Source organism: Paenibacillus sp. JDR-2, from assembly GCF_000023585.1.
GTDB lineage: Bacteria > Bacillota > Bacilli > Paenibacillales > Paenibacillaceae > Pristimantibacillus.
Genome location: NC_012914.1, coordinates 6,232,871 through 6,290,541, shown reverse-complemented (window position 1 = coordinate 6,290,541; position 57,671 = coordinate 6,232,871). Strand labels below are relative to the sequence as shown.

General features: G+C 51.5%; 53 protein-coding genes (2 of these 53 running past the window's edge). 43 read left to right on the top strand and 10 right to left on the bottom strand.

Features of this window, described 5'->3' with window-relative positions:
• From PJDR2_RS27570 to PJDR2_RS32175, 9 genes are all read left to right on the top strand, one after another.
• Positions 1 to 562, top strand: the final stretch of a protein-coding gene (locus PJDR2_RS27570) for a UDP-glucose dehydrogenase family protein (protein WP_015847038.1). It extends 797 nt beyond the left edge of the window; the window shows 562 of its 1,359 coding nt (coding positions 798-1,359); the start codon falls outside the window, past its left edge; the stop codon is at positions 560 to 562.
• On the top strand, positions 559 to 1,596 hold the full coding sequence (locus PJDR2_RS27565; protein WP_015847037.1) for a GDP-mannose 4,6-dehydratase: 1,038 nt from the start codon (positions 559 to 561) through the stop codon (positions 1,594 to 1,596). The genes PJDR2_RS27570 and PJDR2_RS27565 overlap by 4 nt, the downstream gene beginning before the upstream one ends.
• Positions 1,589 to 2,296, top strand: coding sequence for a glycosyltransferase family 2 protein (locus PJDR2_RS27560; protein WP_015847036.1), 708 nt, complete (start codon positions 1,589 to 1,591; stop codon positions 2,294 to 2,296). The genes PJDR2_RS27565 and PJDR2_RS27560 overlap by 8 nt, the downstream gene beginning before the upstream one ends.
• Before the next feature lie 2 nt (positions 2,297 to 2,298).
• A complete protein-coding gene (locus tag PJDR2_RS27555) occupies positions 2,299 to 2,622 on the top strand; it encodes a lipid-A-disaccharide synthase N-terminal domain-containing protein (protein WP_015847035.1) in 324 nt (107 codons plus the stop codon).
• 537 nt (positions 2,623 to 3,159) lie between these two features.
• Positions 3,160 to 7,254, top strand: coding sequence for a discoidin domain-containing protein (locus PJDR2_RS27550; protein WP_015847034.1), 4,095 nt, complete (start codon positions 3,160 to 3,162; stop codon positions 7,252 to 7,254).
• 157 nt (positions 7,255 to 7,411) lie between these two features.
• Positions 7,412 to 8,638 carry a sensor histidine kinase gene (locus PJDR2_RS27545; RefSeq protein WP_015847033.1) on the top strand — a complete coding sequence of 409 codons (1,227 nt, stop codon included), beginning with the start codon at positions 7,412 to 7,414 and terminating at the stop codon, positions 8,636 to 8,638.
• A complete protein-coding gene (locus PJDR2_RS27540; RefSeq protein ID WP_015847032.1) occupies positions 8,635 to 9,297 on the top strand; it encodes a response regulator in 663 nt (220 codons plus the stop codon). Before PJDR2_RS27545 ends, PJDR2_RS27540 begins: the two co-directional genes overlap by 4 nt.
• Positions 9,298 to 9,460: 163 nt before the next feature.
• A complete protein-coding gene (gene msrA, locus PJDR2_RS27535) occupies positions 9,461 to 10,573 on the top strand; it encodes a peptide-methionine (S)-S-oxide reductase MsrA (protein WP_015847031.1) in 1,113 nt (370 codons plus the stop codon).
• 27 nt (positions 10,574 to 10,600) lie between these two features.
• Positions 10,601 to 11,056 carry a DinB family protein gene (locus PJDR2_RS32175; RefSeq protein WP_015847030.1) on the top strand — a complete coding sequence of 152 codons (456 nt, stop codon included), beginning with the start codon at positions 10,601 to 10,603 and terminating at the stop codon, positions 11,054 to 11,056.
• Between the two features lie 73 nt (positions 11,057 to 11,129).
• Here PJDR2_RS32175 and PJDR2_RS33325 read toward each other — a convergent pair whose 3' ends face one another.
• Positions 11,130 to 11,285, bottom strand: coding sequence for a hypothetical protein (locus PJDR2_RS33325; protein ID WP_015847029.1), 156 nt, complete (start codon positions 11,283 to 11,285; stop codon positions 11,130 to 11,132).
• A 171-nt stretch (positions 11,286 to 11,456) separates the two neighbouring features.
• Between PJDR2_RS33325 and PJDR2_RS27525 the strand changes: the two genes are divergently transcribed.
• Positions 11,457 to 12,848: an ABC transporter substrate-binding protein gene (locus PJDR2_RS27525; protein ID WP_015847028.1), complete on the top strand. Its 1,392-nt coding sequence runs from the start codon at positions 11,457 to 11,459 to the stop codon at positions 12,846 to 12,848.
• Between the two features lie 46 nt (positions 12,849 to 12,894).
• Here the strand turns inward: PJDR2_RS27525 and PJDR2_RS27520 are convergent, their stop codons facing one another.
• Both PJDR2_RS27520 and PJDR2_RS27515 read right to left on the bottom strand, forming a co-directional pair.
• Positions 12,895 to 13,299, bottom strand: coding sequence for a VOC family protein (locus tag PJDR2_RS27520; RefSeq protein ID WP_015847027.1), 405 nt, complete (start codon positions 13,297 to 13,299; stop codon positions 12,895 to 12,897).
• Between the two features lie 82 nt (positions 13,300 to 13,381).
• A complete protein-coding gene (locus tag PJDR2_RS27515; protein WP_015847026.1) occupies positions 13,382 to 14,668 on the bottom strand; it encodes a galactokinase in 1,287 nt (428 codons plus the stop codon).
• A gap of 350 nt (positions 14,669 to 15,018) precedes the next feature.
• On the opposite strand from PJDR2_RS27515, the gene PJDR2_RS27510 reads away from it, so the two are divergent.
• Genes PJDR2_RS27510 through PJDR2_RS27495 form a run of 4 tightly spaced genes read left to right on the top strand, consistent with a single transcriptional unit; the run spans position 15,019 to position 17,815 of the window.
• Positions 15,019 to 15,348 carry a PadR family transcriptional regulator gene (locus PJDR2_RS27510; RefSeq protein WP_015847025.1) on the top strand — a complete coding sequence of 110 codons (330 nt, stop codon included), beginning with the start codon at positions 15,019 to 15,021 and terminating at the stop codon, positions 15,346 to 15,348.
• Positions 15,349 to 15,361: 13 nt separating this feature from the next.
• Complete coding sequence (locus tag PJDR2_RS27505; RefSeq protein ID WP_015847024.1) at positions 15,362 to 16,231, top strand: pentapeptide repeat-containing protein; 870 nt, start codon at positions 15,362 to 15,364, stop codon at positions 16,229 to 16,231.
• Between the two features lie 54 nt (positions 16,232 to 16,285).
• Positions 16,286 to 17,047: an ABC transporter ATP-binding protein gene (locus PJDR2_RS27500; RefSeq protein ID WP_015847023.1), complete on the top strand. Its 762-nt coding sequence runs from the start codon at positions 16,286 to 16,288 to the stop codon at positions 17,045 to 17,047.
• Positions 17,048 to 17,815, top strand: coding sequence for an ABC transporter permease (locus tag PJDR2_RS27495; protein ID WP_015847022.1), 768 nt, complete (start codon positions 17,048 to 17,050; stop codon positions 17,813 to 17,815). It abuts the gene before it with no gap.
• A gap of 71 nt (positions 17,816 to 17,886) precedes the next feature.
• On the opposite strand, the gene PJDR2_RS27490 is transcribed toward PJDR2_RS27495, so the two are convergent.
• Positions 17,887 to 19,239: an MATE family efflux transporter gene (locus PJDR2_RS27490; protein WP_015847021.1), complete on the bottom strand. Its 1,353-nt coding sequence runs from the start codon at positions 19,237 to 19,239 to the stop codon at positions 17,887 to 17,889.
• 134 nt (positions 19,240 to 19,373) lie between these two features.
• Between PJDR2_RS27490 and PJDR2_RS27485 the strand changes: the two genes are divergently transcribed.
• The 3 genes from PJDR2_RS27485 to PJDR2_RS27475 all read left to right on the top strand — a co-directional run bounded on the left by PJDR2_RS27485 (position 19,374) and on the right by PJDR2_RS27475 (position 21,186).
• Positions 19,374 to 20,066, top strand: a complete 693-nt coding sequence (locus PJDR2_RS27485; RefSeq protein ID WP_015847020.1) for a TetR family transcriptional regulator — start codon at positions 19,374 to 19,376, stop codon at positions 20,064 to 20,066.
• A 164-nt stretch (positions 20,067 to 20,230) separates the two neighbouring features.
• Entirely contained in the window at positions 20,231 to 20,497 is a 267-nt protein-coding gene (locus PJDR2_RS27480) for an autorepressor SdpR family transcription factor (protein WP_015847019.1), read from the top strand.
• 8 nt (positions 20,498 to 20,505) lie between these two features.
• Complete coding sequence (locus tag PJDR2_RS27475; RefSeq protein ID WP_015847018.1) at positions 20,506 to 21,186, top strand: SdpI family protein; 681 nt, start codon at positions 20,506 to 20,508, stop codon at positions 21,184 to 21,186.
• A 65-nt stretch (positions 21,187 to 21,251) separates the two neighbouring features.
• Here PJDR2_RS27475 and PJDR2_RS27470 read toward each other — a convergent pair whose 3' ends face one another.
• Positions 21,252 to 21,938 carry a TetR/AcrR family transcriptional regulator gene (locus tag PJDR2_RS27470; RefSeq protein ID WP_015847017.1) on the bottom strand — a complete coding sequence of 229 codons (687 nt, stop codon included), beginning with the start codon at positions 21,936 to 21,938 and terminating at the stop codon, positions 21,252 to 21,254.
• A gap of 178 nt (positions 21,939 to 22,116) precedes the next feature.
• On the opposite strand from PJDR2_RS27470, the gene PJDR2_RS27465 reads away from it, so the two are divergent.
• From PJDR2_RS27465 to PJDR2_RS27380, 17 genes are all read left to right on the top strand, one after another.
• Positions 22,117 to 23,568: an MDR family MFS transporter gene (locus PJDR2_RS27465; protein ID WP_015847016.1), complete on the top strand. Its 1,452-nt coding sequence runs from the start codon at positions 22,117 to 22,119 to the stop codon at positions 23,566 to 23,568.
• Between the two features lie 280 nt (positions 23,569 to 23,848).
• Positions 23,849 to 24,646 carry an ABC transporter permease gene (locus PJDR2_RS27460; RefSeq protein WP_015847015.1) on the top strand — a complete coding sequence of 266 codons (798 nt, stop codon included), beginning with the start codon at positions 23,849 to 23,851 and terminating at the stop codon, positions 24,644 to 24,646.
• An 18-nt stretch (positions 24,647 to 24,664) separates the two neighbouring features.
• Entirely contained in the window at positions 24,665 to 25,555 is an 891-nt protein-coding gene (locus PJDR2_RS27455; protein ID WP_015847014.1) for an ABC transporter permease, read from the top strand.
• Positions 25,556 to 25,652: 97 nt separating this feature from the next.
• Complete coding sequence (locus tag PJDR2_RS27450; protein ID WP_015847013.1) at positions 25,653 to 27,272, top strand: FAD-binding protein; 1,620 nt, start codon at positions 25,653 to 25,655, stop codon at positions 27,270 to 27,272.
• Positions 27,269 to 27,601, top strand: a complete 333-nt coding sequence (locus PJDR2_RS27445) for a 4Fe-4S dicluster domain-containing protein (protein WP_015847012.1) — start codon at positions 27,269 to 27,271, stop codon at positions 27,599 to 27,601. Before PJDR2_RS27450 ends, PJDR2_RS27445 begins: the two co-directional genes overlap by 4 nt.
• A 39-nt stretch (positions 27,602 to 27,640) precedes the next feature.
• On the top strand, positions 27,641 to 28,714 hold the full coding sequence (locus tag PJDR2_RS27440; protein ID WP_015847011.1) for an ABC transporter substrate-binding protein: 1,074 nt from the start codon (positions 27,641 to 27,643) through the stop codon (positions 28,712 to 28,714).
• 29 nt (positions 28,715 to 28,743) lie between these two features.
• Positions 28,744 to 29,541: an alpha/beta hydrolase family protein gene (locus tag PJDR2_RS27435; RefSeq protein ID WP_015847010.1), complete on the top strand. Its 798-nt coding sequence runs from the start codon at positions 28,744 to 28,746 to the stop codon at positions 29,539 to 29,541.
• Positions 29,538 to 31,172 (top strand): FAD-dependent oxidoreductase, encoded by a 1,635-nt coding sequence (locus PJDR2_RS27430; RefSeq protein WP_015847009.1) that lies wholly within the window; start codon positions 29,538 to 29,540, stop codon positions 31,170 to 31,172. The genes PJDR2_RS27435 and PJDR2_RS27430 overlap by 4 nt, the downstream gene beginning before the upstream one ends.
• Positions 31,169 to 31,558, top strand: a complete 390-nt coding sequence (locus tag PJDR2_RS27425) for a 4Fe-4S dicluster domain-containing protein (protein ID WP_015847008.1) — start codon at positions 31,169 to 31,171, stop codon at positions 31,556 to 31,558. The genes PJDR2_RS27430 and PJDR2_RS27425 overlap by 4 nt, the downstream gene beginning before the upstream one ends.
• 150 nt (positions 31,559 to 31,708) lie before the next feature.
• Positions 31,709 to 32,386 carry a response regulator transcription factor gene (locus PJDR2_RS27420; protein WP_015847007.1) on the top strand — a complete coding sequence of 226 codons (678 nt, stop codon included), beginning with the start codon at positions 31,709 to 31,711 and terminating at the stop codon, positions 32,384 to 32,386.
• Positions 32,383 to 33,762, top strand: a complete 1,380-nt coding sequence (locus tag PJDR2_RS27415) for a sensor histidine kinase (RefSeq protein ID WP_015847006.1) — start codon at positions 32,383 to 32,385, stop codon at positions 33,760 to 33,762. The genes PJDR2_RS27420 and PJDR2_RS27415 overlap by 4 nt, the downstream gene beginning before the upstream one ends.
• 65 nt (positions 33,763 to 33,827) lie before the next feature.
• Positions 33,828 to 34,940 carry an ABC transporter permease gene (locus PJDR2_RS27410; RefSeq protein ID WP_015847005.1) on the top strand — a complete coding sequence of 371 codons (1,113 nt, stop codon included), beginning with the start codon at positions 33,828 to 33,830 and terminating at the stop codon, positions 34,938 to 34,940.
• Positions 34,937 to 35,614: an ABC transporter ATP-binding protein gene (locus PJDR2_RS27405; protein WP_015847004.1), complete on the top strand. Its 678-nt coding sequence runs from the start codon at positions 34,937 to 34,939 to the stop codon at positions 35,612 to 35,614. Before PJDR2_RS27410 ends, PJDR2_RS27405 begins: the two co-directional genes overlap by 4 nt.
• A 740-nt stretch (positions 35,615 to 36,354) precedes the next feature.
• Complete coding sequence (locus PJDR2_RS27395; RefSeq protein WP_015847003.1) at positions 36,355 to 37,377, top strand: LacI family DNA-binding transcriptional regulator; 1,023 nt, start codon at positions 36,355 to 36,357, stop codon at positions 37,375 to 37,377.
• Between the two features lie 40 nt (positions 37,378 to 37,417).
• Entirely contained in the window at positions 37,418 to 39,610 is a 2,193-nt protein-coding gene (locus tag PJDR2_RS27390; protein WP_015847002.1) for an alpha-galactosidase, read from the top strand.
• 177 nt (positions 39,611 to 39,787) lie between these two features.
• Positions 39,788 to 40,399, top strand: a complete 612-nt coding sequence (locus PJDR2_RS27385; RefSeq protein ID WP_015847001.1) for a hypothetical protein — start codon at positions 39,788 to 39,790, stop codon at positions 40,397 to 40,399.
• A 305-nt stretch (positions 40,400 to 40,704) separates the two neighbouring features.
• Positions 40,705 to 41,385: a VOC family protein gene (locus PJDR2_RS27380; RefSeq protein ID WP_015847000.1), complete on the top strand. Its 681-nt coding sequence runs from the start codon at positions 40,705 to 40,707 to the stop codon at positions 41,383 to 41,385.
• 50 nt (positions 41,386 to 41,435) lie between these two features.
• On the opposite strand, the gene PJDR2_RS27375 is transcribed toward PJDR2_RS27380, so the two are convergent.
• Positions 41,436 to 42,338, bottom strand: a complete 903-nt coding sequence (locus PJDR2_RS27375) for a helix-turn-helix domain-containing protein (protein ID WP_015846999.1) — start codon at positions 42,336 to 42,338, stop codon at positions 41,436 to 41,438.
• A gap of 70 nt (positions 42,339 to 42,408) precedes the next feature.
• Between PJDR2_RS27375 and PJDR2_RS27370 the strand changes: the two genes are divergently transcribed.
• Positions 42,409 to 44,817 carry a glycoside hydrolase family 2 TIM barrel-domain containing protein gene (locus tag PJDR2_RS27370; protein ID WP_015846998.1) on the top strand — a complete coding sequence of 803 codons (2,409 nt, stop codon included), beginning with the start codon at positions 42,409 to 42,411 and terminating at the stop codon, positions 44,815 to 44,817.
• Positions 44,818 to 44,873: 56 nt separating this feature from the next.
• Positions 44,874 to 45,953: a glycoside hydrolase family 172 protein gene (locus PJDR2_RS27365; RefSeq protein ID WP_015846997.1), complete on the top strand. Its 1,080-nt coding sequence runs from the start codon at positions 44,874 to 44,876 to the stop codon at positions 45,951 to 45,953.
• A gap of 71 nt (positions 45,954 to 46,024) precedes the next feature.
• Here PJDR2_RS27365 and PJDR2_RS27360 read toward each other — a convergent pair whose 3' ends face one another.
• Both PJDR2_RS27360 and PJDR2_RS27355 read right to left on the bottom strand, forming a co-directional pair.
• On the bottom strand, positions 46,025 to 47,320 hold the full coding sequence (locus tag PJDR2_RS27360) for a UDP-glucose dehydrogenase family protein (RefSeq protein ID WP_015846996.1): 1,296 nt from the start codon (positions 47,318 to 47,320) through the stop codon (positions 46,025 to 46,027).
• The gene (locus tag PJDR2_RS27355; protein WP_015846995.1) at positions 47,317 to 48,309 is read right to left on the bottom strand and encodes a sugar phosphate nucleotidyltransferase; all 993 of its coding nucleotides are present in this window, start codon (positions 48,307 to 48,309) and stop codon (positions 47,317 to 47,319) included. The genes PJDR2_RS27360 and PJDR2_RS27355 overlap by 4 nt, the downstream gene beginning before the upstream one ends.
• A 191-nt stretch (positions 48,310 to 48,500) precedes the next feature.
• On the opposite strand from PJDR2_RS27355, the gene PJDR2_RS27350 reads away from it, so the two are divergent.
• Positions 48,501 to 49,529, top strand: a complete 1,029-nt coding sequence (locus PJDR2_RS27350) for a glycosyltransferase family 4 protein (RefSeq protein WP_015846994.1) — start codon at positions 48,501 to 48,503, stop codon at positions 49,527 to 49,529.
• 1 nt (position 49,530) lies between these two features.
• The gene (locus PJDR2_RS27345) at positions 49,531 to 50,220 is read left to right on the top strand and encodes a glycosyltransferase family 2 protein (protein WP_015846993.1); all 690 of its coding nucleotides are present in this window, start codon (positions 49,531 to 49,533) and stop codon (positions 50,218 to 50,220) included.
• 132 nt (positions 50,221 to 50,352) lie between these two features.
• Here PJDR2_RS27345 and PJDR2_RS27340 read toward each other — a convergent pair whose 3' ends face one another.
• Both PJDR2_RS27340 and PJDR2_RS27335 read right to left on the bottom strand, forming a co-directional pair.
• The gene (locus PJDR2_RS27340; RefSeq protein WP_127492778.1) at positions 50,353 to 50,766 is read right to left on the bottom strand and encodes a cupin domain-containing protein; all 414 of its coding nucleotides are present in this window, start codon (positions 50,764 to 50,766) and stop codon (positions 50,353 to 50,355) included.
• A complete protein-coding gene (locus PJDR2_RS27335) occupies positions 50,763 to 51,638 on the bottom strand; it encodes an AraC family transcriptional regulator (RefSeq protein ID WP_015846991.1) in 876 nt (291 codons plus the stop codon). Before PJDR2_RS27335 ends, PJDR2_RS27340 begins: the two co-directional genes overlap by 4 nt.
• A 176-nt stretch (positions 51,639 to 51,814) precedes the next feature.
• Here PJDR2_RS27335 and PJDR2_RS27330 point away from each other — a divergent pair, with 176 nt between their 5' ends.
• The 5 genes from PJDR2_RS27330 to PJDR2_RS27310 form a co-directional block, all read left to right on the top strand.
• The gene (locus tag PJDR2_RS27330) at positions 51,815 to 53,191 is read left to right on the top strand and encodes an MATE family efflux transporter (protein WP_015846990.1); all 1,377 of its coding nucleotides are present in this window, start codon (positions 51,815 to 51,817) and stop codon (positions 53,189 to 53,191) included.
• Between the two features lie 214 nt (positions 53,192 to 53,405).
• Entirely contained in the window at positions 53,406 to 54,305 is a 900-nt protein-coding gene (locus PJDR2_RS27325) for a LysR family transcriptional regulator (RefSeq protein WP_015846989.1), read from the top strand.
• A complete protein-coding gene (locus tag PJDR2_RS27320) occupies positions 54,290 to 55,150 on the top strand; it encodes a LysR family transcriptional regulator (RefSeq protein ID WP_015846988.1) in 861 nt (286 codons plus the stop codon). Before PJDR2_RS27325 ends, PJDR2_RS27320 begins: the two co-directional genes overlap by 16 nt.
• A gap of 273 nt (positions 55,151 to 55,423) precedes the next feature.
• The gene (locus PJDR2_RS27315) at positions 55,424 to 57,124 is read left to right on the top strand and encodes an extracellular solute-binding protein (RefSeq protein ID WP_015846987.1); all 1,701 of its coding nucleotides are present in this window, start codon (positions 55,424 to 55,426) and stop codon (positions 57,122 to 57,124) included.
• Between the two features lie 36 nt (positions 57,125 to 57,160).
• Positions 57,161 to 57,671, top strand: partial view of a sensor histidine kinase gene (locus tag PJDR2_RS27310; protein WP_015846986.1) — the start only. 1,391 nt of this gene lie beyond the right edge of the window; only the first 511 of its 1,902 coding nucleotides appear in the window; the start codon lies at positions 57,161 to 57,163; the stop codon falls past the right edge of the window.

Sequence of the window (57,671 nt, the reverse complement as noted above, 5' to 3'; positions counted from 1 at the left end):
CCCGAAAGATACGCAGGCAATCGTGGATGTCGGCAGGAAGAACGGCGAGGAGCTGTACGTCGTGCGTGCGGCTATAGCAGCCAATGAAAAGCAGAAGGCGAAGATGGTGAGCAAGATCGAAGAGGCGTTATCCTTTGACGGCACCTTGAAAGGAAGAACCGTTGCGGTGTGGGGGCTTACCTTCAAGCCGGATACGGATGACATCCGTTATACCCCGAGCTACGAGATTATTCAAGGACTGCTCGGCAGAGGAGCTTCCGTAAAGGTCTATTGCCCGCAAGGGATGAAGCAGGCGAAGCTTTATTGGAGCGACTTGAACAGCCGAATCCAATATTGCGACAGCGAGACGGAATGCTCGCAGCAGGCGGACGCGATTGTGCTGATGACCGAATGGGAGCAGTTCCGTGCTGCCAATTGGGAGAAAATCGCCCGCGGCATGCGAGGGAACGCGTTTTTTGATATGCGGAATATGTTTGCGGGGGACGCTTCCGTCCTTCAATGGTTCAAATACTACCCGGTGGGCGCAAGCGAGCACGGGTATCCATTGCGGGAGGCACAATGAAGACGTATTGCGTAACCGGGGGAGCGGGTTTTATCGGCTCCCATCTTTGCGAGCAACTGCTGGCTCAAGGCCATCGTGTCGTCAATATCGATAATTTCAACGACGTCTACGACTATAAAACCAAAATCAGGAATATCCTGAATAGTACAAGGTCGGAATTTTCTTTTCCCTGTTCAGGGGATAAGGATGGCGATTTGGCTAAGCTTCAGGCAGTTGTCGAATCGGATGATTACCGGCTGGTTGTGGCGGATATCCGCAGCATGGACGAGCTTGAAGCCGTATTTGCCAGCGAGAGGATCGACGCAGTTATCCACCTGGCGGCAATGGCCGGGGTTCGGCCGTCGATTGAGGATCCGCTTCTGTACGAGGATGTGAACGTGAAGGGAACTCTTCATATCCTGGAGGTGATGCGTAAGCATGGCGTGCGCAAATGGCTTTGCGCCTCTTCTTCGTCCGTGTACGGGAATAACAGGAAGGTGCCTTTTTCCGAGGAAGATGTCGTGGATTACAGTATTTCGCCTTATGCGGCGACCAAGAAAGCCTGCGAGGTGCTTGGACATACGTACCATCATCTTCATCATATCGATACGATTATGCTGCGCTTTTTCACGGTTTACGGAGAGCGGCAGCGGCCTGATCTTGCGATCCACAAATTCGCGGGGATGCTGGACAAGGACGAAGAGCTGACGATGTACGGCGATGGCTCCTCGAGGCGGGACTACACGTATATCGGCGATATTATCGCGGGCATTCTTGGCGCCTTGTCGTATGTGGAACGGATGGAAAACCTCTATGAGGTTGTGAATCTGGGCACGAACCGAACCATCACGCTCCGGGATTTGATTACAAGCTTGGAACAGGAGTTCGGCAAAAGAGCCCTTATTCGTACATTGCCCAACCAGCCGGGAGATGTGGAGCAGACCTATGCCGACGTATCCAAGGCGAATCAGCTGTTCGGCTACCACCCGCAGACCGATTTTGCTGAAGGAATACACAAGTTTGTTACATGGTACAGGGGGAATAGACATGGTTAAGTTATCGGTCGTTGCGCCAATCTATAACGAAGAAGAAAACATTAAGCTGCTGCACGAGGCGATTACGAATGCGGTTAAAGATAAAGTAGAGAGCTACGAAATCGTCCTCGTCAATGACGGAAGCAAGGATCGCAGCGCTATGCTGCTAGATGAGCTGGCGGAGCAGGATTCCCGCGTGAGAGTGATTCATTTCGAGAAAAACTGCGGTCAGACCGCGGCGATCTACGCCGGCTTGAAGGGCTCGGCAGGCGAGCTGGTCGCGCTGATTGACGCGGACCTGCAGACGGATCCGAGGGATATTTTCAAGCTGATGCCTTATATTCCGAACATGGATTTCGTGAACGGCAAGCGTGTGCGGCGCAGAGACACCGTCGTGAAGAAGGTATCCTCCAGGGTTGGCAACGGTGTCCGCAACTGGTTGACCGGCGACCAAATCTACGATACCGGCTGCCCGATGAAGCTGATGAAGCGCGAGGTGGCGGACAGCTATTATTTGTACGAGGGACAGCATCGTTTTCTCCCGACTCTGGCGAAGATCAACGGCTTTAAGGTTGTCGAGGTAGCCGTATCCCATCAGGAAAGACAGCATGGCGTTTCCAAATACGGCGTATTTAACAGAGCCTTCGTGGGGCTTATGGATGCAATCGTCATTGGCTGGCTCCGCAAACGGGTCATTCGCTATCAGATCAAAGGCCATTAATCATGTGGTGGCATTCGATTATAGGCAATGTGTCGGCCGGCAACATGGGATGGATTATCTTTGGCTTTATAGGGCAGATCATGTTTACGATGCGGTTCATTACCCAATGGCTGGCGAGCGAAAAAGCGAAAAAAACCGTCATTCCGCTATCCTTCTGGGTCTACAGCATCCTGGGCAGCGCGGTCTTATCTATTTATGCGATATACCGCAAGGATCCTGTCTTTCTGCTGGGCCAATTGCCCAGCGTTTTTATCTATTTCCGCAACATTATGCTAACCCGCAAGTCGGAGGTACAAACGTCAAACAGTAATTCCGTGGATATGTAAGGCCAAAAGCACTGAAGGCCCTTTGGGGTCCTTAAGTGCTTTTTTTGTTGGTGGCACGGAGCGGTTTAAGGTCCCTTAGAGACCTTACCGGTTGTAGGAAAGCGGGGAAGGCCAGGAAAATGGAAGCGTGTGAGGTTTTTAAGGTCCTTGAGGGACCTTAAGCGCCAGAAAGTAGCTAGTACGGAGCGGTTTAAGATCCCTTAGGGACCTTAACAACTACGGAGCAAGGTACATCAATTACATGGCAGTATTATAGGAGGTACATCCGGGTTGCCGGCAAGGACAATAAAGCGGGAGCATAGGACCAGGAATCCACGTTTATGATGGGACAAGCCCAAGATATCTTGGCATAAATCGCTAAATATTGGCATTTTCTTCCTATTGCTTGCGGCAGTATACTAATCGGTGCATGGCGATGAAAGCGTTGCCAGTAATCGTTGATTGAGGAAGGAGGGCTGAAGGAGACAAATCATGCGATTGGCTAGAGCTCAAGTACAGCCATGAACAAATATTGCGAACTAGGGAGGAAATAGACGAATGTATACGATGTATCGGGAAAGGGCGACGAGAAAGCTGCTTGTCTTGACGCTATGCGCGGTCATGCTTGTCTCGCTTGTATCGTCCTTATTTATCCGTGAGGTACATGCGGCAGGCTCTTATTTATTATCCCAAAATAAAACGGCTTACGCCTCTTCCGTAGAAGGAGGCAACGCGGCGAATCTTGCGGTGGACGGTTCCACCGGCACGCGTTGGGGAAGTCAATGGGGGGTGGACCCGCAATGGCTTTATGTCGATCTTGGCGCAAACGCTACGATTGACCGCGTGAAAATCCAATGGGAAGGCGCTTATGCAAAAGCCTACAAAATCCAGGTATCCAGCGATGAATCCACTTGGAACGACGTTTATTCGACAACAACGGGAGACGGGGGCACCGATGACCTTACGTTAGCGGGAACCGGCCGCTATGTACGGGTATTAGGCACGCAGCGTGCCCTTGCAGCTTATGGCTACTCCATTCTGGAATTTGAAGTATACGGGACTGGCGGCTCTACGGCTCCACCGGTTGATTACGGTCCAAACGTAGCGCTGAACAAACCGGTGACGGTATCATCGACTGAAAATTCCGCCTATTTGCCTCCGGGCTCAACCGCTGCCTCCAATGCGGTTGACGGCAACGCGGCTACGCGCTGGTCGTCCAACCCAACCGACAGTGAATGGATCTATGTCGATCTGGGCTCCGCCCATCAGATCGGGCGGGTGGTCCTGAACTGGGAAGCGGCAGCCGGACGGGCGTACGACGTTCAAGTATCGAATAACGGCACGCAATGGACAACCGTCTATCGCGAGCTTCACTTTGCGGGAGGCAAACAGGAAATCCCGCTATATACGAACGGGCGTTACGTTCGGATGAACGGGATCGGCCGCGCGACAAGCTTCGGCTATTCGCTTCTCGAATTCGAGGTTTACGATTATATCGCCGGCCAGCCGCAGCCGACTTATTCGATTCCGGCGCTGCCAACGCCAACAGCCGTGCAATCGGGCTCCGGCAGTTATCTGACGGGCGATATTCATATGCCGCAGCCGAAATATCCGGCTAACAAGACTTCAAACATATCGACTCCGATTCCGTCGAATGACTGGTGGCAGTCGATTCTAATCAAGCCATACGGCGATTATCTAGTCACGCTGCCGCTGAAGTCGAAGTACTTCCAGCAAGGGCTTGGCATCCTGAATCCGGGAGCGGGCTGGCTGTCTTCGGACGGCAGAGCGGTAAATGCCGACGGCAATCCCGATCTGTACGTCATGTCAAACAGCATTAACACGTCCAAGCTGCAAACGCGCGTGACGGGTTACGGCGACTGGTCCGTAGACGCGGTAGTAAGCGACGATGCCACGGACAAAATGAAATCGACCTTCGTCAAAGGCTCGCCTTACGTATACAATACCTTTGCCGATCCAAGCTCGGTTGAGATTTATTCTTCGCTGATTACGCAGCTCTTTGACGACAACGGAAATTCCGTCCTGACGACCGAAGGCGCTACGCTGACAACCGACCATATCGGCGTGAAGCTGGTGAATACGGACGGCAGCGGCGCATCGTATACGCGTTACTATGGTATTTTTGCTCCTGCGGGAACGGTATTCAAGAAGGTTGGGGCTAAGGTCAAAATCCAGCTCGGCAGCGGAGGCAATTATCTGTCGGTTGCTGCTTTGCCGGCTGCTTCAAACTTGAACTACTACTACCAGCATGCTTATGCCTTCGTAACGGATACGAAAGTGAATTACAGCTATAACGAATCGACTTCGCAAGTGACAACGGACTATACTCTGACAACGGCTCTGAAGCGCACCGGGTTCTCGAATCAGGCGCTGACAACGCTTCTGCCGCATCAATGGAAGGTGTCTTCGACACCGCTTGCCGCGTTGACCTATCCTTCGGTCCGCGGTACGTTGAAAGTGCGCGAAGGCAATACCTTTACGACGGTCGACCGCTTCTACGGCATCGTGCCTCAGTTCACGGAGCCTACGGATTCGGCTTACGACAAATCGCTGATGGTGTCTTACCTGAAAGCTCTGGATGAAGAAACAACCAGCAACCTGATGGCTGCCGACGCGTATTGGCAAGGCAAAAAGCTTCATCCGCTTGCGATGGGCGTGCTTGCGGCCAATGAGCTTGGCGAGACGGCTTACCGGGATAAATTCCTGTCGCGGATCAAGACGATCCTGACGGACTGGTATACGTATACAAACGGCGAACCGGATTACTTCCTGTACTACAATTCCGATTGGGGGACAACGTACTACAAATCGAGCGAGTTCGGCGCGAATAACGGCATTACCGACCATCACTTCACGTACGGTTACTATGTATTTGCTTCAGCCGTGCTGGCGACCTTCGACAATGATTTCAAAACGCAATACGGTCCGATGATCGACCATCTCGTCCGCGATTACGCGAACCCTTCGCGCACGGATTCCATGTTCCCGTTCTTCCGCAGCTTTGACCCTTATGAAGGCCATTCATGGGCAGGCGGTTATGCGGATAACGACAACGGCAACAACCAGGAAGCAGCAGGCGAATCGCTCTTCGGATGGGTTGGCCAATACATGTGGGCATTGACGAATGGCGATACGGCTTTCCGCAACGCTGCGATTTACGGCTTCACAACGGAGCTTAACGCGGTGATGCAATATTGGTTCAACTATGACGGCGACAACTGGATTCCGCAATATACGCACAAAACGGTTGGACAAGTGTACGGAGCATCCAACTTCTTCGGCACCTTTTTTAACGGAGATCCGGTATACGTATACGGTATCCATTGGCTGCCGACTGCTGAATATTTGACAAGCTACAGCCTTGTTCCAGGCAAAGCGGCAGGTCTTTACAGCGGCTTTGTCGCCGATAACGGCGGTCCGGAGACGGACTGGTATCATATCGTATGGCCAATCCAAGCGTTAAGCGATCCGCAGGCGGTTATTAACAAATGGAGCGCAACCAGCATGCAGAAGAACGAAATCTTTAACACGTATTGGTTCGTTCATAACATGCAGACGCTTGGCACGCGTACGAAGGATGTCTGGGCAACGGGCTGGACAAGCGCTACGGTGTACAAGAAAGGCAATACGTACACCGCTCAAATCTGGAACCCGACGGCAAGCCCCGTGACGGTAACGTTTAAAAATGCTGCCGGCACAACAGGCACGGCGGTTGTAGCCGCAAAATCCCTTGTCTCGGTGAATCCGATGGAAAGCACCAATTCCGGCGATAACTGGCCTCCGGTCGGCAGCGGCGGAGACAACGGCGGCGGAGACAACGGCAATGGCGGAAACAATGGCACGGATACCAACGTAGCGCTGAACAAAACGGTAACGGCATCGTCGACCGAGGCGCCTTTTTCCGGATCGAATGCCGTGGATGGCAACGCGCAGACCCGCTGGGCATCCATTGCGGGTGCCGATCCCCAAACCTTGACGATTGACCTTGGCTCGTCGCAGCAGCTCAGCCGCGTAAAGCTGAACTGGGAGACGGCATACGGCAAATCGTATAAGGTTCAAGTATCGGCTGACGGTAACAGCTGGTCCGATATTTATGCAACAACTACCGGCGACGGCGGCATCGATGACTTTAACGTAACCGGAACCGGACGTTACGTCCGGATTAATATGACGGAGCGCGGCACGATTTACGGCTATTCGCTGTATGAGGTTGAGGTATACGGCCATGCCGCCGCCTCCTCGAATGCTACGCTGCTGTCCGTAGGCAAGACGGCAACCGCTTCCTCCTATCAGGATCCGTTTGTCCCGGCTTCGGCCGTGGACAATGATCCCGGCACGCGCTGGGGATCGGTGACCGCTGCCGATCCGCAGTGGATTACGGTTGATCTTGGCGCAAGCCGTACGGTAACCAACATCAAGCTGAAATGGGAGACCGCTTATGCGAAGTCGTTTAAGCTGCAAATCTCGGCGGATGGCAACAGCTGGACGGATCTGTACGGCACAACGACGGGCACAGGCGCCGATCTTGACCAGAATGTAAACGGCAATGGCCGTTACGTGCGCATGCTGGGAACGGAACGCGGCACGCAGTGGGGCTATTCGCTTTGGAGCTTTGACGTATACGGCTATTAAGAATGATCAGGAGGAGACTGTCCCATCGGGGGCAGTCTCTTTGCCTTGTTACGGCGCTAAGCTGATAGAAGAAGTTTGATAAAACCGCTCCGCTGTTCTATGATTTGAGAATACTCGCCGATGCGGCTCTCGCGGAGGAGAAGGGGGAGCAAAAGAAATGGTTCAAGACGTGGATCTTTTTGGGCAAACCCCACGTTTTTGGAAGTGGTTTTTTGGCGTAAAGCTTGTGTTTGATCTTGCCATTTCAGGCATTTTTTATTTTGAACATTCCATCGCGCTTTTTTGGAGACTCAGCTTTATTATCTTTTCGACGGCGGTATTTCTGCTGGTCTATCTGTATTACTCCAATACGAACAAGAATCCCAATTGGCTGATCTATCTTCTTATTCTCGATTTCTTGGTATCGGCCTCTTACGGATACATCTTTATTGCGGGAAATTTCCCGAACCATCTGTTTATTGGAATAACCGCTTTAGCCATATTGATGTTTATCCGAAGCACCCGCGTTCTTATTGCCGCAGGCTTTGTGCTCCTGCTGCTATACGTGGCCACGATGGGCAGCATCGACTGGTATTTATATAGACGCCTGGATGCGGACAGTTATTTCATCACTTGTTCCTTTATCGTGTTTGCGTGCATTGTAAAAGCGCTCATCCATTTCTACCAGCGTGCCCGCAGGGATGCGCTAGAGCTTTACGCACAGCTGCAGCAATCGCATGAGCAGCTGGAGGATTACGCTAGCAAGGCGGAAGAATGGGCGGCTTCGCGGGAGAGAGTGAGAATTGCGCGGGAAATTCACGATACGGTTGGCCATAAACTGACGGCAGCGCTTGTCCAGATGCAGGCGGCACGCAAGTTAAGCCAAGTTGACCCTTCCCGCAGCGACCAAGCCTACTTGGATAGCGAAGGATTAATCCGGTCCTCTTTGCAGGAGGTCCGCCTTTCCGTCAGAGCCATTCGGGATGAGCCTATCCGATCGACCTCCTTGAACGAAAGTCTGGAAAGACTTTCTCGGGAGTTTACGAAATTCGCAAACGTGTCCACCAGCTTCCAATCGAACGGGACACCCGTTGCATTGCCAAGCAATCTCCAACTGACGGCTTACCGAATCGTGCAGGAATCCCTGACGAACGCGCAGAAGCATGGACATGCGAGCCATGCCGGAATCTCATTATCTTATTCCGAGAACGATTTTACGCTTGCCATCCGCAACGATGGAGAATTGCCCGGCGAATTAAAGCCCGGTTTTGGATTAATCAATTTGCAGGAACGCGTGAAGGAGTGGAACGGTCAGGTGAGGTTTCAATTAGATCCTGCGTCAGGCTTCGCCGTGGAAGCTCTTTTTCCTTATCCTTCGACAGATGTGGAGCGTGTTTACAGATGAAAGTTCTTGTTGTAGACGATCAACGGATTATGAGAGAAGGGCTGGCAACTATTATCGGCCTCGAACCCGGCATGGAAGTAGTCGGAACGGCGATGGATGGCCAGGATGCTTATGCTAAAGTGCTGGAATTTCGTCCGGATGTGGTGCTGATGGATATTCGGATGCCGGGAATGGACGGAATCGAAGGCTCCGCGTTAATACGCAAGCATTTTCCCGAGACGAAGGTACTGATCCTGACAACCTTCGATGATTCGGAATTAATTATCAAAGTGCTGGAGAATGGCGTTCATGGTTATCTGTTGAAGGACATGCCTTCCGAGGCGATCATCGGAGCCATTCGAACCGTCTACAATGGCGGTACCGTGCTGCAACACGATATTACGTCCATGCTAATCAAAGAGTTTGTCAAAATAACCGACTTGAACCCGGATAAGTCGCATCCTCTTGGTGCGCAAGAGCCAGCGGAATTGAAGCAGCTGACGGAGCGTGAGAAAGAGGTGCTGGCCTTATTGGGGCAAGGCTTAAATAATAAGGAAATCGCGGGCTCGCTTTTTCTGACGGAGGGTACGGTTAAAAATCACGTATCCAACGTGATCGCCAAGCTTGGGCTGCGCGACCGGACACAAGCTGCTATTTATGCGGTTCGTCATCTTTCATAAAAACCCTAGAGGCATGACTTTTGGCACGGGGCATGAAAATATTCATGCTTCAGCGGTCCGAAGTGATGCCTTTTCTATTGCAAGATCATGACTTTCCACAGATTTATGGACAACGGCCTCTTGCTAAAATTGGATTACAAGTTGAAGAGGAGGTGCGTTGGCAATGAAGCCGATGAGGTATGTGATTCCGATTGCCGTACTTGTTGTCGCGGTGTTTTTCTTTAAAGGTTCGTTCAGCAAAGCAGAGGCTCAGGATATTCAGAAAACGATTGTTGAAAACGCAAATACGCCATACGAGACGGCTATATTTTCCGGCGGCTGCTTCTGGGACATGGAGGAGGTTTTCCAAAAGCTTGAGGGAGTGACGGGCGTGGATTCCGGCTATACGGGCGGACATACGGCCAATCCGACTTATGAAGAAGTCAGCTTGGGAACAACGGGACATCTGGAATCGGTTGAGGTGTATTACGACCCTGCTGTCATCTCGTATGACGAGCTGCTTCGGGTATTCTGGCGAAACGTTGATCCAACGGACTCGACCGGCCAATTCGAAAATCGGGGAAACGAGTATCAATCGGCTATCTTCTACATGAATGAAGAGCAGAAGCTGGCAGCTGAAGCATCCGAAAAGGAAGTGAAGGCTTCCAATCGGTTCGATAAACCGATCGTAACGAGAATCGAAGCGGCAGCTGCCTTTTACAAAGCCGAGCCCGAGCATCAGGACTATTACGCGAACCATCCGTACATGTTCAAGATGAATACCCTTTTTTCGACTCGCGATTCATCGCTGGATCAGGTATGGGGCAAAGACCGCGAAGTGAAAATTAGTCCAAAGCAAACCTACGCGAAAGAGTTCAATAAAGCTGAAAAGCTGAAGACGTTAACGGAGCTTCAATACGCGGTGACGCAAAACGGCCAGGATGAGCCTCCGTTCGATAATCCGTACTGGAACAACACGGAAGAAGGCATATACGTCGATATCGTATCGGGTGAGCCGCTGTTTAGCTCAAAGGATCAGTTCGATGCGGGCACGGGCTGGGCGAGCTTTACTAAGCCGCTGGAGCCAAATAACATCGTGCTGCATGAAATCGGCGGATTATATTCCGTGGTTGAAGTGAAAAGCCGCGCTGCGGATTCCTTCCTGGGTCATGTGTTCAAAGACGGCCCGGCGCCAACGGGGCTCCGATTCTGCACAAACTCCGCATCGCTGGAGTTCATTCCGAAGTCTGACCTGGAGCAAAAAGGCTACGGGGAATATGCCTCCCTGTTTAAATAAAAACAACCTGGTAGAGGAGAGATTAAAATGAGAAAAGAATATGCGTTTCATGTGTTTGATAAACATCTCGAGCAATTGATTGAGGTATTTGGACAATGTCCGCCGGAGAAACGGGATGTCATTCCGAATGGCTTCAAAAACCATATTCATTGGCATTTGGGGCATGTGCTTGCGGTAACGCAATTCCACGTTTTTGGTCTAGCCGAAGAAACTCCGATCTTCCCGGGAAGCTACGATAATCTCTTCGCTTACGGCACGAAGCCTGCGGATTGGGACGAACAGCCTCCTCAATGGGAGGTACTTTACGCACAGCTGAAGGAACTCCGCAGAGCGATGCATGAGACCTTCGAAAACCGGCTTGATGAGACGGTTCCGGAAAACTTCTTGAAAGCCGAGAATATCGGCGAGCTCATTATCGCGACCTCCTTGCATATGTTTTACCACCAAGGCGTCGTTTACGGCATGCTTAACGCGTTGAAATAATAAAGAAGACAATCCAAGAAGACAAAACAAAAACCGCCAATTCCAGGGCGGTTTTGTTCTTATCTAGCCGTGATTAAAACATCGGTATAAGGTATCTCGCTATGAAATACAGCACCCCGAAAGTAATGATTACATAAGCAAGGTATTTGATAAAGGTGGATGCCACACGGCTCGGGTCATGCCTTTTCTCGATATGGCGTTCTTCATAATCATGTTGTTGAACGGACATTCGAATCACCGCCTCAATTTTTTGTAACTTCTACTATGTGTTTACCCTAGGCGGCTGGAGATTAAACAAACGCTGAAAGTTAACAAGTACGATATACCCCGTCCGAACGTTCGACACATCCTTCCTTTATGATTAGCTAAATAAAATACCATGCAGAAATGGGGAAGAAATGTGAAGAACCGGGTTTGGATTGTTTGGGGCGTTACGCTACTGCTTACCGCATGCAGTAACAATGAAGGTACGAAAGGCAGGGTGGATGCACATGAAAGTCCATCATCCGCGCAGCAGCCGGCTGGCAGCAAGACGGACACGGACTCCGTCAAGCTAACGTTCTCGACCTATTTCCTTAGCGATCAGATGAAGACCGCCGTCAAGAAATACGAATCGCTTCATCCGAACGTCGAGGTTGAACTGCAAACGACGCTCCCCTACGGCAAGGATTTAGACGAGGTAATGGCCCTGCAGGAGAAATACATCACCACGATGAACACGGAAATTCTGGCCGGCAAGGGTCCGGATCTCATGGAGCTCGATATCTTGCCGCAGGAGTCGTATACCGATAAGAAGCTGCTTCTCGATCTGGACGAGCTCATCGAATCGACGCCCTCGTTCAAGAAGGAGAACTACTTCATGAATATATTGGACAATGCCAAGCTTGATGGAGGGTTATACGGCATACCGCTATACTTCTCGCTTGACGCCCTGCAGGGGGATGCGGCTGCTATTGGCAAGACAGGCGTGGCAATCGACGATAGCAGCTGGTCCTGGGAGGACTTTATCGCAACGGCTAAGCAATTGAAGCAAAAGGGGAACGCGGATGCCGTATTTTACAGCTCGCAATCCTACATGTTAAGCGAGCTTACAACCGAGAATTTCGCGCAAATGGTCAAGCGGCAGAAGGGGAAGAAAAGCTTCGACGGAACTTTATTCGCCAGCTACATGAACCAGATCAAACAGATGAATGAAGAAGGCATCCTCTTTGACATCATCAAGGATGGGGGAGGGAGAGAATCCTTTTCAAAAGGCGATCTGCATACTTACTTCTACGATGCCCGCATTGATTCATTCGAGAATTATGTATATAACGCGTCGATAGAGGGGGTGCCAACCCTCTACACGAAGCCCCATCCGCACGAAAATGGCCAGGGAGGCTATTTCACGACTCTTGGGACGGTAGGCATTAACGCGAATTCCGCGCATCAGCAAGCAGCTTGGGATTTGCTTCGATTCCTGATGGACGACGAAGCCGCGTCAGCCTCCTCTTCGACGGTTATTCGAGGCTTTCCGATTAATCAAAAGGCCTATGATTTGCAGGCGCAGCAGCTGGCAAACGCCGGAAAACTAACAACGGAAGGACAAGATGAGATCAGCGTGAGCAAGGCTGCGCTGGAACCGCTGAAGAGCGCGCTTTCCAGCGCCGTTCATTGGAGCTACGCCCCATTAAACCTGGACTTGGAGCAGATGATCTACAAAGAATCGGAATTTTTCTTCAGCGGACAGAAATCGGCAGAGGCAGTCGCCAAGCTCGTGCAGAATAAGGTGAATTTAATGCTTAACGAGTAGAATAAGTTAACCTTTTTGTACGTGCACGAGAGCTGGCAACTAACCGTCAGCGTCTGCCGTTGAACCGTTTGATCGCTTCCTCGGTTACCGGCGTGAAGAGGTTAATGAGGTTGTCGTCGGGGTCGCGGAACAGCGCGGCACGGTTGCCCCAAGGCATAGTGGTTGGTTCCTTTACCCATTTGTCGACAAAAGGCTTCAGGCGCTCGTATTCGGCATCAACGTCGTCGACGCGCAGCTCGATAATGACAGAGTGATTATCCGCGGCTACTGCGGAACCGGCGCCGAACAGCTGCACCGTCTGGGAGTGTCCGATCGCCAGGGTAAAAGGCGGCACAACGAATTCGGCAAAGACTGGCGCGGGACGTTCAGCCGAAACGCCCATGACTTTCTCATAAAACTCGACTAGACGATCCACGTCGTCGGTAATGATGCGTACGGAGGCAAAATTCATGATTTATCATCCTTTCTGATTTCGAGTATAAAAAAACGCTACTGACAACAGTATGTCAGTAGCGTTTTTTTTTTTTTCTAAACTACAAGAGAGTATCCAAGCAGACCGCTCCGATTTCGCGCACGCGGATCTTGAATAGTTCCGTGCCCGTCGTGCGGGCGATAAGTTCCCGGTATTCCTCTACCGCCGCATGCGGCAGAACGGCTAGAATGACGCCGGCGAAGCCGCCGCCGTGTACCCGGCAGGCGCCGTCGTCCAACTGCTCGATGAAACGCTCGGTAATGGCGAGCGTAATTGCGATTCCTTGTTCATGGGACACCGATTCCTGGTAAATGTTTTGCAGCCATTTCCAAGAGGAATTACCCGAGGCGGTAATATGCTTCAGCACGTTTTGCCATTCGCCTGACTTAATGGCTTCTACCTGCCGCCCGACGCGGTCGTTTTCATCCAGGAAATGCAGCGCTCTCAGCACAGCCCGATCCCCGGCAGTTTCGCGGAGTTCCGCCAGACGTCCGTAGATCATCTCTGCCGTCAAATCGCGGCATACCTCTACGCCGAAGGCTTGCGCCACCGCCCGCATTTCGTTCGGAATCGAAGCATAGTCCTTCGTCAGGTCGGCGTGGTTACCGCCGGTACCGACGATAACAAGGCTGTAGCCCGCTGCTTCAAAGGTACCCGGAATACGCTCGATCCGAGGCTGTGCCGGCTCTTTAAAGTCGATGGTAATCATACCGCCGTACGAGCAGGCCATCTGGTCGAGCATCCCCGACGGCTTGTTCCAATACAGATTTTCGGCATGCTTGCCGATCCGCGACATCATAACCGCATCCAGCTCTCCGTTGTTATAAAGAGTGCTTAGAATCTGGCAGATCAGAACCTCGAAAGAGGCGGAGGAGCTTAGTCCTGACGCCGGTAGAACGTTACTGCTGACGCTGGCATTAAATCCTCCGATTCGGTACCCGTGCTGCCGGAAACCGTGTGCGATACCGCGGATTAACGCAGCTGTCCCGCCTTCGCCTTCCTGAGGTTCCAGATCATCCAGACGGATAACGGAAATGCCCGGATAACCTTCGGAAATGACGGAAATGACTCCGGTGTCCACGGCTGCCGCAGCCGCAATCGTATCTAATTGAATACTAGCCGCCAGCACCTTTCCATGGTTATGGTCCGTATGATTGCCGCCTATCTCCGTACGGCCCGGCGCACTGAAGTATTTCAAGGACTCCGTGTTGCCAAATTGCGTGCCGTATCCTTCCATGCATTTCCGGTATCTGTCGATCTGTTGCTCCCGTTCTTCGCTGCCGTACATCTGCTCCAGCAGCTGCCTTGCCTGAGCCGATTTAAAAAGCTGTTCGAATTGATCGTTCATCTTGAAAGTTCCTCCTGGTCCTTACGGTTTGAATAGAAGTTATCATGTCCATTGTATCGGATTGCAGCGTTTACAGAAAGGATATTAAAAGAGGCTTGTAAGAACCTGGAACATTTAAGAACCTGTAATTTGTTGATAAGAAATGCGATTCTGCGCCTTTCGATGCGCTGAATCGAATGACCAACATGGAAGCGGCCTACCGCTAAATAACGAATCCCCCCTGAAACCGCGCGCTTGCGCGGTTTTTTTGTTATGCATGCACCAATTATTCGTGCCAGAGTATTATGTTTAAAGAAGTACCTTGACAGTCATAGTAATATACCTTATTATGCAGATATGGAGGTGATTACATGAGCGAGAACAAAATCACATCCGACCTGCTGAGAGGACATACGGATACGATGGTTTTAAGGCTCTTATCCGAAGCCGACCGTTACGGTTACGAGATTGTGAAGCTGATTGCCGAACGTTCGGAAGGCGAGTATGAACTAAAGGAAGCCACCATGTACTCGAGCTTCCGGAGGCTGGAGGCTGACGGCGACATCGAGTGGTACTGGGGCGATGAATCGCAGGGCGGACGTCGCAAATATTTCAGAATTACCGAAAAGGGCAAGGAGACTTACATCCGCAACAAAAGCAATTGGGAGTATGCGAAACGCGTGTTAGAAAACCTATTATAAGGAGAGATTTGACATGACAAATCCAAAATTGAACGATTATCTGAACAGCGTGTTTACCCCATACGACGGGGTGAAAAGCGTCACCGAACTAAAGGCCGACCTGCTTTCCGATTTGCAAGAGCGCTACAATGAGCTCAAAGCGGAGGGCAAGGACGACGAAACGGCGTTTAAGACGACAATCGAGAGCATTGGCGACATCGAGCAAACGATCCTGGAGGTCGCCAACCTCTCCCGCTCGCTGGAGCGTCAAGTCGTAACCAACTTTAACGGCAGCAACCTGGCAGACAGCGACTTTGCGGGCGTTAAGGCTCACAAAGGGCAATTCAAAGGCAGCGCGCTGCATGGCTCCGATTTCTCCGGCGCCGATCTGACCGGCAGCTCGTTCAAGAGCAGCGACGTACGCCAAGCGAATTTTGACGGCGCGAACCTGACGGACTGCAGCTTCTCCGCGCTGGATCTGACGAATGCCAGCTTCAACAAGTCGACCCTTGTACGCACCAACTTCAGCAAATCAGGTCTGGACGGAGTCAAATTTACGGGTGCGAAGCTGACCGACGTCACTATGACGCTGACGGATCTTAGAAAAACGAAATTCGAAGGCTGTTTATTTGACGGAGTAGACTTCAAATTCTCCGATCTGACGAAGCAATGCTTTGACGGACAGACGTTTATCGGCGTCAAGTTTGAAAAAGCGGCTTTAACCGAAGCTTCGTTCAAAGGCGCTACGTTTAAAAACGTCTCGTTCCAGCCTGGTTTTACGTTGACGAAGAAATACTATCGCATGATCAAAACCGTCAACTTTGACGGCGCGACGATGGATAAATTAACTTTCGCGCACCTCAAAGGCATGGATGCCGATTTGTCGAAAGTGACCGTTGTTTAAACAAGCGATTTATCAAGCAAGAATGGTTTCCATACTTTTTTAGGAGGTTACCCCATGCAAACCAAGTCTATTCAGGTAAAAGGTCTGCGGAAATCCTATAAGCAGCTCGAAGTGTTGAAGGGTGTGGATTTCGAGGTGGAGCAAGGCAGCATATTCGCTCTCCTCGGATCTAACGGGGCAGGGAAAACAACGGTTGTCAAAATACTCACGACGCTGCTCGCAGCGGACGGAGGGACCGCAGCCGTCAACGGATTTGATGTCTCGTCGCAGCAGGATGAGGTGCGTCAATCGATCAGCTTGACCGGACAATTTGCCGCCGTGGACGAAATACTGACCGGCCGCGAGAATCTGATCATGATCGCGAAGCTGAGGTATCTTAAAAATCCCCGTCAGGTCGCGGAAGACATGTTGAAGCGTTTCGGATTAACGGAAGCTGCGGACCGCAGAGCATCCACATACTCCGGAGGGATGCGCCGCAGACTCGACATTGCGCTTAGTCTTGTGGGCAACCCGAAGATTATTTTTCTGGATGAGCCAACGACGGGACTTGATCCCGAAGCCCGCATCGAGGTATGGAAGGTCGTCAAGGAGCTGGCGGACGGCGGAACGACAGTCCTTCTTACTACGCAGTATTTGGAGGAGGCGGAGCAGCTGGCCGACCGGATTGCCATTCTTCACCAAGGCAGGATTATCGCAAACGGCACGCTATCGGATTTGAAAAAGCTTTTCCCTACCACAAAGGTAGAATATATCGAGAAACAACCGTCATTAGAGGAAATCTTCCTCTCGATTATCGGTAAAAAGGAGGCCATGTAAATGGAAACGGCAAAGAAGCATTTTTTCATCGACATTAGCGTTATGCTTGGACGTTCCATGCGCCACATTTTCCGCAGTATGGATACCATCATTACGGTGACCATTACGCCAATCGCCATGATGCTGCTGTTCGTGTACGTATTTGGCGGCGCTATAAAAACCGGAACGGATAACTATGTGAATTACCTGCTTCCGGGCATACTCTTGATGGCGATTGCCAGCGGCATAGCTTACACGGCATTCCGGTTGTTCACCGATGTCCAGAAGGGGATATTCCAGCGGTTTCACACGATGCCGATATCGCGCTCCGCCTTGCTCTGGGGGCATGTCTTAACTTCGCTTGTATCCAATGCTATTTCGGTTGCTGTCATCATTCTAGTCGCGTTAATCATGGGCTTTCGTTCATCCGCGGGAGTGCTGCCATGGCTTGCGGTAGCCGGGATCCTCGCTCTGTTTACGCTAGCTTTAACTTGGGTCGCCGCGATAGCCGGATTGTCGGCCAAAACGGTTGACGGTGCCAGCGCCTTCTCCTATCCTCTCATTTTCCTGCCCTTTATCAGCTCGGCATTTGTGTCAACCGAATCGATGCCAACCGTCGTTCGCGTGTTTGCCGAAAACCAGCCAGTAACCTCCATCGTAGAATCCATCCGTGCTTTGCTTGCAGGCCAGCCTTTACACAATGACATCTGGATCGCCCTTGCCTGGTGTGTCGGAATTATGCTCGTAGCTTATGTTTTTGCAATGAGGATGTACAAAAAGAAGGTGTAATATACAAAAAAAGCAAAAAGGCAGGATGGGGTGAAGTACCCTGATCCTGCCTTTTTGCTTTTTTAAATAGCTTATTGGGCTAAGCTTTCCAAATCCGGCTGCAATTTATTCCGCAAAATATATAACATGACCGCTCCAACAAGGAACGCGACGGTATCCGCAATGACGAGCGACCAGACCACTCCGTGGAAGCCGTTCATTTGATTAGCGATATAGAGCACGGGAATCAAAGTAACCCCTTGAATAATGGACATAATAAACGCGGCGGTTCCTTGCGCTGTTGCTTGGAAGATCCCCGTAAACAGCGTGGTCATGCCTGTAATGAACAAGGATAAGAAGGTTACATGCAGAATGTAACTGCCCATTTCGATTAATTGCGGATCATTCGTAAACAAACCAATCAAGTGGTCGGAAATCAGATAGACGATAATGCCGAACACGACGGCTAACGATACAATCATTTTGATCGTGAATCCTATGGTTTCCTTCATGCGAGATTTGTTCGCCGTGAAGGTGAAAGCAATAAGCGGCACAACGCCTTCGCATAATCCCATCAGAATAAACTCGGGAAACTGCAATAACCGGGAGGAAATGCCGTAAGCCGCTACGGATTGATCTCCATACTCGACAAGATAGTGGTTAAAGATAAGAGACATGGCGCCCAGAAAGATACTCATAATAAAGACGGGAACCCCGATTTTAAATACATTGCTCATAATTTCCTTGGTTGCTTTGAACCATTTCATGGAGATCGTTAGGAATTGACTCTTTTTCCCCATATGGAAGGCAAAAAATACACACGCAACCAAGTTGGAAACGACAGTAGCGGAAGCAACGCCGATCACGTCCCAATGAAATACGTAGACAACCAAAGCATCGAGAATAATATTGACGACAACGCTGAGAATCATGCCGGTCATCGACGTAATAGCCGCGCCCTCCGAGCGTACGATGTTCTCCAGCGTGAAGAATAATACGACGATTGGCGAACCGATAAGCATAATCGTGACATAGTCTTTTGTGAATCCGAAGGATTCGGGCGTTGCCCCGAGGCCGTGGACGATGGGATCGATTAACGGGAGGCCAACGGCAATCACGATAAGACCAAGCACTAAACTGCTGTAAAACGCGAAGGAAGACACATGCTTTACATCATCGTATTTTCTCTCTCCAAGCAAACGGGAGATGAAGGTGCCGCTGCCCATGCCGATCAAGTTGCCTAGCGCCATAATAACCGCGAATAACGGCAAGGTTAACGCGAGTGCGGTTAACATGGCGGTATTGTTTAGCGTACCGAGGAAATAGGCATTCAAGATGGAATAGATGACACTCATCGACGTGCCCAGCATCATCGGTACGGCGAAGTGAGCTACGGCTTTCGCAACCGGTGCTTTTTCAAAGTAATGGAGGTTTTGCGCATCCATCTGGATCACTTCTTTCTATATGTGTTGTGTTTGTCTAACGGTGTTAGATTGAACCTTACAGTGTTAGATGATATCATGAACTTATTAACCTGTAAAGAACAAACTTACACTGTTAGATAAAAGGGCGGATACGAATGAATAAGAAGCAGAAGCAGCCTCAGATTTCGGAGGATAAGATTTTGGAAGCCTCGTGGGAGCTTCTTGGGGAAGAGGGCATGGAGAAGTTCAGCATGAGACGACTAGCCGACCGGCTAGGTATTCAGGCTCCTTCTCTATACTGGTATTTCAAGAGCAAGCAGAATCTTTATCAGCGACTGGCCAACCAGGTATCGAAGATTATATTGGAGGAATTTCACTCTGACGGTGACTGGAAGGGGCAGCTCGCGGGGCTTGCGGTAACGGTACGCATTGTGCTCCGAAGATACCCTTGTTCTACGCAGCTTATGATGATGACGCTTCCCCACGAACCGGACATCATCCGGTTCACCAACCGTATGCTGCTATGCGTGGAATCGACGCCGCTTGACCAAGAGCAGAAACTACAAGCTATTCTTACGGTTATGAACTATGTTTTCTACTTCGTTCTGGATGATTACGAGCATCAGCGCAATGTCACCGCTATTCTTATGGAGCAGGGAGAGATGCCAAGCGGGGAGATGATGGATCTTCTCGACTCGATGAGCGAGACGGATGCGGGACTGTTCCGGAGGATGTTCAAGAACGGGCTGTTCGAGCTGATGGGGACTGATGGAGCGTTTGAGTTCGGCTTGAAGCTGATTCTGTCGGGAATCGAGCAGGTGATTAAAGAACAGGAGACGGCGCGTTAAATAGGGGATAGTAAACAGCCTGCCGCTGCGGCAGGCTGTTTTTTCGTTTTCGATTGATTTCATGCAGATTTTCTTGAAAAAAGGCGTATGCATGCTTGCTTTTATTCGATATTTAGAATATTATCTAAATATCGAATAGTTGCTTCGGAAGGAGTGAGTCAATCTTGAATGATGCTTTTAAGGCGTTGTCGGATCCGACAAGACGGCAGATCCTTCAAATGCTGAGGGAACAGGATCTGTCCGCCGGACAAATCGCCGACCATTTTAATATTTCCAAGCCAAGCATTTCCCATCATTTGAATTTGCTGAAGCAAGCCAAGCTAGTGACTGAAGAACGACAGGGACAAAACCGGGTGTACTCACTGAACATGACCGTTGTGCAGGAAGCAATGGGCTGGTTCCTCGGCATACTCGGAACGAAAGGGGACTGAACGTCAAGATGAACGAAACAACGAATCAGACCACACGTTGGGGCAGGCAAGACTGGATTTTGCTCATCGTTAATGCGGTTATTTTTGGAATCGTAATTCTCGTGTTTAACCATCGTCTTCCGGATGTCGTTGGAAGCCACTACAATGTCAAAGGCGAGCAGGACGGCACAATGGCCAAATCGGGCATGTGGCTCTTGTACGCGGGTATCGGAATCGCGCTGCCCGTCTTTCTATCGGTCGTCCGAAATGTCGATCCGCGCCGTCAGAACTATGCCCGGTTCAGCGAGTATTACACGTTGATGCGGTGGACGATCAGCTTGTTTATCCACGGGGTGTTTGTGCTGATGATTCTGCAAAATCTCGATTACGATCTGCCGTTTGTCAATATCGTGTTTGGCGGCCTCGGCATTATGTGGATGATCATTGGCAACCGGATGGGACAGCTTCGCAGCAATTTCTTTATGGGGATCCGGACGCCGTGGACGATCACGGATGAGAATAACTGGCGCAGCACGCATCGGCTGGGCGGAAGATTATGGGTAGTTGCGGGGATTCTGATGCTATTGGGAGCATGCCTGTTATCAGCCAAGTGGCTGATTGCGGTTCTAATCGCAAGTATGGTACTAAGCGTCGTTATCCCGTATCTGTACTCGTATCTCTTGTATGCGGGTGCGAAAAAGAAATCGTAAATAAGGGCAAACGAAAAGGCAGCTGCCGGGTGACGAACCCGTTAGCTGCCTTTATTCTTTTCTGATTAAGATACGCCGTACGTGATTTTCCGAACCAGGGAATCCACCTTTTCCGACATCGCTTCATCGTTAATCTGGGCGAGCACGCCAGGCTTGAACAGCTGCTGCTTCTTGATCTGGTAGTAGTCCCAGATGGCGCCCCGAAGCGTGAGGTTGTGTCTCATCAAATAATGCGGATCGAGCAGCTTCTGGAACATGAGCTCGTCTTGCAGGATAATAAGCATCGCATTCAAATCGTTCATATACCCTTCGGCCATTCCCCGCTCGTAGAACGCCCGCAGCCGGCCGTTGCGGTCACTGATCGATACTTCGATCGAGGCCAGCAACTGCGGATAGATTTCGCGCAAATCCTGGAAAAAGGGCTCCGTACCGTAGTTCGCAATAATAAGCGTCTGCGAGAAGGTGGACTGGAAGCCCTTGATATAAGCCTCGGGGCTTCCTTCCATCAGCTTTGCTTCATCGCAAACTACATATTTGATATAAAGGGCTGTCAGCCGCTCAATGATCTCGTCGCGGGAAGGAAAGTATTTATATAATGTCGCTTTGGACAGATCCATCGCTTTGGCGATGTCATCCATGCGAAGTCCCTGAAAGCCGTTTGACTTTATGGGATGCAACAGCTTGGCGACATATTTGTTTTTAGTCGTTTCATCGGTATATCGGCAGTTTTGCGTTTCACCCGTTGTATCCATAAAGGTTCCAACCTCTCTTCCTATGTAAGAGTATACACGATTATGCCGGATAATGAAATGAACCAAATAGTCAAACTAAACTAATTTTATGTAAATGAGTTTACTTTGGCTACTTTTTGCAGTATGATCATTTCTACAGTAGGCCATCCGGCCATAAGAGATAGGAGAAGAGGAACAAATGAATACATCATCCAGCCAGAATGTCCGGTTCTGGCCGATTATGATTGCCATATTTTTTGGCGCCTTCCTGAGCATTCTCGGGATCAGCACCATTAATGTCGCGCTTACGATCTTTATGCAGGATTTCCACTCGGACCTGAGCACGGTGCAGTGGACCTTAACGGGCTTTATGCTTTCCTTGGGGACGATCGCGCCGTTGTCGGGTTATTTGGGGGAAAAATTCGGCTACAAGAACGTCTATCTATATGCCATGATCGGGTTTGTTATTTTCTCCTTATTGTGCGGCTTTTCTTGGAATGCCGGTTCGCTGATTGCTTTCCGGATTATCCAGGGCATCTTTACGGGGCTTGTCATGCCTGCGACCATGACCATTATTTTTCAGATCATTCCGAAGGAAAAACAGCCGTTTGCCGTTAGCATCTGGGGTTTGTCCGGCATGCTTGCGCCGGCATTTGGCCCTACGCTCAGCGGCTGGCTCATTCAGCAGTTCGACTGGCGCTGGATTTTCTTTATGAACGTGCCTATCGGCATCGTGGCGATCCTGTTTATTATCGCGATGATTCCGGATGTTAGAATCGGAACGGCTAAGGTTCTGGATAAGCTTGGCCTTACTACCGTTGTGCTCAGCAGCGTAGCGCTGCTGCTTGCCCTGAGCGAAGGGCGGCAATGGGGCTGGGATTCCGCGAAAGTGCTAGGCCTGTTTGGTCTGGGAGCGGTTATGCTGGTGCTCTTTATCTGGCATGAGCTTAGAACGCAGAATCCATTGCTTAACCTGAGAGTATTCGGCAACTACCGCTTCTCGATTACGCTGGTAGCCAACACGATTATTACGATCAGCTTGTATTCGGGCACCTTGCTTGTTCCGTTATTCCTGCAAAACGTGCAGCAAATTACGCCGATGGACACGGGGCTTATTCTGCTTCCTTCGTCTCTTGTCATGGCGCTGGCTATGCCGATCGCCGGCAAGCTGTATCCGCGCGTTGGCGCGAAATGGATGACGATCGGCGGACTGGTGCTTATTATTTTCGGCAGCTACGAGATGACTCATCTCCATACGGACAGCTCGCATTTTTACGTGATTTTCTGGATGGCGGTCCGTAACCTTGGCGTATCGTTTGCCGCTGCGGCAACAAGCACGGCCGGCATGGAAGAAATTCCGCCGCAAATGGTAGGGCATGCATCCTCGGTAACCAACTGGGTGCGTAACGTAGGCGGCTCCTTTGCAATCGCCTTGTTCACCTCGCTGCTGGCTTCCCATACCATTACGCATGTGTCGGATCTGACCCAAGCCGGTACGGAAAACGCCAAAATCATTCCGCTGTTTGCCTTTACGCTTAGCGTCAATGACGTCTTTACGATTGCGACTTACATCGCGGTTATCGCGATTCCGTTCACTCTTATCATCCGCAAACAAGCGAAACGCTCCAAAAACGCTGCAGCTGCAGCTTAATGAAAAAGCATCATGGCCATTAAGGCCGTGATGCTTTTTTTTGAATTCTCCGAAGTGAAACTCGCTCTCCCGCCTAAGGACGGCGAAGCCGTTTCACCTTGCGTTTTAAGGAATTTTCCGTGATGTATTGACACTGTAAAATCCCCATGCTACTCTTATACCACAGTTAATCAATGGGAATTAACGAATTTAATAAAAACGTCCACCGTTCTAACGGAGGCATTCTCTTATTTTATATGAGGATGCCTCTTTTTTATTTTAGGGGAAAGTGGTGATAACGATGAGCAGTCAAACTGCGGCAGCGGGGAGAACGCCGGGCAAGCTGACGTTAACGGGGCTGGCTCTTGTATTTCCGGTAACGCTGCTGGTCTTATGGCAGGTGCTTGGGCATTACGGCTATATATCGGAGCTGCTGTTCCCGACTCCTTATGCGATTGTGGAGGCCGGAGTCTCCCTGGCATCGTCAGGCGACCTATGGTCGAATATCCAGATCAGCGTGACGAGGGTTTTGCTGGGTTTTGCGCTTGGAGGCTCGCTGGCCTTGCTGTTCGGCATTGCGGTTGGCTTGTTCCGACGGACGGAAAAGCTGCTTGATCCCACGATTCAGATGATCCGGATGATCCCAAGCCTTGCCGTTGTGCCATTGTTTATTTTATGGTTCGGCATCGGCGAGGAATCGAAAGTGCTGCTGATTGCCAAAAGCGCCTTTTTCCCGCTGTACATCAATACGTTCCTCGGAATCCGCAATGTGGACAACAAGCTGTTCGAAGTAGCCAGAGTGCTGGGCTTTAGCCGCTTGAAGCAGATCACAAGGCTGATCCTGCCGGCGGCTCTGCCGAATATTATTCTGGGAGCACGCTTGTCGATCGGGTTATCCTGGCTTGGCCTGGTTGTTGCGGAGCTGATTGCCTCAACCTCCGGGATCGGTTACATGATGTCGGATGCCAGGCAGTTTGCGGATACGCCGGTGGTCTTCGTAGGAATCTTTATCTTCGCCGTTCTTGGGCTGTTCACAGACACGCTGCTCGCCTTGATCGAGCGCCGGCTGCTCAGATGGAAGGACCGTTACAACGGCTAGAAGGGAGGCAAGGAAATCATGAGCAATTCACTCGAAGCGGTTGTATCTCCTCAAGCGGCACCGGAAGCGGGGTTAGCCGGAGGGGAGAGGGCCGCGGGAAAAGGAACTGCAAAGCGTAAGCGGCGTTGGTCAACCAAGCTTGCGGCAGCCATCCTGAAAGACATTGCCATAGGGGCGGCTATTCCGGCCGTGCTTCTTGTATTGTGGCAGATCGCCGCTTCGGCCGGGTATATCTCGCCTATGTTTATGCCGTCGCCGGCCTCGATTCTTCAAGCATTCGGGACGCTGGCCACCTCGGAAAATCTCCTTCATCATCTGCTCGTCAGCATGGGGCGGGCCGGTCTGGGTTTTCTGATCGGAGGGGCGGCGGGACTTCTGTTCGGATTACTGACAGGGCTGTTCCGGAAAGCTCAATACCTGCTTGATCCAAGCCTCCAAGTGTTACGGCTTGTCCCGCATCTCGCCATTGCTCCGCTTATTATCCTGTGGTTTGGTTTCGGGGAAACGTCCAAAATCGCCATTATCGTATCCGGCTCGTTTTTCCCCCTTTATATCAACACGTTCCTAGGCATCCGCAATGTGGACAATAAGCTGTTTGAAGTATCGCGCATTCTGGGCTTCAGTCCGCTCAAGCGGCTGACCCGGCTGATCCTTCCGGCTGCGCTTCCCGATATTCTGATCGGTGTGCGAATCTCGCTTGCGGTATCCTGGATTGGGCTTGTCGTAGCGGAGCTGATCGGCTCCCGGTCCGGTATTGGCTTCCTTATCAATGAGGCCAAACAGAACTCGGAAACCTCCGTTATTTTCGTTGGCATTATTATATTCGCGGTAATCGGCAAGCTGATTGATTCCATCATGAAGAGCGTTGAGATTCGCTGGCTGAACTGGCGCGACAGCTATAAGGGCTAATGCTTGAACGGCATTCCCGAGCTGTTCTCGCCGGAGCGGCTGTTTTACTCGACAATAGTCGAAATATTCAATTAATTATTCGAGGGGGAAAAACGAAATGTCGATATTCATGCCAAACGGTGCAATTCAATTGCAAGCGGATGTTCTTGTTATCGGAGGCGGGCCCGCGGGGACGTGGGCGGCCATCACGGCGGCTTCGCAAGGCGCCAAGGTTATTCTGGCAGACAAAGGATATTGCGGCTCAAGCGGAGCGACGGCACCTTCGGGCACCGGCGTCTGGTATGTGAAGCCGGAGGATCGGCTGCGCGAGGAAGCAAAGGCCAGCCGTTACGAAATGGGCGGCCGGCTTGCCGAGCACCGCTGGATGGACCGGGTGCTTGACCGGACGTACGAGAATATGAACCGGCTTGGCCATGCCGGATATCCTTTTCCGAAGGATGATGACGGCGAGCTTCACAAGCGGGGACTTCAAGGTCCCGAATATATGCGCCTGATGCGCAAGCTGGTGAAGAAGGCGGGAGTCAAAATTTTGGATCATAGTCCCGCCCTCGAGCTGCTTGTGGACGAACACGGCGTTGGAGGCGCATCCGGCGTGCAAACGCAAACCGGCGATGCCTGGACGGTGCATGCCGGAGCCGTTGTGATCGCAACCGGCGGCTGCGCCTTCTTAAGCAAGGCGCTTGGCTGCAACGTGCTGACCGGTGACGGTTACTTGCTTGCGGCGGAGACTGGCGCTCAGCTGTCGGGCATGGAATTCTCGAACGCGTATGCGATTAGTCCGACTTTTTCTTCGGTTACGAAAACCGCCTACTACTCCTACGCTTCCTTCTATTATGAGGACGGAACGCCGGTAGAGGGAGCAGGCTCGAAGCGCGGACGCTCCATTATTGCCCGCAAGCTGCTGGAAGGCCGCCAGGTGTACGCAAAGCTGGATCTTGCTCCGGAAGAGATCAAGCCGCTGCTGCGGGTGAACCAGACGAACTTCTTCCTGCCGTTCGACCGCCGCGGAATTGATCCGTTCAGCGATTTATTCCCGGTAACGCTGAGGCTGGAAGGCACCGTCCGCGGAACAGGCGGTATCCGCATTACCGACGAGACCTGCGCCACTTCGGTGCCTGGCCTCTATGCGGCTGGCGATGCGGCAACACGCGAGCTGATCTGCGGCGGTTTTACCGGCGGCGGCAGTCATAACGCGGCATGGGCGATGTCCTCCGGTTCTTTTGCCGGAGAAGGCGCGGCCGCGTATGCGAAAAAGCTTGGCGAGCATGCGGCGGGCCGCAAGCTGCAAAGTGCTTCCACTTCCGTTATTACGAGTTCGGCTGCAGCGTCTTCTTCCAAGACGGAGGAGATTGTCCGTGCCGTGCAGGAGGAGGTAGCGCCGTACGACCGCAACTTGTTCCGAACCGAGCAAGGGCTGAAGGGTTCGCTGCAGCGGCTTGACGGACTGTGGAAGGAGCAGCGGAATCAGGCGGTGGAGCGTTCGGCAGGCGGGGTGAAGGCACGCGAAGCGCAAGCGATGACCGCAACCGCAAGATGGATGTACAATTCCGCGCTTGCCCGGACGGAGACCCGCGGCATGCACAAGCGCGAAGACTTCCCAACGCAGGATGCCGGCCAGCATTACCGGCTTATCAGCGGCGGATTGGATCAAGTGTGGGTGAAACCGGAAGCCGTCAATGAAGAAGCGCGTACCGAGAAGGAGGTTGTTGCACCATGATTGAGGTTGTCAGCGAGAGCCGGTGCGTGTCCTGCAATCAATGCGTATCGGTATGCCCAACGAACGTATTCGACCGGGGCGATGACGGGATTCCCGTCATCGCCAGGCAGGACGACTGCCAGACCTGCTTTATGTGCGAGCTGTACTGCCCGGTTGACGCGTTGTACGTTGCGCCGGATTCGGAGCAGGTTATCGGCATTTCGGAAGAGGAAGCCGAGCAGCAAGGCTTGCTTGGAGGATACCGGGAAAAGGTCGGCTGGGGCAAAGGCAGGACGCCTGTCGCTTCGCATGACTATATGTACCGGTTATCCCAGTACGCAAAATTTTAACCAACACATTACTTAACTGCCGAGAGGGGTCTGTTTGATATGAGCAGAGAAAAACAAAGAGGATTACGCGGGCCGGTTAGACTAGCGCTGATCGCGGTGCTGATTATGGCAACGGCATGGCTGCAGGCATGCGGAGCTAACAATAGCTCGAATGGGAACGCGAAGGACAGCGCCAATGCCGGCGCCAGCGCATCAACGGGCACGGAGACGGCAGCCGCCGCGGACAAGAACAGCAAGGTTCCGGCCGTTCTCAACTACGGTTACATCGGAAGCAATGATAAGAATCTTCCCGGCGGAGCGGAGGGCTGGGGCTTTTATAAAGGCATCATTCAAGCGGAACTGAAAAAATACGGCATCGAAGAAGTGAAGCTGACGGGCTTCCCGAACGGTCCGGACCAGACGGAATCGCTGATCAGCGGACGGCTTGATTTTGGCGGCTTGGGGGACACGCCTGCGATTATTGCGGCAGCTTCCGGAGCGAAGACAAGACTGATCAATCAAACGAACATAACGAATGTCGGCTATTTAATCTCGGGTCCTAACGGACCAAAGACGGTCGAAGAGCTGAAGGGCAAGACGATTGCGATTCAAAAAGGCTCCTACATGCACCGTTACGTTGTTGGTCTGCTGAAGCAGGCAGGGGTAAAGGACTATAAGCTGGTCCATATGCTTGCTCCCGACGGTCAGGCGGCGCTTGCCCGGGGCGATGTGGACGCGATGACGAACTCCGGTTTTAACGCGGAGAAGCAGTTGGCGCAGGGTTATACGTTGATCGACGATTCCACCAGGCATCCCGAGCTGCACGGAACAAGCGTAACGGTTGTCTCGGAGAGCTACCTGGAGAAGTTCCCGGATTTCCCGAAGGTGTGGAATGAAGCGCGCCAGAAGGCCATCGAGGATTTGAAGCAGCATGAGGACGAGTATTATCAGTTCATCGCCGATCTGAACAAGACAACGGTTGAGCTGGCGAAGAAGATCAGCCCGATCAGCTACATTACGGAAGAGCCGTTCCCGGCGGAAGGAATTACCCGGATTACGGGGACGAAGGACTTCCTTGTCGAGGAAGGGCTGGCGAAGAAGGATTACAAGATCGAGGATTGGGAAGTGAAGTAAACGATAGATCGGATAGGAGAGGAATTGTTATGGGAAAAGATACGCTGACCGTCCAGTCCTTTACGTTGTATTCGAGCAAGGGCATCCGTTTGCAGGGCGAAGTGAAAATCTTGGATGACGGCAAGCCGCATCCGGTTATTATCGTAAGTCATGGCTTTAGAGGGTATAAGGATTGGGCATTCTGGCCGGATGTGACGAGCCGTTTGGCGGAAGAGGGCTTCTATGCGGTCAGCTACAATTTCTCGCGTATTGCTGCCAGGGAAGATGGCTTGGAGGAAGCTTCGATCGCGGCCGCAGCAACCTTCTCCCAGGAGCTTGACGATTTGGAGACGGTGCTTCGCGCGGTATTGAACGGCGATTTGCCGCAGGCTCAAGCGGCTGACCGGGCAAAGGTCGGGCTGCTTGGGCACAGCAGAGCAGGGGGAAGCAGCATCCTGACTGCCGGCGAGAAGCCGGAACAAATAGCCGCATTGGCAGTGTGGAACGGAGGACCTCCTCCATCCCGCCAGCTGCCGGCCGGCGAAACCGTCAGCCTGCTGGATCTGACGGTCCAGGAGGATTGGCAGAGGAATGAAGCGCGATTTAACATACGCGAAGCTTTTACCGGTCTGCAGCTTCCAGCCTTGATTGTGCAGGGAGACCTGGATCGGGAGCCGCTGCTGGAGCAGCTGCGCTACTTCCAAGAAGAAGCTCCGCATCAGCAATATGTGCTGGTGCAAGGAGCCGACCATACCTTTAATACGGTACATCCGTATGGAGGGGCAAACGCGCAGCTGCAAACGGCGCTGCAAGCTACGATCAGCTTTTTTGCGGAGAAGCTGAAATGAGTCATTCGGCAGAGCGGCGGCTGACCGCGGATGTGCTTGTGATTGGCGGCGGTCCTGCCGGAGCTTGGGCGGCTTGGAGCGCGGCCACTAACGGCGCCAAGGTCGTACTGGCAGACAAGGGCTTCCTTGGCAGCAGCGGCGCAACGGCTCCGGGAGGCACGAATCTGCTTTATTTGCCGCCTGACGAAGAAATGAGAAAGCGCGCCGTGGATGAGCGGATGAAGCAGGGCGGGTATTTGGCGGAGCCGGCATGGATTCACCGGGTGCTTGACCAAGTGTATACCAACATGGAGCTGATCGAGCAGTGGGGCTATCCGTTCGTCCGCGACGAGAACGGCACTCCGATGCGCGATCATCTTCACGGTCCCGAATATATGTCGATTATGCGCAAGGTCGTAAAGCGTGCCGGGGTCAAAGTGCTCGACCAGTCGCCGGCTCTTGAGCTGCTGGTTGATGAGTTTGGCGTAGGCGGCGCTCGCGGCGTGTCCCGGCAGGATAACCAGACCTGGGAGGTGCGCGCGAATGCCGTTGTTATCGCAACGGGCGGCTGCGCTTTTCTGAGCAATGGACTAGGCTGCAATGTATTGACCGGCGACGGTTACTTAATGGCAGGCGAGCTTGGCGTAGAGCTGTCGGGGATGGAATTTACCCGCAAGTATGCTCCTTCTCCGGCTTTCGGCTCCAATACCCGCTCAAGACTGCTTGGATGGGCAACTTATTACGATCATGCCGGCCAAGAGATTATTGCGGGGCGCCAGGGAGATTTTCTGGCGGAGGCTCTGCTCAAGGGACCCGTGTATGCGATTATGAACAAAGCGGATACTCCGGAGAAGCAGGCCATCTTACGAAAATCCCATGCGATCTTTTTCCTGCCGTATGACCGCGCGGGGATTGACGTGTTTACCGAGCCCTTCCCGCTCACGCTGCGTTATGAAGGGACCGTAAGAGGGACGGGCGGCATCCGGATTGTAGGCGATGATTGCAGCACAACGGTAGGAGGATTGTTCGCCGCAGGGGATGCGGCAACACGCGAGCGTATTACCGGTTCGGCATCCGGCGGAGGCGCCTTTAACGCATCGTGGGCGATCTGCTCGGGAACCTGGGCGGGCAAAGGCGCTGCCGCTTATGCTTTGTCTCACCGGAGCAGCGCGGCGGAACGCGACTTGAAGCCAGCCGGGCGCTACGGGCTTGGCACGGTGCCGGCTTCTTCCGCAGTGTCTTCGCAGGAGCTGATCAAGGATATACAAAGTCAGGTTCTTCCGCTCGACATTAATTATTTCCGCAGCGAACGGGGGCTGAAGCTGGCTTTGCGTCAGCTGGATGAGGTATGGAAGCGGGTGAATGATCTAGCGCCGCAATCCATGCTGGAACAGGTGCGCGCCCGCGAGACCGCGGCGATGGCGGCAACTGCCCGTTGGATGTATACGGCAGCGTTGTCGCGGAAGGAATCCCGGAGCGGCGGCCTGCATGTGCTGGCGGAATATCCCGGTCAGGACGAAGAGCAGCAGTACCGGCTGCTCGTCTCGGGACTCGAAGAGATCCGTGTCCGGGCGGAGAAGGTACCGAGTTCGGGGAGTGACGTTGTACCAACCGGGGCAGCGGCTGCTTCCGGGGAGGTGCAGGCCGGATGATTGAATTAGTCAGCGAGGAACGGTGCATTTCCTGCAGCATCTGCGTTAAGGTATGCCCGACCAATGTTTTCGATAAAGGCGAGGACGGCATCCCCGTCATTGCGCGGCAAAGCGACTGCCAGACCTGCTTTATTTGCGAAGTTTATTGCCCGGCGGATGCGCTGTATGTCTCGCCCTATGCCGAGCAGACCGTGGAAGTGAACGAGCAGGAGCTGGCCGGGCAAGGCGTGCTCGGCAGCTGGCGAGCCATTATCGGCTGGGGACCGGGACGCACGAGGATTGCGGCCATCGACACAACGCCGTTTATCGACCGGATCCTGCCTCCCCGTACGGTCCGTCCGCAAGGCGTATCGGAAGTCGTTCGGGGCGGAAGTCAAACGAACTGAATAAAAGGATTAGAGCAAGTCCCAGGGGATCCTTGATGCCCTGGGACTTTTTTTTGCTTGGCCGGTTGAAGCCAGGTCCTGTTTGTGTTTGTCCGGTATTATGCTATGCTATCAACGAAAAATACTGGAATAGGACAGGAGGTTGCTAGGATGTATCATTTGCTCCTGGCTGACGACGATCCGAATATTAGAGCGCTTGTCCGTTTCGTGATGACCCGCGAAGGCTATCAGGTGTATGAAGCGCAAGACGGGGCCGAGGCGGTGGAGGTCATGCAGCGCGCGCCGATAAATCTGGCCATTATTGATGTAATGATGCCGCGGATAGACGGATTTGAGCTATGCGAGTACATCCGGGAGCGTTATGATATCCCGATTATCATGCTGACGGCTAAAGATCAGCTGTCGGATAAAGAGCAGGGTTATCTGAGGGGAACCGATGATTACGTGACCAAGCCTTTTGAACCGGAGGAGCTGCTGTTTCGGGTTAAAGCGTTGTTCCGCCGTTATAATCAGGTATCCCATGATCTGATCCGCATGAACCGCATTACGATTGACCGCAAAAACGTAGAGGTCACCGACGGCCAATCGGTTCTTCTGCTGCCGATGAAAGAATTCGAGCTTCTCGCCCAGCTTGCTCAATACCCGGGACGGCTGTTTTCCCGCGAGGAGCTGATTCGACTCGTGTGGGCGGCAGATTTCGAAGGGGATGACCGGACCGTAGACGTGCATATTAAGCGGCTCCGCCAGCGCTTTGCCGATTACGCCGAAGATTTTACGATCCAGACGGTACGGGGGATCGGGTACAAGGTTGAGGTGAAGGGAAAATGAAATCTCTGTACTTCCGGGTATTTCTGATCACCGCGGCAGTGATACTGGTCAGCAGCATAATCGGATTTCTGGTTTCCAACCTGTATTACCATATGAAGCTGAAGTCTTTCAACGATGAGAAGCTGGTGGGGATTGCCCAGCAGATGGAGAGCTTTATCGAGACGGAGCCTGCCGGGATGGAGCGTTATTTGCAAAATGCGGCTTCGCTTGGTTACGAGATTTACGTGACGGACGGTCAAGGAGAAACGCATTTTTACGGCCGGAGCTTTCGCGAGCAGGATCTGGATCAACAGGCCGTAGCGCTCGTGCTCGGCGGAGAAGTGTACCACGGAGTGGCGCAGTTCCCGAACAAGCCGTTTATTACCGGGTTTTTCGATAACCGGTTAAGCAATACGGTAGGCGTGCTTGTGCAGTCTTCGGGGAAAAGCTATGCCTTGTTCATGCGGCCGGACGTTCTTTTGCAGTTTGGCGAGCTTCGCACCTTTTTTGCCCTGGTCGGTTTGTATACGGTAATAATCAGTATTCTCTTGTTCCTGATCAGTACCCGCTATTTGGTCAAGCCGATCACAAGACTATCGGAGGCGACCAAGCGTATCGCGCAAGGCAATTACAACCTTCGCCTGCCAACGAGAAGACGCGATGAGATCGGCCAGCTTGCCGAGCATTTCATGACCATGAGCAAGGAGCTCGAGCGCGTCGATCAGACCCGCCAGCAGTTCGTTTCGAATGTGTCGCATGAAATTCAATCGCCGCTTACCTCGATTCAGGGGTTTGCCGCCGTGCTAAGGGAGCAAGAGCTTCCAAGCGAGGAACGCAAGCATTATGCGGATATTATTGAAGCGGAAAGCCGCCATCTCTCTATCCTCAGCAAGCAACTGCTGCTTCTTTCTTCGCTCGAGCAAGGCGAAGAGGCTTTAAATAAAAAGCATTTTTCCCTCTATAAACATATTCGCCAAGCCGTGCAGGTTCTGCAGTGGCAGCTGGAGGAGAAGGATTTGCTGCTTAAGCTGTCCGTTCCCGACTCCATTGCGATTTATGGCGATGAGGTGCTGCTGCAGCAGGTGTGGATGAATCTGCTTGGCAATGCCATCAACTATATTCCGCCCGGGAGAAGCATTGAGGTGCTCGCGGAAAAGACGTTGTCCGATATCGTTATCGTAGTCTCGGATACGGGGGAGGGAATCCCGCCTGAGCATATTCCTTTTCTGTTTGACCGTTTTTACCGGGTTGACCGTGCCCGCGAGCGGACTTCGGGGCGGACTGGCCTTGGACTCGCTATCGTGAAAAAGATCGTGCAGCTGCACGGTGGGCGCATCGAAGTCGAAAGCTCGCCCGGAGCGGGCACTCGTATTACAGTCAGCCTTCCCGATTTGTAATGATTCGTTCACGCGCCGTTCATTTTCGCTTCCTACACTTGAGCCATCAAAGGGAGGGAAGCAACATGTATTTGGCTATACGGGAAATGAGGTTTGCTAAAGTCCGCTATACGCTTATCGCAACGATTATGCTGCTGGTCTCTTTTCTGGTCCTGTTCGTTACGGGACTTGCGCGGGGACTCGCTTACGACAACGCGGCATCGATAGAAAATATGGACGCTACGCATTTTGTAATGGAGAAGGATTCCAATCATCGGTTTACCCGCTCTCAGGTTGGAGTGGAGGCTCTGGAACGGGCCAAGTCGATCGCCGGCGAGAAAAACGCGCAGCCGCTTGGCGTCCGGATGACTACCGTAACCCTGGAAGGGAATAAGCTTGATGTGACATTGCTTGCCGTGGAGCCTGAAGGCTGGCTTACGCCGCCAGTAGTTGAGGGGAGTGCACTTACAGAGGCCGGTGTCGGTTCCGTGCTTGTCGACAGCAAGTTAAAGGATTCGGGAGTTCGCATCGGTTCAACGCTTGTTGATCAGGCTTCCGGCATGAAATGGACGGTTGGCGGCTTTGTTAGCCGGGAATCGTTCAGTCATTCCCCCGCCGTATTTCTAAGCGAGCATGACTGGCAGCAGCTTCAGCAGGTGGCGGCGGCTAGGAGCGGGATGCCAACCGACACAACCTACAGCGCCATTGCGGTTAAGGCCAGCAAGCAGCAGGCCGAGCGCCTTGCCGAAGCCTTGCCGGATAACGAGGTCGTGACGAAATCGGAGGCTGTCTCGGCAATACCCGGCTATAAGGAAGAGCAGGGTTCGCTAATGATGATGATTGTGTTCCTGTTTGTCATTTCGGCGTTTGTCCTGGCGGTATTTTTTTATGTCATTACGATTCAGAAGAGCAGCCAATTCGGTATCCTGAAGGCTATCGGTACACGCGCCTCTTACCTTGCCGGAAGCGTGGCTTTGCAAGTGCTGCTCTTATGCCTGGGAAGCTTGACCATCAGCGTGCTTCTGGTTCAAGCGTTGGAATCGGTATTGCCTAGCGGCATGCCGTTTCAGCTTCCCGCCTCTACGCTTGCTCTTACAAGCGGCGCTTTTATGGCCATGTCGCTGGCAGGCTCCTTGCTATCCGTATGGAAAGTGAGCAGAATAAACGCCTTGGATGCGATAGGGAGGACGGCAGCATGAGACAACGGATCGTTTTGCAAAATATTACGCATTCGTTCGAGGATGGCGGCACGCAGCGTTTAGTCCTGGATAATCTGAATTTAAACGTTGCGGAAGGCGAGCTTGTTGCCGTAATGGGGCCGTCAGGCTCCGGGAAAAGCACGTTCCTTTCCATTGCGGGAGCGCTTCTCGAGCCAACAAGCGGCGAGGTACTCGTTGACGGACAATCGGTCATCGGCAAAGCTCATCAGGAGCTGTCGGACATGAGGCTTCATAAGCTTGGGTTTATTTTTCAAAGCGCCAATCTGATCCCGTATTTGAAAGTGGAAGAGCAGCTGTTGTTCGTGGCGAAGCAGGGAGGCATGGACAAATCGAAGGCAACGGTCAGGGCGAGGGAGCTGCTTCAGAAGCTAGGCTTGACCCATCGCCGCAGCGCCTATCCGGAGAAGCTGTCCGGGGGAGAACGCCAGCGCGTTGCAATCGCCAGAGCGCTGATGAATGATCCAGCCGTGTTGCTTGCGGACGAACCAACGGCCAGCCTCGACGCAAGCCGCGGGATGGATGTTGTGCGCATGATTGCGGGCGAGGCTAAGGAGCAGGGCAAGGCCGCTATTATGGTTACCCACGATGAACGGGTTCTTCCGTTATGCGACCGTGTTTTGTATCTGGAGGAAGGGCGTTTAGTGGAGCATTAGTCCGGTTCAGTATTGGTGCTAGCGCAGTGCGGGTTACGTTGGAGTTCATGCAGTAAAAGATGCCGATTTCGCTCAGGAATACTGCTACGTTGGAATCTATGCAGGAAAATAGGCTCGTTTTCAGTACTTTTCGCTTAACTACCGTGATTTTACTGGAGCCAATCCAACGTAGCTAAGGGGCCAGTTCATTCTAGACTCTTTTTACTGTAGTGAATCCAATATAAAACCGGTATTGCACTATTTATTGGATTCGCTCTTGCTGGATTACTCGTATGGAAATATGACTTCCCGAAGAAGATAAATCGTACTTATCCTGCTGTGGAGTTCCGTCCTAGAGATCCTTCCACGGTTGATAAAACAACGATCACGAAGGGAAGCTTCACCGGAAGCTGTTCCGAAATCAAAGCTTTACAGGGAATTTTACAGTTCAGTTCAATCTGGAAAACAGGCGAGTTTGAAAGCTTGAAGCTGCTCCTTTTCGAACCAGTGGGGGCAGCGTCAGGCCAAGGCAAAGACCTCCAAATCCTGGCTCCCGCGACCGATTACGATAGCGCCCTGGCCCTTTCCGAGCAGTATAAAGAGCGGGGGCAATATTAGTCCCAAGCAAAAATAGAGCGAAGTCTGCGATTGCCGCTTGGGCATCCCGCAAGCTTCGCTCTTGTTTGTTCAGAGGCTATTTGCTACAATATTAATTGTAGTTTAGTAAATTTATTAACTAAATATTTATAAATGAGGCATTTATGGCTACGATTAAACAAATTGCTAGCGAAGCGGGCGTCTCGCCTGCGACGGTATCGCGGGTGCTGAATAACGATTTGTCGCTGAGTGTCAGTGAAGAGACGCGCAGCCGCATCTTTAGTATTGCCGAACAGCTGCAATATAAGCCGGCGCGCCTCAAGCGAATGAAACAGGATCAGCTGCTCTCCACGATAAAGGTTGGTCTCGTCATGTGGTCAACGCTTGAAGATGAGCATAGCGATCCGTACTTTGGTGCCATCCGGCGCGGCATTGAAACACGCTGCGAAGAGCTTGGCATCGGAATCGATAAAGTTATACGCGGTGTTCTGAAGTCCGAAGCAACGCCGCTTTCGGAGCTGGACGGGCTTATTGTAGTTGGCTCCGTTGATGATCAGGAGGTATACCGGCTGTATCCGCGCAAGGACAGAGTGATCTTCGTCAATCACGACCAGACGCCGGATGATTGCGATTCCGTCCAGCTTAACTTTGGTCAGGCGATGAAGGAAGTGCTTCGTCATTTGTACGAGCTGGGGCATACGGAGATTGGCTTTATCGGAGGAAGCTCCAATCCGGTGGTGCACCGGGAAGACGGAAAACACGAGGATCAGCGGACGACCATATTTGCCGAGCTGCAGCAGAAAAAGGGCAATTACAACCCGGAGCTGATGTATTTGGCGGATTGGTCGTCGAATGGCGGATATGAAGCCATGCTTCGGATGCTGGACGACGGGCACCGGCCTACGGCCTGCTTTGTTGCCAGCGATCCGATGGCGGTTGGCGTGCTTCGCGCCCTTCATGAACGCGGTCTTCGCGTTCCGGAGGATATGGCGGTCATCGGCTTCGACGATATTGAGGTATCGGCCTTCCTTACGCCGCCGCTTACAACCGTGCGCGTCCACACTGAACTGATGGGCCGGACGGCCGTGCAGCTGCTGCTTGAACGAGTAGAGGGAAGAGACATCACCTCGCATATTACGATTAACACAAAGCTGATCGTTAGGGAGAGCAGCGGAACGAGCCGGTAATTTTTTATTACATTATGAGAATATGAGGAGGAACACAACAATGGCTATTATTTTCGATCAGGAATCCCGCGTATTTCATCTGCAATCCAAGAACACAAGCTACGCGTTTCAAATTTTGAAGCAGGGTTATCCCGCTCACATTTATTGGGGCAAGAAGGTAAGAGGCCTGCAGCTTAACCGTCTTCTCCAAATCAAAGAAAGAGCTTCGTTCAGCCCGAATCCGGACCAAAACCAGCTGGATCTGTCGCTCGATGCTTTGCCGCAGGAATATCCTTCCTATGGAGCAACCGATTTCCGTTCGCCGGCCTACCAAGTGAAGCTGCCTAACGGCTCGACGATTCTGGAATTGACTTATCAATCCCATGAAATCTACAGCGGGAAGAAGAAGCTCGAAGGCCTGCCGGCTGTTTATGTCGAGTCGGACTCGGAAGCACAGACGCTTGAGCTGACTCTGAAGGATGACCTGACCGGTCTTACGGCGGTATTGTCCTATACCGTATTCGAGGATCTTGACGCGATTACGCGTTCCGTGAAATTCGTTAATAGCGGCGAGATGACGCTGGATCTGCAGCGCGCGCTTAGCATGAGCGTTGATTTTGTCCATGACCGTTTCGAAATGCTGCAATTGTCCGGCGCATGGGCGCGCGAGCGTTACGTGCACAAGCGGAAGCTTGAGCCAGGCATGCAATCCGTCGAGAGCCGCCGCGGTTCCTCCAGCCATATGCAAAATCCGTTCCTCGCCTTGCTCAGCGAAGGCGCAACCGAGGATCATGGCGATGTTTACGGCGTTAACCTTGTGTACAGCGGCAGCTTTATTGCGGGTGTTGAAGTCGATCAATACCATTCGTCTCGTTTGTTTATCGGCATTAATCCATTCGACTTCAACTGGAAGCTGGAAGCCGGAGCGCAGTTCCAAACGCCGGAAGCGGTTATGGTGTTCTCGCCTGACGGACTTGGCGGCATGTCCCGCATTTACCACGAGCTTTATCGCACAAGACTGGTTCGCGGGGAGTTCCGCGACAAGACCCGTCCAATTCTCGTCAACAACTGGGAAGCGACGTACTTCAACTTCAACGCGGACAAAATCGGAGCGATCGCTACAGCGGGCAAAGAGCTTGGCATCGAAATGTTTGTTCTCGACGACGGCTGGTTCGGCAAACGGAACGCGGACACAACATCGCTTGGCGACTGGTTTGTTGACCGTAACAAGCTGCCGAACGGACTCGAGGATCTGGTTGCGCGGGTAAAACGCCTGGATATGCAGTTTGGCCTGTGGTTTGAGCCGGAGATGATCTCGCCGGAGAGCGAGCTGTACAAGGCGCATCCGGACTGGTGCCTCCATGTGGAAGGCCGCCGCAGATCGCAAGGCCGCAATCAACTCATTCTGGACTTCTCCCGTCAGGATGTTAGAGACTACATCGTGAAGACCGTATCGGATATCCTGTCGAGCGCGCCAATCACTTACGTGAAATGGGACATGAACCGCAACATGACGGAGATCGGTTCCGCTCTCCTGCCGGCTGACCGCCAGCGCGAGACGGCTCACCGCTACATGCTGGGACTGTATGAAGTGCTCGAGACGATTACGACATCGTTCCCTCATATTCTGTTCGAGAGCTGCTCGGGCGGCGGCGGACGTTTCGATCCGGGCATGCTGTACTACATGCCGCAAACCTGGACCAGCGATAACACCGATGCGGTATCCCGTCTGAAAATCCAGTACGGCACAAGCATCGTTTATCCGATCAGCACGATGGGCGCCCATGTATCGGCGATTCCGAACCATCAGGTTGGCCGTAAAGCCTCCCTTGAAACTCGCGGCAACGTAGCTTTGTCGGGCAACTTCGGCTATGAGCTGGACCTCACCGTGTTTACGGAAGAAGAAAAAGAAGCCGTGAAGAAGCAGGTTGCCCTGTACAAAGAGGTTCGTCCTTTGGTGCAATTCGGCGACTTCTACCGTCTGCTTAGCCCGTTTGAGGGCAATGAAACGGCTTGGATGTTTGTCTCCAAAGACAAGAGCGAAGCGTTTGTCGTTTACGTGTCCGTTCTTCAAGAGGCTAATCAGAAGCTGGACCGCCTCCGCCTGAAAGGGCTTGATCCGAACTTCGACTATGTACTCGACGGAGAAGAAGGCGCATTTGGCGGCGACGAGCTGATGCATGCCGGCATTCAGGCACCTCTGTTCCATGGCGATTATTCGAGCAAGGTATTCCGCTTCCGCGCGGTAAAATAAATGATCAAAATCCTGAAGGGACGAAAGTCCTTTCAGGATTTTTTTGCCTAAGGACGGCGAAGCCGTTTCACCTTGTTCTATAAGAAAGGTTAAATTTTACTAGCATGCATATTTAGAGGCCAATGCTCGAGTACAATAGAAGGAAGAGAATAAGAGCCGAAGGAGGTTATGAGGAAGGTGAACATTCGCATACGCGGTTATTCGCTTGAACGGATCTTTACCGTCAAAAGCCTTGCAGCCTTGCTGATCGCTTTTATGCTGACGCCATTGCTGCTAACGGTACACGCGATGCTTCAGGAGAGATATTCCCAGGCTGCCATCGAGGATCATATATTTGCGCGGAACGGCTACCGGATTACGGGGCAGCAGCAGTCGGTGAAGCTGGATTTCCGGATTGATCCGGCCTATATGCCGAAGAAGCAAGGCGAGGTGTTCCGGCTGCACAAGCTTATCTATAACCGCAATCATACGAAGATCTACTTGGAGACGGTTGCGTGGTACAACCCGCCCCAGAATTCGGATAATATTTATATCGAGTTAAAGTTTGACCCTACTTATCTGTACAGCAAAGGCAGCTTTGTGACCGATGCTATCTTTAATGACGATCATTCCTTCAGCACCGTTTTGTTTATGCCGGACTATTATGCCGATAACGGCATCAAGCTTCCGATTAATGACGGGAACGGCAGAAACAGCGCCTTTATTCCCGTGGAGCAGCTTGGGGATCTTGACGGCGGGCTAACGCTGAAATTTGAAGGATTTAACCTGGTGAAATACGAACGGGAGTAGGAAGGGAAGACTTATCGCCCCGTGGTGTTCCCTACGTTGTATGAAATACAACATAGGGAACACCATTAGCTAATGAAGTAGAGATATGTTGTACATTATGCAGGATATATGCCACCAAACCGATAGAAAGTGCCCAATAAGGGGAAATATACTGTAAAAAATACAACGGATCAGCGGCTTTGGCTCATTTTGGCCGCATTATACTGCATTTCATACAGTCTACCAGCAGCTCCAAGTTTCATAAATAAGTGTCTACTTAATTGACAGAAGACCAACTTGTGATGAGTATGGAAGGAGAGAGTCGAATGATCATCCAACGGTTAGAGCTATATACGCAGAAATTACCGGAGCAAAAGAGCTTTTATACCGGGTTGCTGGGCATGCCATTAATAGAGGAAGCAGATGACTCCTTCACCGTAATGGCCGGGCACACGCGATTAACCTTTAAGCAGGCTAATGAAAGCAAGGTCTATCATTTTGCCTTTAATATTGAAGAGAATAAGCTGGAATCGGCGGTTCGCTTTGTGCGTGAACGAACCCGGACGCTTAGCGACGGGCAGGAGGAGATTTTCCGCTTTGAAGATTGGAACGCTCATGCCTGTTATTTCTACGATGCCGCGGGCAATATCGTTGAATTTATCGCACGGCATAACCTTGCCAGCCAAGCGGAGGGAACGTTCTCCATTCAGGATGTACTAGGTATCAGCGAGCTGGGCATGCCGGTAGAAGACGTGCCGGAGGTTGTTCGGTATTGCCGGGAGGAGCTGGGCCTTGATCCGTGGCGCGGCAACGGCACGGATTTCCAACCCGTTGGAGATGAGCATGGCCTGTTTATCGTAGCCTCGCTGGATCGGTCCTGGTTTCCGACGCAGACTCAAGCGGAGGTTGCTCCGTTTATCATCACGATAGCGGGATCGCAAGAACGGAGATCCGTAATTCCCGGCTATCCGTACGAGATCATCATCTCGCGCTCGGCCATAGAATAATGTCCGCCCTGTTCCTGTTCCCGGAGCAGGGCTTTTTCATGCCGATTCCCTCATTGGAATTGCTTCTTGTATTCGCTTGGCGGAATGCCTACGGTGCTGCGGAATATCCGGCTGAAGTACAGCGGGTTATCATAGCCTACAACCGCTGCGACCTCCTTCACATGAAGCGAGGACTCGGACAGCAGCTTTTTTGCTTCGTTTATCCGAATCTCGGTAATATATTTCATTGGCGTCATGCCGGTCACTTCCTTGAACTTGTGAATAAAGCGGAATACGCTCAAGGAGCATTCGCCTGCCAGGTCGGAGATGCTGAGGCTTTCACTGTATTTTTCATGGATAAAAGCAATCATCTGATTAATATCGGGATGCCGTCCCTGCGCTCCCGGTTCTTCCGCCGTTTGCAGCCTTCTGCCAAGCAGCGTAAGCATCTCGAGCAAATAAGCGTTAACCATATGACTGCCCAGCGGACGGTGGCTGTTCAGCTCCTGGATAATTTTTTTGAACAAGGCGGTTACGTCGTCTATTATCCCTACTGTATGAACGGGCTGCGTCAGCAGGCCGAATTGCTGCAGGTAATCGTAAGCGCTGTACCCGGTAAAATGAATCCAATAGACCTCCGTGCCATCCTCGGCTTGATAGCTGTAATGCTGCGGCTGCCCCGGCGTGTAGACGACCAGACTGCCGCTTGGAACCTCGATCGTCTCGTTATGGAATCGAAAGCGCCCTTTGCCGCCCGTTATATAGATCAGTTGAAAATCTACCCGCCCATGCTCGCGATTGCGTGACAGGCTTCTTGTCTGGAGCCTTTGGTAGCCGCACCAATTAACGGCCAGAAATTGCTCTTTATCTTCAATTCCGCGCTCCTGCCAGCTGTGGGCATCACCGGATATACTGATCACAAGCGTCACTCCCGGAACAACAATTTTGTGTATGTTTACAGCAATTTGATTCATTCTATATTCCCTATTATAGCTCTATAATCTAGGTGAATCGCAATTAAGGGTATGCGAAAGGGGAAAGCAGATGAATAAGGTACGTATCATTAACAATATTAATTTGAATTGGAAATTTCACAGAGGCGATGAGCCTCGTGCCTGGTATAAAGGTTTAGACGATTCCGATTGGCGTCAGGTTACTCTTCCTCACGACTGGTCGGTGGAAGAGCCGTTCTCGGAGGAGCATTCCAGCGGAACAGGCTATCTGCCGGGCGGGATCGGCTGGTACAGAAAAGCGGTAACTCTCCCTTCGAATCTTCAAGGCAAGCGCGTTTACATCACTTTTGAAGGCGTTTACAACAATTCGCAAGTATGGTGCAACAGTTATTATATCGGAAAACGGCCGTACGGTTATAGCTCTTTTACTTATGATATAACGGATTTCGTCTCGTTTGGAGATCAGGAAACGATCATTTCGGTAAAGGTTGACCATAAGGATATCGCGGATTCCAGATGGTTTACCGGATCGGGCATTTACAGGGATGTATACGTGACGGTTACCGATCAGGTTCATATCGATACGTACGGCGTGTTTGTGACAACGCCCGTCGTATCGCAAGAGCAGGCCGAGGTAGCGGTTAATGTGAAAGTGGCGAACGGTTCAGCCAAGGAAGAGCTGGTAGAAATAAAGAACACTCTTCTGGATCAAGCGGGGCAAGTGGTGCAGACGGTGCATAGCAGCATGTCCGTGCCGGGCGACTCCTCGAAAGAAACGGAGCAAACGCTGATTGTTGCAAATCCAAAGCTTTGGTCGCCGGACAGTCCTTATCTTTATACGGTAAGAACGGAGATCCTGCGGGATGGCGAGCTTGTTGATCATGTCGAGACGCCGGCCGGTATCCGCTGGTTCGAATTCGATGCGGCGAACGGCTTCTTCCTTAATGGCGTGAATATGAAAATGAAAGGCGTATGCGTGCATCACGACGCAGGCGCTCTAGGCGCTGCCGTTCCGGCCAAAGTCTGGGTCCGGAGGCTTGAAACGCTGAAGGAATTGGGCTGCAACGCGATCCGGATGAGCCATAATCCGCCGGCCTCCAATCTGCTGGATCTATGCGATCAAATGGGCTTCCTCGTTATTGACGAGGCGTTTGACGAATGGGAAGGCGTGAAGAACAAATGGTCGACGGGTCATAACGTGTATCCGCCGAAGCATTTCGGCTATTACGAGGATTTCCCGCAATGGGGAGAGATCGACTTGAAGGAAATGGTGCTTCGCGACCGCAACCATCCGTCGATCATTATGTGGAGTATCGGCAATGAAGTGGACTATCCGAATGACCCGTATTGCCATCCTTATTTCGAAACGATGACCGGTAACAACGATGCCAACAAACCGGCGGCGGAGCGTCAATACGATCCGAATAAGCCCAATGCGGAGCGTCTTGCGGTTATCGCCAGAAAGCTTGCGAAAGCGGTCAAGGAATGCGATGCGACAAGGCCGGTAACGGCTGCGCTTGCTTTCCCGGAGCTGTCCAACCTGACCGGTTACGCGGAAGCGCTCGACATTGTCGGCTACAACTACAAGGAGCATCTGTACGAGGAGGATCTCCGGAAATTCCCGGACCGGGTAACCTACGGCAGCGAAAACGGCTCAAGCCTGCAGGCTTGGCTGGCGGTTCGGGATAACGATGCGATCAGCGGGCAGTTCATCTGGACCGGCATCGATTATTTGGGCGAGGCCAAAGGCTGGCCGGTGCGCGTAGCCGGAGCCGGATTCATGGACACGGCGGGCTTCAAGAAAACAAGCTATTATTACCGCCAAAGCTTATGGAGCGACAAGCCGGTTGTTTTCCTTGCCGCAATCAAGGCGGAGGATTCCGAGAAGGGCTCGAGAAGATGGACCGGCGGCGTACCGCATTGGAATTGGGAAGCGGGAGACCAGCTAAAAGTGAGCTGCCATACGAACTGCGAAGAGGTGGAGCTGCTCCTGAACGGCCGGTCGCTTGGCGTGAAGAAGCTGGCGGATGCGCCGGAGCTGTACCTGACTTGGGAGACGGCTTATGCAGAAGGAACCTTGGAAGCGGTGGCGAAAGGAAAAGATGGCGAGTCGTATTCCTGCGTCCTAAACACGGTAACCGAGGCTGCTTCGCTGCAGCTGCATGCGGACACTGCCGGGCTTCAGGCCGACGGACTGGATCTTGCGCATATCGAGATTCAGATTACGGATGGCGAGGGTCGTCCCGTATATCTAGCCGAGCATCCGATTGCTCTGACGATAGAAGGTCCGGGTGAAATTATCGGGATGGAAAATGGCGATATTCAGGATCTGGAGCCGTTCAGCTCGCGGGTTCGCAAAGCCCATCGCGGCAAGCTTCTCGCTTATGTAAGAGCAACAACCGAAGCCGGGGACATTGTTGTCACGGCAGCGGCGGAGGGACTCCAAGCCTCCAAGGTAACGATCAAGGCAATCGACGTCACGGAAGCCGTAAACGCGTAAGGGCGTAAGCGGGCAAGACCACCTGCAATTTATATCCTGGGAGGCTACTCAATTACATGAACGCTTTTAACGGATTAGGTATGGGACTTGGCAATTTGGCGAGAATTTCGAATGCGGTATCGAGATCGATTTCCCCGGAAAACTTTACGGGCGAGAAGGGCAAAGGCGCCATGGCATCGGACGGGACGGGAGCTCAAGCCGCCCGTGACCTAGGCGTTGGCTGGAAGGTATCCCCTTCGGTCAGCATCGCGGGTCATCAGGAGTTTACGATGGGGGTTATCGACGGGCCGGGCGTCATCCAAAATATTTGGCTGACCTGCTCGCATCAGGTTGTAAGATCGTTAATCTTCAAAATTTATTGGGATGAGGAAGAGGAGCCTTCCGTGTACGTGCCGGTCGGAGATTTCTTCTGCAACGGCTGGGGCGAACGCGCGCTTGTGAACTCGCTTCCGATTTCGGTTAATCCGGCGGGCGGCTTTAACAGCTATTGGGAAATGCCTTTCCGTAAAAAGGCGCGGATCGTCATGCAGAATCTGTCGCATGAATCGACGGTCTTGTATTATCAGATCAACTACACGCTGACGGACGTTCCGGACGATATGGCGTATTTCCACGCTCAGTGGCGCCGCAGCAATCCGGTCCCGTACAAGGATGTCCATACGATTGTTGACGGCATTAAAGGTAAAGGGCATTACGTCGGTACCTATCTCGCCTGGCAGGTGAACAGCAACAACTGGTGGGGCGAGGGAGAGGTTAAGTTCTACATGGACGGAGACAAGGAATATCCGACGATCTGCAGCACGGGGACGGAGGATTACTTCGGCGGTGCCTGGAACTGGGACATGAACGGGCAGTATGTGACGTATTCCACGCCATTCCTCGGGATGCATCAGGCGATTAAGGCTGACGGCTTGTACAAGGCGAATCAGCGCTTTGGCATGTACCGGTTCCATGTGATGGATCCGATCCGCTTCGAGGATGATCTGAGGGTAACGATCCAAGCGCTTGGCTGGCGTTCGCATGGGCGTTATCTGCCGCTTCAGGACGACATCGCATCCGTCGCGTACTGGTATCAGCTGGAGCCGCATGCGGCTCATCCGCCAATGCCGGGAATTGACGATCTCGAAATTATTTAGGACGTAAAATAGCAGGCTGGCCTCAAGTCATTGGACTTGGAGGCCAGCCTTTCTTTATCTGAAAAAACGAATCAATAACCGCTGCCGATGCCTTTGTAATAATACCCGAGAGCGCGCAGCCGTTTAGCGTCCGTCATATTGCGTCCGTCAAAGAAGTTCGGCTGCCCGAGAAGCTTCTTCGCTTTCTTCCAATCGAGCTGTCCGAATTCGGGCCATTCCGTGCATAGGATAATCGCATCCGCGCCTCTCAAGGCTTCTTCGGCTGAGGAACAGGCCTTAACCGCCTTGTAGGAAGCATGAGCCGGTAAAGACGCAATGGGATCATACAACTGCACGTTGGCCTGCTCGAGTAACAATTGATCGATGATCCGTAAAGCAGGCGCTTCCCGAATATCGTCCGTATCCGGCTTGAATGCCAGCCCCAGTACCGCAACCGTTTTGTCCGTAAATCCGCTAAGGCGCGACCGCGCCTTGTCGAGTAAATAAGCGTGCTGCGTGCGATTGACTTCTATGACTCCCTCCAAGATACGAAGATTTACGTGATGCTTTCCCGAAGTCGTAACGAGTTCCGAGACATCCTTGGGAAAACAGGAACCTCCGTACCCCAGGCCGGCTTGCAGGAAGCTTGGCCCAATCCGGGGATCAAGGCCCATTCCTTCTGCAATCTCCTTTACGTTGACCTCCAGCTCGTCGCAAAGTCTCGCAAGCTCGTTCATATACGATATTTTCGTTGCGAGAAACGAATTGGATGCATATTTGATAAGCTCCGCGGTTCTTGGCGTCGTTAAAATCCAAGGGCAGGCAAAAGACCAATACAGCTTCTTAAGCTGCTCCGTTGCCCGCTGGCTATCGGTACCGATTACGATGCGGTCGGGCCGCAAAGCGTCTTCGACGGCCTTGCCTTCCCTCAGAAATTCGGGATTGGAAGCGACGTCGAAGGGATAGGCCGTTTGCTGCGCTGCTTCTATCCACTTCTTAATCAGCTCTTGCGTTCCGACCGGTACGGTGCTTTTAGTGACAATAAGTTTATAGCCATTCATCAAACGCCCGATATCCTCGGCGGCTTGCCCAACGTAGCGCAGGTCTGCGCTTCCATCCGGCAGCGATGGCGTTCCTACGCAAAGGAAAATAACGTCGTGCTCTTTAATGGCGGTTTCTTTATTAGTCGTAAACCGCAAACGGCCGCTTTGCACATGCTTGGCAATCAGGCCTTCAAGGCCGGGCTCGTGAAAATGCAGTTGTCCCTTCTTTAACCGTTCGATTTTGCCAGCATCGATATCCAGTCCGGTTACCTGCCAGCCGATCTCGGCAAAAACCATTGCGGTCGTGGCTCCAACATAGCCCGTGCCGATAATCAGAATTTTCAAGGCTCCTTCACCTCTTTATCCATCAGTCCCCCGGCGACAATGGAATGTTCGCCGATAATAACATTTTTAATAGGGAACGGGAGATCTTTCATATGAACTCCATTCAAAATAATGCTGCTCTCGATTTGGCAATTTTCCAGTCTGGATCCCGCACCCACCGAAACGTAAGGGCCAATCCGGCAATCCTTCAGCACGCAGTCCTTATCAATCGATACCGGCTCTACGATTGTGCAGCGCTCCATCTGGACGGAGTCGTGAACCCGTTTCTGCAGGGCTTCGGCTTCCAGCAGTTTTCGATTGGCCAGCAGCCATCGATCCTTCGTGCCCACGTCGATGTTCAATTGGTCGGTCACGCGGTAAGCGACGTCGTAACGCTGCTCGATCAACCACTGAATCGCATCCGTTATTTCGTACTCGCCACGCTTAGAGGGTGTAATTTTGTTCACGGCTCCAAAGATCTCCTTCGTAAACGCGTAACCCCCTATAACCGCTAAATTCGACTTCGGATGTACCGGTTTTTCTTCCAGACCTATGATTCGCGAATCCTGGATCTCCGCGATGCCGTAATCCTGCGGGTCCGCAACTTCCGCAAGCAATAAGGACGCTTGTACACCGCCATGCTCGACATCGTACTTCAGATCGGATAACGGAGCGGAAATCAGATTATCTCCCAGAAGAAGCAGGAACGGTTCGCCCGATAAATAATATTCCGCATTTTTGAGCGCGTTCGCGATTCCTTTCGGTGCATGCTGATAAATGTACGTAATCGAAATGCCAAACGCCTCTCCCTCGCCGAATTGCGCGCGAATGTCGGCTTCTTGGGATGGATGGATGACGATGCCGATACGATCTATTCCAAGCTCCATTAACTTCATGATTGATAATTGCAACAGGGGCGTATTTGTAACGGGTATAAGCGTCTTCGGCCGATTTTTGGTAAACGGATATAAACGGCTTCCTTTCCCCGCACAGAGAATCAATCCCTTCAACAGCTTCTCACCTCTTTCTATCAACTTCTACTATTCTATTAAAAAGGCTTACACTTGGTATGGGCGTATACTGTACGCGGTATAAAGTAGGTGGCTGATAATGGTGCAAGCGCCGTGCCCTGCGCAGGAGTCCATTCATATCCTACAAGGAATGCCTATGGGAAGATTGGACCTAAGGAGTTGAGAGACATTTGAGAATTGCTCAAATATCGACGAATACGATTCCTGTACCTCCGAAGGATTACGGGGGCACGCAGCGCGACGTGCATTATTTAACGGAAGAGTTGGTCAACCGGGGGCATGAAGTGTTTCTGTTTGCCAAGAAAGGATCAACCTCGAATGCGACCCAAACGTTCGAATACGAGTCGGATGATCCGAAAAAGCAGCTGGACTTTATTATTAAAAACCTTCCGCCCGACGTGGATATCATACACGATCATTACGGCATCGTTGCGAAAGCGAATCCGCCTATTCCGACTATAAGCAACTCCCATTCCAAAGGGATCAAGGGAGACGTGCAGCTTCGGGTATACGTCAGCAAATTCATTCTCCGCAAATACGGGAAACGAAAGGGCTATGCCGTCCATAACGGCATCCGCATGGAGGATTACACCTACACGAAAGACAAGCAAAACTATCTGCTCTTCATGGGAAGATTAATTAAGGAAAAAGGTGTACACCTTGCCATTAAAGTTGCCAAAAAAACGGGTATGCGGCTCATTATTGCCGGCACGCTGAACGACAAGGCTTATTTCAATGCTAAAATCAAACCTCATCTCGGCAGTAAAATCAGCTATATCGGCCCCGTCGGCGGAGACCGCAAACGCGAGCTGCTCGCCAACGCAAGCTGCGTCCTGTTCACGTCGACATGGGATGAACCTTTCGGACTGGTCCTCATTGAATCGCTGGCCAGCGGCACGCCCGTACTAGGCTTCAACAAAGGCGGCGTTGCCGAGGTGCTTAAAGGAATGCCTCAGCTCTTATGCAAAACGACATCCGAAATGGCGATGAAGATTAAATACCGCAAGAAGAGGCTGCCCAAAGCCAGCGAATGCAGACGTTACGCCAGAAGCCGCTATTCCGATTTAATCATGACGGATCGCTTCTTAAGTTTGTATGAGAAAATCATCGACGGAAAATTGTACAAAATCAAAAAAAATACATTATGGAACCGGCGCGAGGCCAAGCTGCTGGCTGCGCCGAATGGAGATGATAAGTAAGATGATCACCGTAATCGCGTGTACGATGAGATCCCAATTCATCGATAATGTATTCGATAATTACGATCGGCAGGTTTGGAAGGACAAACAAATGATTATCGTCTTGAATGACGACAAGATGGATATCGAACAATATCAGGAGCGGGCAAACCAATACCCGGAGAACGAAGTAAGGGTTATTCAGCTCCCCCAGAAATACAAGCTTGGCAAATGCCTGAATTACGCCATCAATATGGCCGAGGGCGGCATCATCGCCAAGTTTGACGATGACGATTATTACGGGCCCAAATTTTTGCGGGAAGCCGCGCGTGCCATCAAGAGCGGCAAGGCGTCTATCGTAGGCAAACATACCTCCTACATTTATTTCGAGGCCTATCGCTCACTGATGGTTTTCCGCAGGGGCGGAGAAAAGAAGTACTCGCGCAGCATCAAGGGCGGCACGCTGGTCTTTCGGAAGTCGGTCTGGAAGCGCGTCCCGTTTCCCGAATTCAAAAAGGTCGGCTCGGATTCCGGCTGGGTCGGGCGGTGCATCCGCAGAGGCTTTCGCGTGTATTCCTTATCGAAGCGGCATTACGTCTGTATTAGGAGAAGGGATTACAAAAGCCACACGCAAAAGAAAAGCACGCGCCTCTATATGTCGCACTGCAGGCTTGTTCGCAGAACGAGTCATTTCAAACGTTACGTAAACTAGATGCGGCAAGCGCGGGGGCCAGTGAATATTGGCTTGGCGGAAGAGCATTGATAAGGACAGCACGAAAAAGCAGGCGGGAACCCGTCTGCTTTTTCGTGCTCAAACAACTCTTTCTTGTCTCTTTATAAACCGTTACCATCCTATGAATTCGGTTTCATACTTTTCAAATAGCCTTCGCAGCCCTTCCGGGCTGCGATCCGGGGCGGCGTGGATGGCTTCAATCAATTCGCTGATCCGGACCGTCATGATTAGAAGGTAACGTGCGGACTCGGCCTTTGGATTCCAGTACGTATGGGCGGCTCCCCGGGGCACCATAACGGCGTCGCCTGCGTTCGCCTCCACCGTCTGGTCGTCAATCCGGAAGGCAAGAGTTCCTTCCAGTACGTACCATGCCTCATCATCCTCGCGATGAATGTGCAGCGGAGCGATTTTCATAGGCTCCGCCCCTTCAGTGCAGCCCTCTGCCGTCCACTCGGCCATAACCAGATTGCCTCCCGTTGTTGACAGCAAATGTCCCGCTAATGGGAAAGCGGTTACTTTTTTCATATTGTCTGCCCCTTTCTAAGGTCGCGCGGCGAGACGCCCCGCAGCTGTCGAAATAGCTTCGAGAAGCTGTTAATGCTGCTGCAGCCGATCTCGGCTGCGATGTCCGTGACGCTCATGGCGGTGTTTTTCAGTAAATATTCGGCTCTGTTAATGCGGTTAAGATTCATGTATTGCACGAAGGTCTGGCCGGTTATCTTCTTGAACATGCGGCAGAAATGATACGGGCTCATATGGACAAAAGAGGCTGCCTGTTCGACGGTTACGCGCTCGGCCACGTCGGATTCCAGACGGGTGAGCAGCTCCTTGAACCGGTTGGTCCTCGCGCGGAACGCGTTCATCTCGGTGTCGCTGCGCTGCATGACGGTAAATTCCCGGCTCAGCCAGGTGAAGAGCAGCTGGCAGTAGGAACGGACAGCTAGCTCATAGCCGCGGGGCTTCTGCTCGAATTCTCCGGCTAGCCGCAGCGTTGTCTGCTTCAGCAGCGGGTACAGCGAATCTGTCTGTTCAATGCGGCTCGCGATCATGGACATGCCGTTCGTGTAAGGAGCGACCAGATCAACAATATGCGGTTCCTTCAGGCCTAGTATGGATGGATTAAACACAAGCGCGTATACCGTAAAAGGCTCGTTCGGGTTAAGCGAGGCTGCCGAATGAAGCTCGCCGCTGTTGACGAACAGCATGTCGCCCGGTTTGGTAGGGAACGGCTGTCCGCCAATCGTGTAGAGAACCTCGCCGCTTTCGACGTAGATCAGCTCGAAATGCTCATGCCAGTGGAGAGGCAGGGAGCATCCGATACCAAAGGTCGGATGGAACACATTGATCGGCAGAGCCGGATCGGTCATAACGGTATTTTCCCATAAATCACTTCGCATAGGTGCTGCCTCCAGCCATCAGATTAGCAAGATCGGAATAATAAACAACAAGAAGCATTAAGACATTAACCCGTGAACGTTCTATATTGGTTAATGTTATCACACATAAACGCCCCAGTGGATATCGGATAGTTGGAGCAAAATGGATTAAATAAAACTGGGAGGTACGGGAAGCGATGGCTCAGGTAAAAACAGACAGATCCATTTCTTTATACACGCTCGCATGGCCTATCGCTATCGAGTTGATTTTACAGTTTCTGATGGGCACCGTTGATTCCCTGATGGTCAGCCGTTTGGGAGATAATGCGGTATCTGCGGTAGGCGTATCCAATCAGGTGATGCGTTCCCTGCTTACAATCTTTGTGCTTATTAACGGCGGGGCAGGGATCGTAATCGCGCGCAGATGGGGAGCGGGCGATCCCCATACGGCGAGACGCGCCGCGGCGATGGCGATTAAAGTCGGGCTGATTGGCGGAGTCCTGGTTAGCCTGCTGTTTGCTTTTGGCTCGGGAACTATCGTGCGTCTAATGGGGACGCCTGCCGAAGTGGTGCCGCAGGCGACCACTTATATGGCCTTTATCGGCGGCTGCTCTCTCTTGACGGAGCTTAATATGATGCTGACCGTGATGATCCGGAACACCGGCAATACGCGCGGGCCGATGATGATCGCAATCGGAATGAACGTGGTTCACGTGCTGCTGAACTATGTGTTTATCTTTGGCGAGTTGGGCTTCCCGCAGATGGGGATAGAGGGGATAGGCATCTCGACGATCATCAGCCGGTTGCTTGCGTGCGCGGTGGGCGTATGGCTCCTGCTTCGCTCTTTCCCAAGCCCGTTTGAGCGGAGCGACTGGCGCGGGTTTGACCGTCCGCTGCTCAAGGAGATGGTTGGCATTGGCCTGCCGAACCTGGGAAATGCAGCGTCCTGGGGGTATTCGCAGATTGTCACGCTGGCAATCGTCTCATCGATGGGGGCGGCGCAGCTGGCGGCATTCTCCTACTTCAATATTATCCAGCAGCTGCCCTGGCTGATCGGCAATTCCATCGGAATGGCCGTCCAGATTCAATGCGGTCAGCTGTACGGCGGGAGAAAGTATGACGATGTCTACCGGGCTCCGTACCGCGCTGCCATGATCGGCATGGTGCCAACCTTTACGCTGGCCGTGCTGCTGTATGCTTTTGGGCATACAACAATCGGCTGGTTTACGTCGGACCAAAAGATAACCGGCATCCTGCTGCCTTTGTTCTTCTGGTGCATGATTTGGCAGCCGATGCGGACATGGACGTATTCCTTCATCCAGTCCCTAACGGCGATTGGCGAAGCAAAGTTTGTGGCCATGAGCAGCATGCTGGGCATGTGGATCTTCGCAACAGGCGGGGCCTATGTGTTTGGCGTAGTGCTCGATATGGGCATTATGGGGGTATTGGCTGGCCTGCTGCTAGATGAACTGTTCCGCGCCATTCTTGTTGGGACGCGCTGGATCCGACGCCGCAAGCTGCCTCGGCAGCAGGGGGAGTCTGCATCCGCGGTGCAGACGGTTGGAATGAACTAGATTAAGGAAGCCACTCTTGCGGAGTGGCTTTTTCTTTTGCGGGACCAACCCTAAAATCCAGCAACCTTAACCTGAAATCTAGCGGATATATTACAGGACTGGTTCTTTCATATAATGTTTAATGAGGGGTTGGAGCTGAAAAACATGAATGAAGGATAGCTCGGAAGGCAACCATGCATGGAGCGAATCTGAATGGACTAAGGAGGAATACGCCGTGGAATTGCGCCAGCTTGAATACTTTATTCAGGTTTGCAAATCAGGAAGCTTCACAAAAGCGAAAGAAGAATTAGGCGTGACTCAGCCTACGCTAAGTCAGCAAATTCGGGTTTTGGAGGGTGAGTACAATATTCAATTGTTCGATCGGGTAAGTAGAGGGGTTGAAATAACGGAAGCCGGAAAAATTCTTTTGAATAAGGGCAATGCTATTATGAATCTTCTTGAAGAAGCGCGTAATGAAATAGATGGCCGCAACGATAGATTCGGAGAAACGATTGCTATTGGCTGTTGTCCTGCTGAGCTTGAATATCTAGCTCCTTTCTTCATGAAGTTTCACCAGAAGCACCCGAATATTCTATTAAGAATTATGGATATAGAGAATGCCGAGAAAAAAGTTATGGAGCAAAGAGTAGACTTTGGAATAACGGCCTATCCGGTTTCCGACGATTCGGTGATTTCGACTCATTTGTATAGACAAGAAATGGCGCTATTGGTTCACTCCGATCATTCTTTGGCCGATCAAACGTCAATTCCTTTCCAATCCTTGAAGCAAATGAATTCGATCATGTTCCGAGAACAGAACAAATCGTTAATTGATAGGTATTGTTTCTCTTACGGGTTTACATTGAAGTCGATTATAGAAACATCCTCCACCTCGGTACTGCTACATTGGATTCGTCATGGACTTGGAGCGGCTCTTATACCAACATCTTTGCTCGAAAGTATAAGGGATGATTCTTTGCGTATTGTCAAATTGGAAGGGCATATTCCATATTGGGATATATCTCTGTTATACCTTAAATCCGCTAATATGAAATCCACTGCGCGATTATTCATTCAAGAGATGGATTCCTATGTAAGAGAGGATGAGGTGAATCTTTTGTGTTCAGGCAATTAGAGTGTTTTATTCAAATTTGCAAAGAAGGCAGCTTTACTAAGGCTGCGGATGTTTTATTGATTTCTCAACCTACTTTAAGTCAACAGATTCGTTTTTTGGAATTGGAAGTTGGAGCGCCTTTGTTTGAGAGATTTGGCAGAGGGGTAAAGATTACGGCTGACGGGGAAATTTTATATGAAAAAGCTCTTTCCGTCATGAGGCTCATTGAAGAATCAAAGAAAGAAACCTACGAGTTGCGTTACGCTCGGGTTAATAAACTTTCGATAGGCATTTCGCCCACGAACTTTTTTAGATTAACATCCCGTTTTCGGGAATTTCATGATCAGCATCCTGACATTACATTGAAATTTGCCAGTGCGGAGAATACGACACAGCAATTATTGAATGACAGTATCGATATTGGCGTTACCGATCATTATAATCCAAACAAAGAAATTCATATCCTGCATCTATATAAAGAAGAACAAGCGTTGATCGTTTATAAGGATCATCCATGGGCGGATCGAACCAGTATTTCTTTTCATGAGCTGGAGGATTTAGAATCTTCCTTATTTGTTGGGGATATGCGTTTGACCGATTATATTCACGCATCCAGTGTTAAGATTTCCGAAAACCTGCTATCCATGTTTGAGTCAACCTCTACGGAAATTCTTCTTTCCATGGTACTGCAAAAGATGGGGGTAGCTATTTTACCTGCCTCTATAATTGAAGGCTTCCCTGGACAAGAATTGAAAATGATTCGTCTTGTAAGTCCAACGCCTCTTCGCGAGATAAAGCTTGTTTTTAAAAAGTATCATTACAATAATCCTTCCGTACAGAAATGTATTGAGTTCTTTCAACAATAATCAAATAAAGCGAATTATTAATCATATATAATCAAAGCGAGCCAAGGAAGAAATATTTCCTTGTTGTGCTCGCTTATTCGACGTTGGAATAGACGAAGCCTGAAAAATAGTAGCCCTGAATAGGAATGCAATCTCTTTCATTTGCCAGCAATAACCTTTATACTAGCTCTAAAATAGAGGCTGATGAACAGCATCACCCTACTAATTTATGGTATTATATTACAATAATGAGCTAAATTAGTTAATTGCTATGTAGACAAAGGAGAGTAGTGAATGGGTAAGATGCTTAAATCAGCAATGGTATTACTAGTTCTGATGATGTGTTGGGCGTTAGCGGCTTGTTCCGTTAACACTGGCAATTCGGGCAATGGCATTGCTGAAGATCCTACGAATTCGAACGCCAATTCACTGGAGGCAGATGCTTCTCATAAGAAGATTTCTACGGATGAGCCTGCCTGGAAACTGGACACGACACCGATTACGTTTGATTGGTATATCAATTTTGATTGGTTCACCAGCAAGTGGGGAGGAAACGCCGTTTCCGATTATATAACGAAAAAGACGGGCGTCAGCTTGAACTTTATCGTGCCCGCCGGCGACGCCGGCGAGAAGCTTAATACGATGATGTCGGCTAGATCGCTCCCTGATTTCATTACGCTAGGCTGGTACGAGGATGCCGTTCAGAAGATGATCAATGGAGATATGGTGCTTCCATTAAATGAGCTAGCGGATGAATATGATCCTTATTTTTTTAAGGTCGCAGATCCCGCAAAGCTTAGTTGGTACACACAGTCTAACGGCAATGTGTACGGTTACCCGAATGCATCCTCATCCCCTGCCGATTATCAAAAATACGGTCAGCTCTTCACCTCTAATCAGACCTTCGTAGTCAGGAAAGACTTGTATGAAGCGCTTGGCAAGCCGGATATGAGCACGCCCGAAGGGTTTCTCGGAGCGCTAAAGGCTGCGAAGGAGAAGTTTCCTGAGGTGGACGGCCAGCCGCTCATTCCGATTGGCCTTCATGAATTTACGGAAACCGGAAACTATTCGCTGGACGAGTATCTTCAGAATTTCCTAGCGATCCCGAAGCAGAAAAACGGCAAGCTGTATGATCGTCGCAGCGATCCAACCTATTTGAAATGGTTGAAGGTGTTTCGTCAAGCAAATGAGGACGGGCTTATGCCGACGGATGTTTATATTGACGAAAAGCGGCTGGAAAAGGATGAAAAAATATCGCAGGGCCGCTATTTTGCCATGCTTTATCAATGGTCTGATTTTACAGAGATTAACCAAATGTTATACCAGAAGGACCCCAATAAAGTATATATCGCGATTGATGGTCCTGCGAATGACGCACATGATGCGCCAACGCTTGCAGGCAACGGCATCTCCGGATGGACGGTGACGCTCATCTCCAAGAACGTCAAGGATAAAAAGCGGGCAATGGCCTTCCTCAGTTATTTGCTCAGCGAAGAGGGGAACAAGGATCTGTACTTAGGAGAGAAGGGCGTTACCTACGACACGATAGACGGCAAGGATCAGTTCTTGCCAGCGGCGATGAATCTGCTCAATACCAACCGCCAAGCGTTCGATAAAAAATATGGCGCTTCTTATATGTATTGGATGCTGATGGATACAAACATGAATCTAGCATGGATGACGGGGATGGATGCTGAGCCTGCCAAACAAATTGCCGATTGGACGAGAGGCAAGACGATCAGCATGGCCGAGTTCGACAGTCTGGATCCAGACCCGACGACGAAGGAAGGTATCGCGGAAGGCGAACAAACGCGGCTCTGGGCCGAGACGCTGCCGAAGCTGCTGATGTCGGGGTCGGATGCTGAATTCGATCAACTGTTTACCGAATTCTTGAACACCATTACCAAGGATCCCGAGTACGAAGAGATTGCAGCTAGCCGGCAAGCAGCCTACGAACGGAATATAGAGAAGCTGAAGTCGTCGTTCAAGCAATAGATCTTTTAGAGGAAGCAGCAGGATGTGAAACTGGAGATGGGATTTGCGGCAATACGCTGGTTAATGGGGATACGTGCATTCACGTTAAAACTTTCGCTTCAAGTCAAACTGATTCTGTCATTTGTGTTCGTCATCTTCATACCTGTTATTCTATTCTCCTGGTATACGCTAAATGAAGAGTCCGCCAAGGCGATGGAAGAATTGACGAAGAACAACGAGAATGTGCTCGCCATCGAGAAGATAAACATCGAGAATAATATGGAGCTGATGGAATGGACCGGTCAGCTTGCGTTATCCAATCGGGAAATGAACAATTATCTGCAAATTGAACAAATTCAGGATGCGGCGCATGTTCTTCACATTAAGAAAGACGTAGTCAATAACTTTCAATACTTTCTGTTTAACAATCCACGAATTGCGAATGTCCGGCTGTTCACGGACAACCTTTACGTGAATGAGATTTGGCCAGTCATTCTACAGGAATCGCGTATTGAAGATAAGCCTTGGCATGATGAAGTAGTGAAGCGGAGCGGTTTGCCGTTGTGGG

Bases quoted from the DNA above. Each gene is read 5' to 3' on its own strand.
- PJDR2_RS27565 (WP_015847037.1), top strand. From the start codon at position 559: ATGAAGACGTATTGCGTAACCGGGGGAGCGGGTTTTATCGGCTCCCAT.
- PJDR2_RS27560 (WP_015847036.1), top strand. From the start codon at position 1,589: ATGGTTAAGTTATCGGTCGTTGCGCCAATCTATAACGAAGAAGAAAAC.
- PJDR2_RS27555 (WP_015847035.1), top strand. From the start codon at position 2,299: ATGTGGTGGCATTCGATTATAGGCAATGTGTCGGCCGGCAACATGGGA.
- PJDR2_RS27550 (WP_015847034.1), top strand. From the start codon at position 3,160: ATGTATACGATGTATCGGGAAAGGGCGACGAGAAAGCTGCTTGTCTTG.
- PJDR2_RS27545 (WP_015847033.1), top strand. From the start codon at position 7,412: ATGGTTCAAGACGTGGATCTTTTTGGGCAAACCCCACGTTTTTGGAAG.
- PJDR2_RS27540 (WP_015847032.1), top strand. From the start codon at position 8,635: ATGAAAGTTCTTGTTGTAGACGATCAACGGATTATGAGAGAAGGGCTG.
- msrA (WP_015847031.1), top strand. From the start codon at position 9,461: ATGAAGCCGATGAGGTATGTGATTCCGATTGCCGTACTTGTTGTCGCG.
- PJDR2_RS32175 (WP_015847030.1), top strand. From the start codon at position 10,601: ATGAGAAAAGAATATGCGTTTCATGTGTTTGATAAACATCTCGAGCAA.
- PJDR2_RS33325 (WP_015847029.1), bottom strand. From the start codon at position 11,285: ATGTCCGTTCAACAACATGATTATGAAGAACGCCATATCGAGAAAAGG.
- PJDR2_RS27520 (WP_015847027.1), bottom strand. From the start codon at position 13,299: ATGAATTTTGCCTCCGTACGCATCATTACCGACGACGTGGATCGTCTA.
- PJDR2_RS27515 (WP_015847026.1), bottom strand. From the start codon at position 14,668: ATGAACGATCAATTCGAACAGCTTTTTAAATCGGCTCAGGCAAGGCAG.
- PJDR2_RS27510 (WP_015847025.1), top strand. From the start codon at position 15,019: ATGAGCGAGAACAAAATCACATCCGACCTGCTGAGAGGACATACGGAT.
- PJDR2_RS27505 (WP_015847024.1), top strand. From the start codon at position 15,362: ATGACAAATCCAAAATTGAACGATTATCTGAACAGCGTGTTTACCCCA.
- PJDR2_RS27500 (WP_015847023.1), top strand. From the start codon at position 16,286: ATGCAAACCAAGTCTATTCAGGTAAAAGGTCTGCGGAAATCCTATAAG.
- PJDR2_RS27495 (WP_015847022.1), top strand. From the start codon at position 17,048: ATGGAAACGGCAAAGAAGCATTTTTTCATCGACATTAGCGTTATGCTT.
- PJDR2_RS27490 (WP_015847021.1), bottom strand. From the start codon at position 19,239: ATGGATGCGCAAAACCTCCATTACTTTGAAAAAGCACCGGTTGCGAAA.
- PJDR2_RS27485 (WP_015847020.1), top strand. From the start codon at position 19,374: ATGAATAAGAAGCAGAAGCAGCCTCAGATTTCGGAGGATAAGATTTTG.
- PJDR2_RS27475 (WP_015847018.1), top strand. From the start codon at position 20,506: ATGAACGAAACAACGAATCAGACCACACGTTGGGGCAGGCAAGACTGG.
- PJDR2_RS27470 (WP_015847017.1), bottom strand. From the start codon at position 21,938: ATGGATACAACGGGTGAAACGCAAAACTGCCGATATACCGATGAAACG.
- PJDR2_RS27465 (WP_015847016.1), top strand. From the start codon at position 22,117: ATGAATACATCATCCAGCCAGAATGTCCGGTTCTGGCCGATTATGATT.
- PJDR2_RS27460 (WP_015847015.1), top strand. From the start codon at position 23,849: ATGAGCAGTCAAACTGCGGCAGCGGGGAGAACGCCGGGCAAGCTGACG.
- PJDR2_RS27455 (WP_015847014.1), top strand. From the start codon at position 24,665: ATGAGCAATTCACTCGAAGCGGTTGTATCTCCTCAAGCGGCACCGGAA.
- PJDR2_RS27450 (WP_015847013.1), top strand. From the start codon at position 25,653: ATGTCGATATTCATGCCAAACGGTGCAATTCAATTGCAAGCGGATGTT.
- PJDR2_RS27445 (WP_015847012.1), top strand. From the start codon at position 27,269: ATGATTGAGGTTGTCAGCGAGAGCCGGTGCGTGTCCTGCAATCAATGC.
- PJDR2_RS27440 (WP_015847011.1), top strand. From the start codon at position 27,641: ATGAGCAGAGAAAAACAAAGAGGATTACGCGGGCCGGTTAGACTAGCG.
- PJDR2_RS27435 (WP_015847010.1), top strand. From the start codon at position 28,744: ATGGGAAAAGATACGCTGACCGTCCAGTCCTTTACGTTGTATTCGAGC.
- PJDR2_RS27430 (WP_015847009.1), top strand. From the start codon at position 29,538: ATGAGTCATTCGGCAGAGCGGCGGCTGACCGCGGATGTGCTTGTGATT.
- PJDR2_RS27425 (WP_015847008.1), top strand. From the start codon at position 31,169: ATGATTGAATTAGTCAGCGAGGAACGGTGCATTTCCTGCAGCATCTGC.
- PJDR2_RS27420 (WP_015847007.1), top strand. From the start codon at position 31,709: ATGTATCATTTGCTCCTGGCTGACGACGATCCGAATATTAGAGCGCTT.
- PJDR2_RS27415 (WP_015847006.1), top strand. From the start codon at position 32,383: ATGAAATCTCTGTACTTCCGGGTATTTCTGATCACCGCGGCAGTGATA.
- PJDR2_RS27410 (WP_015847005.1), top strand. From the start codon at position 33,828: ATGTATTTGGCTATACGGGAAATGAGGTTTGCTAAAGTCCGCTATACG.
- PJDR2_RS27405 (WP_015847004.1), top strand. From the start codon at position 34,937: ATGAGACAACGGATCGTTTTGCAAAATATTACGCATTCGTTCGAGGAT.
- PJDR2_RS27395 (WP_015847003.1), top strand. From the start codon at position 36,355: ATGGCTACGATTAAACAAATTGCTAGCGAAGCGGGCGTCTCGCCTGCG.
- PJDR2_RS27390 (WP_015847002.1), top strand. From the start codon at position 37,418: ATGGCTATTATTTTCGATCAGGAATCCCGCGTATTTCATCTGCAATCC.
- PJDR2_RS27380 (WP_015847000.1), top strand. From the start codon at position 40,705: ATGATCATCCAACGGTTAGAGCTATATACGCAGAAATTACCGGAGCAA.
- PJDR2_RS27375 (WP_015846999.1), bottom strand. From the start codon at position 42,338: ATGAATCAAATTGCTGTAAACATACACAAAATTGTTGTTCCGGGAGTG.
- PJDR2_RS27370 (WP_015846998.1), top strand. From the start codon at position 42,409: ATGAATAAGGTACGTATCATTAACAATATTAATTTGAATTGGAAATTT.
- PJDR2_RS27365 (WP_015846997.1), top strand. From the start codon at position 44,874: ATGAACGCTTTTAACGGATTAGGTATGGGACTTGGCAATTTGGCGAGA.
- PJDR2_RS27345 (WP_015846993.1), top strand. From the start codon at position 49,531: ATGATCACCGTAATCGCGTGTACGATGAGATCCCAATTCATCGATAAT.
- PJDR2_RS27340 (WP_127492778.1), bottom strand. From the start codon at position 50,766: ATGAAAAAAGTAACCGCTTTCCCATTAGCGGGACATTTGCTGTCAACA.
- PJDR2_RS27335 (WP_015846991.1), bottom strand. From the start codon at position 51,638: ATGCGAAGTGATTTATGGGAAAATACCGTTATGACCGATCCGGCTCTG.
- PJDR2_RS27330 (WP_015846990.1), top strand. From the start codon at position 51,815: ATGGCTCAGGTAAAAACAGACAGATCCATTTCTTTATACACGCTCGCA.
- PJDR2_RS27315 (WP_015846987.1), top strand. From the start codon at position 55,424: ATGGGTAAGATGCTTAAATCAGCAATGGTATTACTAGTTCTGATGATG.